Raw genomic sequence first — 53,418 nt, forward strand, 5'->3', positions numbered from 1 at the left:
GCACGCCAGCAGGCCCGATGAAATGAAGGAGAACAGTGCCGAATACAGCACACACGAATATAGACCGTCCGCCAGTCACCGTGGCGGTCACCGCCTAGAAACCAATCAACCGGGGGAGGAGAAGGAACAGTGAGCAATCTCGTCTACTTCTCCAGCGTGTCGGAGAACACCCACCGCTTCGTCCAGAAATTGGACTGGCCGGCCGACCGCGTCACTCGAATCCCCCTGCACGGCCGTATCGAGGTTGACGAGCCCTACGTCCTGGTGCTGCCGACCTACGGCGGCGGCAAGGCGACCCCGGACATCGACAACGGCGGCTACGTGCCCAAGCAGGTCATCGCATTCCTCAACAACGAGCACAACCGGTCGTTGATCCGTGGCGTCATTGCCGCGGGCAACAACAACTTTGGTGCTGAATTCGCCTACGCGGGCAACGTGGTCTCGCGCAAGTGCGGTGTTCCGTACCTCTACCGCTTTGAACTCATGGGAACCCCGGACGACGTCATCGCCGTTCGTGAGGGTCTGGAAGATTTCTGGAAGGAACTCTCGTGCCACCAACCGTCACAGCTGCAGAACCGGTAGCCGCCACCACCCACGCGCTGCCCGGTGAGAGCGACTACCACGCTCTCAACGCGATGCTCAACCTGTACGACGCGGACGGCAAGATCCAGTTCGACAAGGATGTGCTCGCGGCGCGGGAGTACTTCCTGCAGCACGTGAACCAGAACACGGTGTTCTTCCACAGTCAGGACGAGAAGCTCGATTACCTGATCGAGAAGGAGTACTACGAGCGCGAGGTGCTCGACCAGTACAGCCGCAACTTCGTCAAGCAGCTACTGGACCGGGCGTTCGCCAAGAAGTTCCGCTTCCCAACGTTTTTGGGCGCATTCAAGTACTACACCAGCTATACGCTGAAGACGTTCGACGGCAAGCGCTACCTGGAGCGGTTCGAGGACCGCGTCGTCATGGTGGCCCTCACCCTGGCCGCCGGCGACACCGAGCTGGCCGAGAAGCTGGTCGACGAGATCATCGACGGCCGGTTCCAGCCGGCCACCCCGACGTTCCTCAACTCGGGCAAGAAGCAGCGCGGCGAGCCGGTGAGCTGCTTCCTGCTGCGCATCGAGGACAACATGGAGTCCATCGGTCGCTCGATCAACTCGGCGCTGCAGCTGTCCAAGCGCGGCGGTGGAGTTGCGTTGCTGCTCAGCAACATTCGCGAGCACGGCGCGCCGATCAAGAACATCGAGAACCAGAGCTCGGGCGTCATCCCGATCATGAAGCTGCTGGAGGACTCGTTCTCCTACGCCAACCAGCTCGGTGCCCGCCAGGGTGCCGGTGCGGTGTACCTGCACGCGCACCACCCGGACATCTACCGCTTCCTCGACACCAAGCGCGAGAACGCCGACGAGAAGATTCGCATCAAGACGCTCTCGCTGGGTGTCGTGATCCCGGACATCACGTTCGAGCTGGCGAAGAAGAACGAGGACATGTACCTCTTCTCGCCGTACGACGTGGAGCGCGTCTACGGGGTGCCGTTCGCTGATATCAACGTCACCGAGAAGTACTACGAGATGGTCGACAACGGCGCCATCCGCAAGACGAAGATCAAGGCCCGCGAGTTCTTCCAAACCCTCGCCGAGCTCCAGTTCGAGTCGGGCTACCCGTACATCATGTACGAGGACACGGTGAACAGGGCCAACCCGATCGCGGGCAAGATCACGCACTCCAACCTGTGCTCGGAAATCCTGCAGGTGTCGACACCGTCGCTGTTCAACGAGGACCTGTCCTACGCCAAGGTCGGCAAGGACATCTCGTGCAACCTCGGCTCGCTCAACATCGCCAAGGCGATGGATTCGCCGGACTTCGCGCAGACCATCGAGGTGTCGATCCGGGCGCTCACCGCGGTGTCCGATCAGACCCACATCTGGTCGGTGCCGTCGATCGAGCAGGGCAACAACGACTCTCACGCCATCGGCCTGGGGCAGATGAACCTGCACGGCTACCTGGCGCGCGAGCAGATTCACTACGGCTCCGAAGAAGGCATCGACTTCACCAACATCTACTTCTACACCGTGCTGTTCCACGCGCTGCGCGCCTCGAACCTCATTGCGATCGAACGCGGTACGAAGTTCGGCGGGTTCGAGAAGTCGAAGTACGCCTCGGGTGAGTTCTTCGACAAGTACACCGAGCAGGAGTGGGCGCCGAAGACCGACAAGGTGCGTCAGATCTTCGCCGATGCCGGCATTCACATTCCGACGCAAGATGATTGGCGCTCGCTGAAAGAATCAGTGCAGGCGCACGGCATCTACAACCAGAACCTGCAGGCCGTCCCGCCGACGGGCTCGATCTCGTACATCAATCATTCGACGAGCTCGATCCACCCGGTCGCGTCGAAGATCGAGATCCGCAAGGAAGGCAAGATCGGCCGCGTTTACTACCCGGCGCCGTACCTCACCAACGACAACCTGGAGTACTACCAGGACGCATACGAGATCGGCTACGAGAAGATCATCGACACCTACGCCGCGGCCACTCAGCATGTGGACCAAGGGCTTTCGTTGACGCTGTTCTTCAAGGACACCGCCACGACCCGCGACGTCAACAAGGCGCAGATCTACGCCTGGCGCAAGGGCATCAAGACGCTTTACTACATCCGGCTGCGTCAGATGGCTCTGGAGGGCACGTCCGTGGAGGGTTGCGTCAGTTGCATGTTGTAGTGATTGTTCGCTGACAGCGGATTTCATGACTGGTAGAACTCCGACCGGAGGCCTGATCTATGAGGTCAGGCTCCGGTCGGAGTCCGTTTATCGCTATGTCGGCCTCACGACGAAAACCGCGCAAGTACGCCTGCGGCAGCATCTGAAGGTCGCTTGGGACGCGAGAAAAACGCCGTTCTATGACTGGTTGCGAAAACAGCAGCGCGACGATCTGATCGTGGACCCGCTGGACTGGACAGACGGGCTCGACGAGCTAGGCGAGGCCGAGATTGCGTGGATAGCGCTTCTTCGGCAGGAGGGGCATCCACTGCTGAACCTCTCGGACGGCGGACTCGGACCGACGGGCGTTGTGTGGACCGCGGAGATGCGGGAGGCAGCGAGGATTCGATCGACCGGTCGTAAGATTCCCAGCAGATTCGGTGAAGAGGCGTCGTTCTATCGAGGGGAACACTCCGCGGAGCAACGAGCGAAGTGGTCGGCCGCACGTAAAGGCACGAACGTTGGTGCTGACAATCCGAATTATGGGAAGTTTGGTGCTGATCACCCCAGTTTCGGTCATGTGATGTCGGAAGAGGCTAAGGCCAAGCTTTCAGAGCAGCGGAAAGGTGCTGGAAACCCCAATTTTGGCCGAAGTGCCAGTGCGGAAACACGCGCCAAAATGTCAGCGGTCCGAAAAGGCCGGCCCATGCCGTCGAGTCGACGTAGTGCTCATACCCGCTATCACACAAATCGGGGAATCAAGAAAGACACCTGCCAGTACTGCATTGAAGACTCGAGTTGAGTCGACCGCACCTAATCGACCGCGGCGGTAACCGCTATCCCGCCGACCAGCCCTGCTGGCGCGGTGACGACGGCACCCCTCTGGTCTTCGAGCCGCTGCCGGGTATCGGCCGTGAGCAGATCGACACCGCGATCAACTCGCAGTGGCGTTACCGCACCGCGCTACCAAATCCCTTGGCGCACATCGACCCGGTGACCCTCGCTGAGGGTCGGACACCGCTGCTCACCCGGACCTTCGACGGCATCGACGTCGGTCTGAAGGTCGAGTCGATGAACCCCACCGGCAGTTTCAAGGATCGCGGCGTGTCCGTGATGGTGACGGCTTTGCGTCACCAGGGGATCGAGCGGGTACTCGAGGACTCCAGCGGCAACGGCGGATCCTCGGTTGCGGCATACTGCGCGGCGGCAGGGATCGGCGCACACATCCTCGTGCCGGCTGCGACGTCGCCGAACAAGGTCATCCAGAGTCGATTGCACGGTGCCCACATCGAATTGGTCTCGGGTACTCGCCAGGAGGTGGCCGACGAGGCCGTGCGTCGCGCCGCAACGACGTTCTACGCGAGCCACAACTGGCACCCGTACTTTCTGCAGGGCATCAAGCTGATCGCCTACGAAATCTGGGAAGACCTCGGATTCCGCGCTCCCACTGCGGTTCTTGTTCCCGCAGGTGCCGGCAGCCTCGTCCTCGGCTGTGCCATCGGATTCGGCGAACTGTACCGTGTCGGCGAGATCGCGCGCGTACCAAGAATTCTCGTCAGTCAGCCGCAAAATTGCTGCCCGCTTGTCACGGCCATCGGACAGGGCCGAGACGAGGTCGCCGAACAGCCATGGTCGACGACGGTCGCCGAGGGGACGGCCATCGCGAAGCCCGTGCGGGATCGTGAAGTCCTGCAAGCGATCCGGGATACCTCCGGGACCGCCGTCGCGGTGCCGGAGGACGAATTGCTGCCCGCGGTGGGGGAACTCGCCCGCACCGGTCTGTTCGTCGAACCCACCAGCGCCCAGGTCGTGCCCGCGCTACGTCAGTTACGCGCAGCCGGGGAGATCAGTGCCGCGGACACCGTCGTCGCCGTTCTCACCGGATCAGGGCTGAAGGCCAGTCACCTGCTCACGCCGGGGCGTAACGCTGGCGCGGACGGCCGGTGGAGCCATACTGCAGGCCCATCGTGAGGGTGCCGGCCCGCACCAGATCCGCGAGGTAGCGCCGCGCGGTAGCTGGGGCGACGCCCACCAGTTGCGCGATCTCGTCGGCCAGCAGCGGTTCACCTGCCTCGCGGAGCGCGTCCACGATCAGGCGCTCGGTCAGTGGGGCGCCCTCGTCCTTCTTGGTGGTTGGCCGTTCGGACCGCAGCGCCGAGACCGCCGAGTCCACCTGTTCCTGAGTCAGATGTGGGCCATCGAGGATTCGCCGATACGCCGTGTAGGCGGCCAGGCGCCGCGCCAACTCGGTGTTCGGAAACGGCTTGATGAGATATTGCAGCGCTCCGGCGGCGAACCCGGCCCGGATGTTCGCCGCATCGTCCGCGGCACCCAGGATGAACGCGTCGCAGCGCAGGCTACGCACCAAGTCGATGCCCGAGCCGTCCGGTAGGTAGACGTCGACCAGCGCCAGATCCACCGGTGCCTGCGCGGCATCGGCGCCGGCCACGATCGCCGTGGCTTCGGCGATGGTTCGCGCCGAGCCGACCGCGACGAATCCGACCATCGAGTCCACCACCGAGGCGTGCAGCGCGGCGACCCGAAAGTCGTCGTCCACCACCAGGATTCGCAGCTCACGCGTCATCGCCCAGAACACCTCCCGGAATCGTGGCCAGCACCGTGGTCGGCTCGCCGGCCGTGCCGCCGCGTGCGGCGATGGTGACGTCCCCACGATGTCCGCGCGCCACTTGCCGTGCGATGGCCAGACCCATCCCGCGCCCACCCGGCACCGTCGGGTCGGATCGAGTGGTAACCCCCTCAAGGAAGGGGTCGTCGACGGTGAACCCGGGCCCGGTATCAGTCACCACGATGACCAGATCATGCCCGTCGCGCAGCAGATCCAGCTCTACCGTCGGGACATGCGAGTCTGGCGCCGCGTTCTCGGCCGCCGCGTCGATCGCGTTGTCGAGCAGATTCCCGACCACCGTGGTGGTATCCACCGGGTGGGCGAGCGTGCCGACCAGTGCCGTTTCTTCGCCCACCCGCAGCACGACGCCACGCTCGTGGGCACGGGCGGCCTTTGCACCGACGAACGCCCGCAGATGCAGCTCGTCCAGGCGTTCGAGACCCGGCACCGGGGCCACGCCGGCTCGTCCGGTGATCTCGTCCAGGTACCTCAGTGCCTCGGCGGTCCGGTCGTCGCGAAGTAGGCCTGCCACCACGTGCAGGCGGTTCGCCGACTCGTGGCGCTGTGCCCGCAACGCTGAGCTCATCGCCTGCACCGAGTCCAGTTCGCGGGTGAGCGCCTCGATGTCGGTGCGGTCCACGGCGGTCAGCACCGTGCCCAGATCGGTGCCGTCGCGGTGCACCCGTCGGGACGACACCAGCACCACGCGTTCGTTGACGGCCGCGGCCACCGGCGCCGTCGTCGGCTCCGCCGCGATCGCGGACACGCGGGGGGTGAGGCCCAGATCGCGCAGCGGCGTCCCCGGTGCGGCGGTGATACCGAGCAATTCCCGCGCCCGCTCGTTGATCACCCGGGCGATGCCGTCCGCGTCGATCGCGATGACTCCCTCCGCACCCGAATGCAGTACCGCGTCCTGCTCGCGGATCAGCTCGGCCATCTCCTCGGGCTCCAGGCCCAGGGTCAGGCGGCGCCACCGCCTGGTCAACAGAGCTGAGCCGATCGCCCCCACCGTCAGCGCAATCCCCACCAACGTGATCAGCAGCACCAGGCTGTGGTGGGTGGCGCGAGTCACCGTATCCATCGCCACTCCAACACTGACCAGGCCGACGACGCTGCCGTCCCGGCCACGAATCGGTGCCTTTGCGCGGACCGAATCGCCGAGGGTGCCCTGCTGCACGGTCAGTTCGGCCTTGCCACCGAGGGCGGCGGACGGATCGGTGCTCAGTGGCCGATCCAGCTGCGTCGCGTCGGGATGTGCGATGCGATAGCCGGCGTCGTCGGCGATCACCACGAACAACACCCCGGTGCGGGCGGTGATGGCCGCGGCCTGCCGTTGTAGTGGGGCGGCGGCCAACTCGGCGGCGGAGGCCGGGTGGCCGGCCCGACGCGCCGCGGATTGGGTGGCAGCACCGGCCTGGACTTCCTGGTCCGAGGCCACTGTCTCCGCGATGGCCTGGGCGCGGCGCGCAAATTCGGTTCGGGTCTGCGTGTCGGTGCGGTGGATGATGATGCCGAAACCGGCTGCCAGGCTGGCGGTCACGATCACCATTTGCAGGATCAGGATCTGCGTGCGTAATCGGATCCTCGGCATGAGGGTCGAGGCTATCGCCGTCGACGACGGATCGGCCGCGGATCGGCGCGTCAGAGCGGTATCTGGCCGAGGGCGACGCCCACCACCAGCATTGTCAGCGAGACCACCGCCGCGCGCCACAACACCTTCTTGTGATGATCGGCGAGCCCCACGCCGGCGAGTGCGACGAGGAGCAGGATCGCCGGGACCAGCGGGCTCTGCATATGGAACGGCTGCCCGGTGATCGAAGCCCGCGCCATCTCGGCCGCGCTGATCCCGTAATGGCTCGCGGTCTCCGAGAGCACCGGCAGGACACCGAAGTAGAAGGCGTCGTTGGACATCAGGAACGTGAACGGGATGGACAGCACACCGGTGATCACGCCGAGGTGCGGACCCATCGACTCCGGGATGATGCCGGTGACCCAGGTGGCCACCGCCTCCACCATGCCGGTGCCCTTGAATACTCCGGTCAGCACAGCGGCTGCGAGCACCATGCCCACCACCGACACGATCGACGACGAATGCCGAGTGATCGCGGCCTGCTGCTCGACCACCTGCGGGAAGTTCACCATGAGGGCCGCCGCGGCGGCGATCATGAAGAGCACCGGGATGGGCAGGATGTCCATGGTGAGCACCGCGAGCAACGCGACGGTGATTGTCGCGTTGAACCACAACAGTTTTGGTCGGGCGAACTCGCCGGAGATCGCGCCCGAGTCGTCGGCGGCACCCTCAAATCCGTCGCCGACGCTGAGCCCCGTCGGTTCCAGGCCGCCATCAGCGCCGGCCAGGACCCGCTCACGAACCACGATCGAGCCGATCCGTTTGCGCTCCATCACTCCCAGGTGCCACGCGAAGGCCAGCACGATGAACATTCCGGCGATCAGTGACGGGATCATCGGGACGAACACCTCGGACGGAGAGATCTTCAGTGCGGCCGCCGCGCGCGCAGTCGGGCCGCCCCACGGCAGGATGTTCATGGTGCCGTTCGCCAGCCCGGCGACCACGGTGAGCACCACCGGGCTCACCCCCAGCTTCAGATACAGGGGGAGTAGCGCAGAGATGGTGACGATGAAAGTGGTCGAACCGTCACCGTCAAGCGAGACAACCGCCGCGAGCACCGCGGTGCCGATCACCAGTCGGGCCGGGTCGCGGTCCACCATGCGGATCACGGTGCGCACGACCGGATCGAACAGTCCGACATCGATCATGATCCCGAAGAACACGATCGCGAAGAACAGCATCGCGGCGGTGGGCGCCAGGTCCTTGATGCCGTCGGTGATCATCTTCCCGATCCCGGTGCCCGCCCCAGCCAGCAGGCCGAAGATTACGGGAACGGCGATCAACGCCACGATGGGCGTGGCGCGCTTGGTCATGATGATGACCATGAAGGCGGCGACCATGGTCAGGCCGAGGGCAACCAGCATCAGCAATCTCCTGAGGGTGTGACTGGAGCAATCTCAGAAGGGTCGCTGTAACCGGTATCACAAAGCGAGCTTGTACGTATTAGTCGCGCTTTTGCGCGTTTCGCTCAGTGTTGCGCTGCCGCGCACCGACGGTCAGATCCCTTGGCTTGGTTCTATTCGGGCACGCCGGCGGCTGCGGGCGCCATCGAGAAGATCTGCCAGGAGTGGCCGTCCAGGTCGTGGTAGCTACGGCCGTACATGAAGTCTTCGTCGTCGGTGTCACCCACGGTGCCTCCGGCGGCGAGGGCGCCGTCCACAAGCTTGTCCACGCACTCGCGGCTCTCGACGCCCAAGCAGACGACGCACTCCTTGGTCTTCGACGCGTCGGCGGTCTCGGCCGAGTGCAAGGAGTCGAAGACGTCGCGCTGCGTCAGCATCGCGAATTGATTCGCGCCCAGCACCAGCGTCACACAACTGTCGTTGCTGAAGTTCTCGTTGAACGAATAGCCGAGGCCGGCGAAGAACTTTCGCGATCGTTCGACGTCAGCGACGGGCAGGTTCACGAAGATCATGGGGTGCATCGGGCAGCTCCTGTGGTCCGCGGCGCCCGGATGCGGGTGCCGTCGCAGGGATAGACCGCCGAACTGCGCAGAACTCATCGCCCGTCAGCGCTCACTGGTCCAGTTGAAGCACGTAATGCGCGAAAATGCTTGTGATAACGGCTATTCGGCGGTTCAGGCGGTCGGAAGTGACCCGTACCCGGCGTTCAGGAAAAGGCGTACCGCACGACCACGGGCGCGTGGTCGGACAGCCGCGCGCTGGGCTCGGCTTCCTTGTCGACGGTCACCGACACGGCGGTCCGCGCGAACCGCGGCGTGGCGAGGTGGTGATCGATCCGCCAGCCCACGTCCTTGACGAACGACTCGCCGGCCCAACTCCACCAGGACAGCGGCCCGGGGCGGTCGCCGTGCAGTGTCCGGACCACGTCGACGAGCGTGCGCGGCCCGATCTGTGCGTCCAGCCAGGCGCGTTCCTCAGGAAGGAAGCCCTCCATCTTCTGTGCGGGCCGCCAATTGGTCACGTCGTGCCGAAGATGGGCCAGGTTCAGGTCGCCGAGCAGCAGGAACTCGCGGCCCGCCGCGAGCGCCGCCCGGCGGCTCCGGCGCAACTCGCGTGCGAACGCCGCAAGAAAGCGCATCTTCCGGTCGTACTTGGCGCCGCCGTCAGGCGTGTCGCGCATGGTGCCGGGCCGCTGCAGGTGCGCGGGCAGGCCGCCCTTCGGCAGGTAGAGACATGCCACCGTGAGGGGAACGTCCGCGAGGTCGACCTCGAGGTACCGGCCCTCGAACGCATGGGCCCCGAGGCCCCGAGTGCGCGGCGGATGTGAGACCCAGGTCCGCACGTCCGACGGTGCTTCGCGGGTCAGGATCGCGACGCCGTTGCGGCCCGGGATCGAGCCGCAGTCGATTGCCGCGCGATAACCGTCGAACGCGCCGACCTCCTCAGGCGGACAGCGCAACTCCTGCAGGGCCACCACGTCGAGACCTCGCCCGGCCAACCAGGCGTCGAAGCCGCGACGGCGCGCCGCCCGGATGCCGTTGACGTTGAACGTCGCGATGCCCAGCGGGAGGTTTGGAGTGTCAGCCATCGGGTCTATCGAAGCGGACGCGTCGACGGTGGTTGGTGACGGGCCGGCGGCCTGTCACCACCGTTACGCTTCGCGCGCCTGATCCGCGTGCAGGGCCTTGATGCGCCGCTGCTCGCGCAGCACCTGCTGGTAGCTCTCCCGCTCGATGACCAGCCAGTCGGGCTTCTCTTCGAGCAGCCGCTCGATCTGTTCGGTGGTCAGCGCTTTCTCGATGCCACCGCGGGCGAGGCCGGCGATCGAGATGCCCAGCTTGGCCGCCACGAGGTTCTTGGGGTGCGGCCCGTTCTTGCGGAGGTCCTTGAGCCACTGCGGCGGGTCGGCCTGCAGCGCGGCGAGTTCGGCGCGGGTGATCGCGTTCTCTTGGAACTCCGCAGGCGTCGCCGGCAAGTACACGTCCAACTTCTTCGCCGCGGTGGCGGGTTTCATGGACTGCGCGTTGGGCCTGCTCATGGGCTCAGCCTATCGGTAGCCTGACGCGGTGACCTCGCGCTCCCTGACCCTCGGCTACGTCCCTGGCGGGACGCCCGCGAAGTGGGCGCGAATTTGGGCTGAGCGCCACCGTGAAGTTCCGTTGATCCTGCACGCCGTCACGGCGGCGGACGCGGCCGATGCCGTGCGGGCCGGCACCGTCGACGTGGCACTGCTCCGGCTGCCGGCCGATACGGCGGGGCTGGCCGTCATCCAGCTCTACGAGGAGACGACGGTGGCGGTGGTGCCGGCCGACCACCTCCTGACCGCGGTCGATGAGATCGCCGCCGCGGACCTCGACGGTGAGCCGATTCTCATCCCGCTCGACCAGGTCGTCTCGTGGGCCGACGCTCCCGGTACCCCGGTCGACCATCGGCCCGAGACCACCGAAGACGCGATCGAGCTCGTTGCGGCCGGAATGGGCGCGCTGATCGTTCCACAGTCGCTGGCGCGGCTGTATCACCGCAAGGATCTCACCTATCGCCCGATCACCGACGCACCGACGTGCCCGGTGGCGCTGGCCTTCCAGGCGGGGGAACAGCCGGAGTTGGTCGAGGAATTCATCGGCATCGTGCGGGGCCGCAAGGCCAGTTCATCTCGGGGACAGGCTGAGCCTGCGCCGAAGCGGAGCGCCCGGGAGAAGACACTCGCGAAGCAGGCCGCTCGGGCCGCCGCGGGAAAAGCCTCGACGGGCAAGGTCGCCCGGAAGCCGGGCAAGCCGCAGCGCGGCCGCCGCTGAGGTGTGGCCTCACGTGTGGGACGGCCCCTGCGCTTTCCTGTACAGCGACTTGAGCAGCACATCGCGGAAGGCGCGACTGTCCAGAGCGCGACGTCCTGCTTCGGCCACGTGCGGGATGCCCGCCAGCTTGTGAAAGATACGGCCGCGCCGGTACTCGCGGCCCCATGCCGCCTCGATTCGCTGCTGGTAGTTGGTGAAGTCGTCGGGACCGCCGTTCATGAGCGCGGCGACGGCGCATTCGCCTGCGGCCAAACCGGATTCGAGCGCCTTCGAGATGCCGGCACCGGAGGCCGGTTTCCCGGCGCCCAGCGCATCGCCGGCGAACAACACTCCGGGCCGCCACGGCGGCCAGGCGGTGAATCCCATGGGCAACCGCCAGGCCCGGACGCTCTTGTTTCGTCGCAACACGTCGACCGGTGGCAGCTCCCAGTCGCGCGGCAGCGTCTGCAGGAAATCCCCGAGGAATCGAGTTGCGTTGATGGCCTGCCAATTTCGATAGCTGTTGACGTAGCCCAGGCCGATGTTGAAGGTGCCGTTGCCCATGGGGAACACCCAGCCGTAGCCGGGCAACTGGTCGCCGTTGAACAGCAGCTGGAGATAGATGTCCAGCGAATCGGAGTCGGGGCGGTTCGCGGGCATTTCGGCGCGAATCGCGATGGCCGAATAGCCGTGGTAGTTGGACTCGATGTGCAGTGCCCGCTTGATCGGGGAGTACGCGCCGTCGGCGGCGATCACGGCGTCGCCGCGCACCGTCTCTCCGCTCTTGAGGACCACGCCGGTGACGCGGCCGTCGTCGCTGCGCTCGGGGCCCGTCGCCTCGGCGCCCTGCCGTACTTCGGCGCCCGCGGCGGCGGCGTTCGCGAGCAGCATGGCATCCAACCGCGTCCGACTGACGGTGCAGCCGTGGTCGGGCATTCCGGGCCGGCGCGGGAACGACAGCTCCCATCGGTGCGGGCTGAACACCGTCACCCGATTGATCTGATGGAACGTCGCGGCCTGTTCCGCGAGGCCCATCTTCTGCAGATAACTGAGCCCGCGCGCCGTCAGTCCGTCGCCGCAGGGTTTGTCGCGGGGAAAGGTGGCCTTGTCGAGCACGACGACGCGCGCGCCGGTCTGCGCGGCCTGCCAGGCGGCGGCCGATCCCGCCGGACCTCCGCCGACTACGACGACGTCGTACCGCTCAGCCATGTGTTCAGCCCCTGTCACGCCGGTACTTTCGGGCGCATCCCGAGCGCGATGCTACGCGCGAACACTGTCGGTCGGCTGGGCACGACGAGGCGGCCTCAGTTGTGACATGCGCCGCGCCGAGCGGTCTGAGCAGGTCAGATTTGCCCCGACCGGTACAGTGGCGGGGTGCGCAGGCCATCTCTTCCACGCACCGGCATCCAGGCCGGGGTGAAAGTTCCTGGTGTGCCGGGCGTGAACGTTCCGTCGGTGACCGTGCAGGTGAAGGTCACGCCCCCCAAGGGCGCGCCGGAGAAAGTCGACGCCCGCAGCGAGCGCTGGCGCGAACACCGGCTGAAGGTCCGCGAGGAGATCGTGGACGCCGCGTTCCGGGCCATCGACCGGCTCGGCCCCAATGTCAGTGTGCGAGAGATCGCCGAAGAGGCAGGCACCGCCAAGCCCAAGATCTACCGGCACTTCGCCGACAAGTCCGACATGTTCTCGCAGATCGGCGAGCGGATGCGGGACATGTTGTGGGCAGCGGTGATTCCGTCCATCGACATCGAGAACGATTCGACCGGTCAGATCATCGGCCGCGCCGTCGAACATTACGTGGACCTGGTGGACCAGCACCCCAACGTGGTGCGCTTCTTGCTGCAGGGCCGGTTCGCCGACCAGTCCGCCGCCGCGATGACCACCGTCAACCGGGGCCGCGACATCACCCTAGCCATCGCCGCCATGATCAGCGGTGAGCTCAAGGACATGGACCTGGACTCCAGCATCTTCGAGCTGGCGGCCTTCACGCTGTTCGGCGCGGCGGCCTCGGCGACCGACTGGTGGCTCGGCGGCAGTGACGAGACTCCGCGCCGCCTGCCCCGCGACCAATTCGTCGCGCACATGACGACCATCATGATCGGCGCCATCAACGGCACTGCCAGGCTGCTCGGCATCCGGTTCGATCTGGACCTGCCGGTGCACGACGCGGTCCGCCGCGAAGAATCCGTGGCCGACGCCGGCCATCAGTAGCCTGGTCCGTTGACACCTGGGCGGGCTGACCGGACACTGTGGAATATCCGGTACCGCCGTTCCCAGGAAAGAGCAGGTTCATGACGGTCGAGCAGTCAACTGGAGCGCAGTCGGTCGGCGTTGAGGACACCGCCGAGCCCATCGTGACGCGGGCGGTGATCATCGGGTCCGGCTTCTCCGGACTGGGCATGGGCATCGCGCTGCGCAAGCAGGGCTTCGGTGCGCGTGACTTCCTGGTCCTGGAGAAGGCCGACGAGGTCGGCGGCACCTGGCGTGACAACACCTATCCGGGCTGCGCGTGTGACATTCCGTCGCACATGTACTCGTTCTCCTTCGAGCCGAAGGCGGACTGGACGCACATGTGGTCTTTCCAGCCGGAGATCTTCGACTACCTCAAAGGCGTCACCGACAAGCACAACCTCCGCCGGAACATCCGGTTCAACACGCATGTCGACCGCGCGCACTGGGATGAAGACGAGCGGCGCTGGCACATCTATGACGACAGCGGCCAGGAGTACATCGCCCAGTTCCTGATCTCCGGGGCCGGGGGATTGCATATCCCGTCGGTTCCCGACATCGAGGGCTCTGATGAATTCACCGGTGCCGCTTTCCATTCCGCGCGGTGGGACCACAGCGTCGACCTCACCGGCAAGCGCGTCGCAGTGATCGGCACCGGCGCCAGCGCCATCCAGATCGTGCCCGCCATCGTCGACCAGGTGGCCGAGCTGCACCTGTACCAGCGCACCCCCGCATGGGTGATGCCGCGGCCCAACAACGCATTTCCGGAGTGGATGAAGGACACCTTCCGCCGGGTACCGGGTACCCGGGCCCTCATGCGGGACGCCATCTACTGGATTCACGAAGGCGTCGGGTTCGCGATGACCAAGCAGCCGCGACTGCTCAAAATCGGTGAGCTGCTGGGCAAATGGAACATCAACCGCAGCATCAAAGACCCTGAACTGCGCCGCAAGCTGACCCCGAACTACGTGGCGGGCTGCAAGCGAATCCTGAACTCCGACACCTACTATCGCGGCATCGCCAACCCGAAGACACAGGTCTTCACCGAGGGTATCGAGCGGATGACCGCGGGCGGCATCGTCACCCGCGACGGTGTCGAGCATCCCGTCGACGTGGTGGTGTGGTGCACCGGTTTTCACGTCACCGACTCGTACACCTACGTCGACATCAAGGGTCTCGGAGGCGAGGACCTGGTCGACCGGTGGAACCGCGAGGGTATGGCGGCGCACCGCGGCATCACGGTGTCGAACATGCCGAACCTGTTCTTCCTGCTGGGTCCGAACACCGCGCTGGGGCACAACTCGGTGGTGTTCATGATCGAGTCGCAGATCCGCTACGCCGCCCAGGCCATCGCCGCCGCCGACAAAGCGGGCGCGGCCGCGCTGATGCCCAGCCGGCGCGCACAGGACGAGTACAACGCCGAATTGCAGCAGAATCTGGCCGGCACGGTGTGGAGCACCGGTGGTTGCCACAGCTGGTACATGGATGAGCATGGCGTGAACCGCACGCTGTGGAGCGGCATGACCTGGCAATACTGGCTCGAGACCCGCAAGTTCCAGTCGGCGGAGTACGAATTCATCCGCTGAATCGGCCTCCACGGCGCGACACGAAAACACAACTTTTAGCGGTGTTCGGCGACGGCAGATACCAGGGGTAGTGTCGGTGGTGCCGATCCGGCAAACACAGTTCCAGGCGAAACGGGGTCACGGTGTCTGAAGGTATGAAGCTGATCGACCGGGCCTCCGCGATCAACTGGAACCGCGTGCAGGACGACAAGGACGCGGAGGTCTGGGACCGCCTCACGGGCAACTTCTGGTTGCCGGAGAAGGTGCCGGTGTCCAACGACATCCCGTCCTGGGGCACCCTGACCGACAGCGAAAAGCAGCTCACCATGCGCGTTTTCACGGGCCTGACGCTGCTGGACACCATCCAGGGCACCGTCGGCGCCGTCAGCCTGATCCCCGATGCGCTCACCCCGCACGAGCAGGCCGTCTACACCAACATCGCGTTCATGGAGTCGGTGCACGCCAAGAGCTACAGCAACATCTTCTCGACGCTGTGCTCCACCGTCGAGATCGACGAGGCATTCCGCTGGTCGGAGGAGAACCCGAACCTGCAGCGCAAGGCCGAGATCGTCATGAAGTACTACAAGGGTGACGAGCCGCTGAAGCGCAAGGTGGCCTCGACACTGCTCGAGAGCTTCCTGTTCTACTCCGGCTTCTACCTGCCGATGTACTGGTCCTCGCGCGCCAAGCTCACCAACACCGCCGACATGATCCGGCTGATCATCCGTGACGAAGCGGTGCACGGCTACTACATCGGTTACAAGTACCAGCGCGGCTTGGCCATGGTCGACGAGGCCAAGCGGACCGAGCTCAAGGACTACACGTACGAGCTGCTGTTCGAGCTGTACGACAACGAGGTCGAGTACACGCAGGACCTGTACGACCAGGTGGGCCTGACCGAGGACGTCAAGAAGTTCCTGCGCTACAACGCCAACAAGGCGCTGATGAACCTCGGCTACGAAGCGCTGTTCCCGCGCGACGAGACCGACGTGAACCCGGCGATCCTGTCGGCGCTGTCGCCGAACGCGGACGAAAACCACGACTTCTTCTCGGGCTCGGGTAGCTCGTACGTGATCGGCAAGGCCGTCAACACCGAAGACTCGGACTGGGATTTCTAAAGGCGCAGTTCAGTGCTGTGATTGCGGGGCGTATCGGCTTGCCGAATGCGCCCCGCAGCTATTTGGCCCGGCGTTAAACTTGATCTTTACACGTCGAGAAACAGGCGGGCCGAACCATGGCGCTATCGACATCAATCTCACATCTCGTCGCCGCCGGCGCGCTGAGCGCGGCGGCGCTGACCATCGGCATCCCGATGGCTTCCGCTGACAACACGATCGTGTGCGAGCCGGGGCAGGTCGTCATCGACGGTCAATGCCACTCGCCCTCGGGCATGAACAACAACGCGGGCACGACGGGCGGCACGTCGGGCTCGACCAATAGTGGCCACACCAGCCCCGGCAGCCACTCGCACTGAGGTCCGGAGCCGTCGTCAGTTCAGTGTCGGTACCGGCTGGATGACGAACCCGAATTTCGTGAGTGGCTCAAGTGATTTGCGCGCCTCGGGGCTCGCCACCGCGAAGGTGATGATCGCTGTCTGGTCGCTGACCGCCGACGCGAAGAGGGCCATGAAGTTGCGCTGCAGCGCTGAGGTCATATCGCTGTTGGCGGTCCACTGCGTGATCCACAGGCCGTTGGTCAGGCCGGGATTCACCGCGCTCGCGCAGGTGCCGGCGCGGACCGCGCCGGGCCAGTCGCGGGCCGCGACCGCGGGATCATCCTGAGTGAAACTGTCTGGCGCACATACGGCTTTCTGCCAGTCGTTGAGCACGCCGGTGACGCCGGCCGACACCGGAGCCGGAGCGGGGGCTGGATCAGGATCGGCATGCGAGACGCCCACCGGCAGCAGGGCGATGGCCACGCCGGCAAAGGCCAGCTGGGGCAGAGGAGCGCGGCGGCGGGTGGACGTCATGGTCAAGTTTTAATGCGCCACAACGAATGCCGTCAACTTTTTCATCCGCGCGTCAATTAGTCCGTTAGTCCGCGTTGGACTCCCGGTCGCCGACGAACGCGAGTAGGGCGGCGTCGCCGGAGCAGATCACATCAACCCGCTCGCCGCCGTCGCACTGGAACAGTCCGATGGTCAGTTCGTGCGCGCGGCGGCCGATGATCCGCCAGACACCGCCTGCCAGCTCCCAGCGCTGCAGGATGTCCACCGGATCATCGGCCACCGGGTGCCCGAATCAGATGGTCGCGGTGTCGATCACGAAGCGGTACCGCACGTCGCTGGCGATCACGCGCTCGTAGGCTTCATTGACGTACGACGCCTCGATGATCTCGATCTCCGGGGTCACGTCGTGCTCGGCGCAGAAGTCCAGCATCTCCTGGGTCTCCGGAATGCCGCCGATCAGCGAACCGGCCAGCGTGCGACGCATGCCGATCAGGGGAAACACCGGCACCTCGAGCGGCTTCTCGGGCGCGCCGAGTTCGACCAAAGTGCCGTCGGCCCGCAGCAGGTTCAGGTAGAGGCCCATGTTGAGGTTGGCCGACACCGTGTTGATGATCAGATCGAAGCTGCCGGCCAGCGTCTTGAACGTCTGCGGGTCGTTGGTGGCGTAGTAGTGGTGCGCACCCAGGCGCAGGCCGTCTTCCATCTTCTTGAGCGACTGGCTCAGCACCGTGACTTCGGCGCCCATGGCGACGGCGAGCTTCACGCCGACGTGACCCAGGCCGCCGAGGCCGACGATCGCGACCTTCTTGCCCGGCCCGGCGTTCCAGTGCCGCAGCGGCGAGTAGAGGGTGATGCCGGCGCAGAGCAGGGGAGCGGCCTTGTCGAGGGGAATGCTGTCCGGGATACGCAGCACGTAGTTCTCGTCGACCACGATGGCGGTGCTGTAGCCGCCGTAGGTGGGCGTGCCGTCCCGGCCGGTGGCGTTGTACGTGCCGATGTTGCCGCCCTTACCGGTGCAGTACTGCTGCAGGCCGGCCAGGCAGTTGTCGCACTCGCGGCAGGAGTCGACGAAGCAGCCGACGCCGACGTGGTCGCCGACCTTGTACTTGGTCACCTCGGAGCCGACCGCGGTGACCACCCCGGCGATCTCGTGGCCGGGTACGACGGGGTAATTGGCCGGGCCCCATTCGGACTTGACGGTGTGGATGTCCGAGTGACAGATGCCGGCGAACTTGATGTCGAAAGCCACGTCGTGCGGACCGATGTCGCGGCGCTCGATGGTGGTCTTGGTCAGCGGGCTGGTCGCTGAGGTCGCGGCGTAGGCGGAAACGGTCGTGGTCATACTGTGTCAGTCCTCTTCATTCTCGGCTTTGCCTAGCGGCGTGTACCTAACGCAAATGTTAGCGAAGGTAACGAAACGGGCTATTCGTCAGGCCCTGACCACACTCAACGGCGGCCGGAGCGGAACTAATCCCGGATCCGGCTGTGAATTCCGGCGCTACAGCCCGGCCGCGCGGAAACCGGCGTTGAAGCTCACCCGCTCATAGGTGGCCACGCCTGCGTGCACGTAGGGGTCGCCGGCGGTCAGCGCGTCGGCTTCCTCGGCCGACATGTCCGAGGCGATCAGTACGGCGCCACCCTGCGACTCCAACCGGCCGGCGAGCAGGATGCGGCGCTCTTCGACCAGCTTGCCGAGCCATTCCAGATGGGCCGGCCGCGCCTGGTCGACGACGTCGAGGGGCTGGGTATACGTGATGTTCAGTACGTGAAACACGCTATGAGGTTATCGGGGCAGCTCGGGGAGCCGCGGCCGGACGTCGCGTTGTGGCATGTCCGGCTCATGCTGGCTGATGGCTGCGGGTATGCAGCTGGACGACCTGTTCGGTGCGGCCCCGCAGTTGGTGTGTTTCGCTGTCGAGGATGCCCAGTACGCGCAGACCGGCGTCGGCGACCTGCATGGGCAATTCTGATCGCTGCGGGCCGTGCGGCGTCGACCACATGTTGACGAGAGATTCCACCAACCTGAACGGTAGATCGGCGGCTGCAGGATGCACGTGTGTGCGCTCCAGCACTTTCTGGCTTTGTGCCAGGTAGTGCAGCCGGAGTCGTTCGCGATCGGACCAGAAGGGTTCCAGACGGTCGGCCCGCACCTCGGGAAGCAAATAGAGGGCACCCAAATTCCAGTTGCCGCTGAGTAATTGGTGGCCGTCGAATGCCGCCAGTGCGTGCAGGTGTTCAGTCGCGGTCAAGGCGGGGGACGTGTTGGTCAGGGTGGTGATGAACGCCAGCGTCGGCGTGACGGTTTGGCTCAGCAGGGCGCACAGGATGTCGTCTTTTGTCGTGAAGTAGTGGTACAGCGAGGCCTGTCTGATGCCGACCGACTCGGCGATGGTTCTGGTCGATGTGCCCGTGTAACCCAGTGTGGTGAACAATTCGCTTGCCGCATCGAGTATTTCATCTCGCGCGGTAACGCCCGGACGGCGCTGCGTATGCAGGCGGGGCCGTCCGGTACGAGGGGTCGACATCCTTTCATCGTGGTGCATGGTGGCGCTGATCGGTATCGCCGCCCTTATCTGTCACGCGACAGAAACATGCGATATGTCGCGGTTACCGATGTGGGTCAGTTGCTTACATCGTGCTTACTTCGTTGACACCAAGGGAGTTCGTCGGGGGAGAAAACTGTCAACTGACAGGCCAGCGGTTCGCGGCGAACCCGAAGGCGTGGCGATGACAACGCAGGAGAGCGCCCATGACTACCGCTGCATCTGTGGTGGACGCATCACACGTGCCTCCCGCGGCATCGCCGAGTCCCGCCGCGGTGGCCACTGTCGCTGACTTGCATGTCACGTTCCGGCGCAACGGCCGCGACGTGCACGCGCTGCGTGGCGTGTCGCTGGCGGTACGGCCCGGCGAGATTCTGGGATTGGTCGGCGAATCAGGCTCGGGCAAAAGCGTTTTGGGATTCGGCATGCTCGGCCTGCTGCCGGCTTCTGCCCGCGTCGACGGCAGTATCTCGATCGCCGGCTCCGACATGGTGCACGGTGATCCCAAGGCGCTGCGCAGGGTCCGTCGCCTCGATCTGGGTGCGGTGTTCCAGGACCCGATGACATCGCTCAATCCGACGATGCGGATCGGTAAGCAGGTCGCCGAGGCCGCAGGCAGTACCGATGAGGCGCTGCGCCTGCTGACCGCGGTTGGCATACCCGACCCGGCCCGGCGGATGCGCGCTTACCCGCACGAACTTTCCGGCGGTCTACGGCAGCGCGTCATGATTGCCATCGCGATCGCCGGCAACCCGGACCTGATCATCGCCGACGAGCCGACCACCGCACTCGATGTCACGGTGCAGGCCCAGGTGCTCCGGCTGTTGCTGAGGCTGCGTGACGAAATCGGTTGCAGCATCGTCTTCATCACCCACGACCTCGGGGTGGCGGCCCAGATTTCCGATCGCATCGCGGTGCTCTATGCCGGCCGTATCGCCGAGGTTGGTCCGGCCGCAGATGTCCTGGGCGCACCTGCCCACCCGTATACCCGTGGCCTGCTGCGGTCGAGACTGACGCTGCAGACCGCCCGTGGCCAACGGCTCGCGGCGATGCCGGGGTCGGTGCCCAGTGCGCTGTCGCCGCTGCCGGGATGCGCCTTCGCGCCGCGCTGTGAGCAGGCCACCGACGACTGCGAGAAGTCGCCGCCCGACCTCGTTTCGGTCGGCGCCGGGCGCGTCAGCGCGTGTCTGCTGGCACCCGATGCGTCCACACCTGACCGGGAAGCGGTCGGTGAACCGGAACCCATTGCGGCGCAGTCGATCAGTCCGGTCACTGCCGAGCTGCCCGCGGCCGTCACGGTGACCGATGTGACCAAGACGTTCGCCGTCGCCCCACGCGGCAAGCTGCACGCCCTGCGCGGGGTGCGGTTGCAGGTGGGACACGGCGAATCGGTCGCGCTGGTGGGGGAGAGCGGTTCGGGAAAGTCCACCCTCCTGCGCGTCATGGCCGGTCTCGAGAAGGCGACCACCGGCAGCGTGGAGGTCGTCGGCGACGAGCGGCCACAGATGGTGTTCCAGGACGCGGGCGCCTCGCTTACCCCCTGGCTCTCGGTCGGCGAATTGATCGGCGAGCGATTGCGCGGCACGAAACTGAACCGCGCCGCCCGGCGCGATGCCGTCATCGAGGTCCTCAACCGGGTCGGACTGCCCGCCGAGGTGGCGAAGTCGCGGGCCGGTCAGCTCTCGGGCGGTCAGCGCCAACGGGTTTCGCTGGCCAGAGCAACCGTCGTCCCGCCCGCGGTATTGCTGTGTGACGAGCCGACCAGCGCGCTGGACGTGTCACTGGCTGCCTCGGTGCTCAACCTCATCGGCGACCTGCGCCGCAGTCTGGACATGTCGGTGGTATTCGTGACGCACGACCTTTCGGTCGCCCGCGTGGTGGCCGATCGCATCGCCGTCATGTACCTGGGCCGCATTGTGGAAATCGGGCCGGCCGAACAGGTCATCGGAGATCCGACACATCCCTACACCCGTGCCTTGGTCGACGCGATTCCTGACCTCGGGCGCGAATCACGGGTACTGCCAGGTGAACCCGCGAGCCCACTGTCGCCGCCGACGGGGTGCGCGTTCCATCCGCGGTGCCCGATCGCGGTCGAAGCGTGCAGCGGCGACGAACTCGACATCCGACTCGTGGGCAAGCCCGGTGGGGCGCACCAGGTGGCTTGTATCGAAAAGAAGGTGCCCTGATGGCTGTCGCACTCTCCGTCCCGAGCCTCGTCCGCGGCCGGACGCGGCCGGCTCTGCCGCAATCGCGATCGACGATCGTCAACCGGGTCGGGGTCTCGCTGGTGATCGTCGTGACCCTGGCCGTCATCGCGGTGCCGCTGCTGGCGCCACACGATCCGCTGATCCCGGTCGGCATGCCGTTGCAAGCGCCGGGCGAGCACGGGTTCCTGCTCGGCACCGACAGCGTGGGCCGCGACATCTTCTCGCGCGTACTTTATGGCGCGCGGTCCAGTTGGCTGGCGGCGCTGGCGGTCGTGGCGCTGGGTCTGCTGATCGGCGGCCTCGTAGGCCTGGTCGCCGGGACGGCGGGCGGTTGGATCGACTCGACGCTGATGCGGGTCACCGACGGCTTCCTGTCCCTCCCCGCTCCCGTGCTGGCCATCGCGGTGGTGGCCGCGCTGGGACCGAGTTTCCTGCACACGCTGGTCGCGGTGTCCATCGTGTGGTGGCCGTTCTATGCCCGGCTGGTGCGCGGTGAGGTGGCTCGGCTCGCGGCCCGGCCACACGTCGAAGCGGCAAAACTGGCCGGCGTCAGCCGATTTCGACTCGCCACCCGGCACCTGCTGCCGGGTGCGGTGCCGGGCGCGCTGGTCGCGGCCAGCCTCGATATCGGCACCCTGATCCTCACCCTGGCCGGCCTGTCCTTTCTCGGGCTCGGTCAAGCCGCGCCGGCGCCGGAGCTCGGGGCCGACTCCGCGCGCAACCTGAGCTACTTCCTGCAGCAGTGGTGGATTCCGGTGATGCCGGGGCTGGGCGTGCTGGTGCTGGCTCTGGTCGCCAACATCTCCGGTGACTGCCTGCGCAATCTCATGAAGTCGACCGTGTGATGAAACCGGACTGCGTGGCGGCGCTGACGGCGTACGCGAAGGGAGGTGAGTACTACCCATGAAGACGTTCGTGGCGTCCCGGCTCGGGGCGATGGTGGCCATTCTGGTGGCACTGACGGCGGTGATGTTCGTCCTGCAGAACATCTCGCCGCTCGATCCGGTCAAGGCGCAGCTCGGTGCGCAGGCCTCCGCCGACGCGGTCGCGGCGCGGCGCGCGGCATTGGGCCTCAATGACCCTGTGCTGGTGCAGTTCTGGCACTACCTGGTGGGCGCGGCGACCGGCGATCTGGGCACCTCGTATCGGACCCGGCATGCGGTGGTGTCCGATCTCGCGTCGTTCGTCCCGGCGACCCTTGAGCTGGCCTTGTGCGGTCTGGTCATCGCCATTGCGCTCGCGGTCCTCTTCGCTTTCAGCACGACTCTGAATTGGCGCGGCGCCAGTGTGCTTCGGGCCGTGTTGTTCACCGGATCGTCGGCGCCCATGTTCCTGCTCGGCATCCTCGGGCTCATCGTGTTCTATCAGGACTTGGGCTGGGTACCGGCGGGCGGCCGGATCGCGGTCGCGAATCCGCCGACGGGACCGACCGGCATGCTCACCGTCGACGGGCTGCTCCACGCGCGGCTCGACGTCGTGGCCGATGCGATGCACCATCTGATCCTGCCGGCGTTCGTCATCGCGATCGGTCCCGCGGTCGCGATCGGCCGGGTGCTGCGCAGCAGCCTGCTGGCCGATATCGACAGCGACTACGCGCGGACCGCGCGGGCCAAAGGGCTGTCCGAGACCCAGATTCTGGCCCGGCATGTGCTGCGCAATTCGGTTGGCGCCGCGCTGTCGATGGCGGGACTCCAAGTGGGCCTGATGTTTTCGGGTGTTCTGGTGGTCGAGCAGGTATTCGGCTGGCCCGGCATCGGACAGTACATCGCGCAGAGCATTCCGGTGGCGGACTTTCCCGCGATCGCCGGCGTCACCCTGATGCTGGGCGCGATCTACGTCGTCATCAACACGGTTGTGGACCTGCTCCAGGCCGCCGCCGATCCGCGTATCGCAATCACTGGAGGTTAGATGCCGAGACAGCCGCTCATCGTGGGCAATCCCGTGCTGGTCGTGGTCGACATGCAGGAGTCCGGCGATATGCCGGCCGAACTGGTCGGCATCGCGCACATGGCCGGATACGACGACCGCATTGCCCGGGCGCAGCGGCTGATCGCTGCCGCACGCGCCGCGCGCATCCCGATCGTGTTCTTCCAAGAGGTGCACCGCCCCAACGGGATTGACTTCGGCCGCGAACTCGACGGTGCCGAAGGCGTGCACTGCGTCGACGGCCGGCCCGGCACACCCCTGCATCCCGCGCTGCTGCCCGACTTCTCGGGCCCGGGTCACGAGTTCCATATCGTCAAGCGCCGCTATTCCGGCTTCATCGGAACCGATTTCGAGATCGTGCTGTCCGGCCTCAAGGCCTCGACGCTCATCCTGATCGGCGGCCTCACCGACGTGTGTGTGCATTACACGTTCGCTGATGCGCACCAGCGCGACTTCTACGTGCGGGTCGTCACCGACTGCGTCGGGGGCTCGTCGCAGTACCGGCACGACGCCGCCCTGGATGCCATGGAGTACCTGCAGGACGGTGCCATGCGAACCACCGATGAAATCGTCGCGGCTTTTGCCGACATGAGTCCCGAAGTGTCCCACCCCACCCTCGAAGGAGCTGCCCGATGATGAAGAGCCACAAGGTCCCCGCTCGTTCCCGCGGCGGGTGGCGGGCAGCGGCCACAGCTGCGGCGGTCATGTTGGCGTTGAGTGGTTGTGGCGGCTCGAATTCCGGCGGCGGAAGCACTCCGAATGCCGCTCCCACCGACAAGGTGCTGCACCTGTCGTTCCTGCAGGACCCGGGCCAGCCGCCGGACCCTGACATCTACTACGCCGGCCAGGGCCTGCTGCTGACCACCAACAACTACGAAGGACTGCTGCAGTACAAGGCCGGTGTCGACAAGGCCGTGCTGGAGCCGCTGCTGGCCACGAGCTGGACGGCATCGCCGGACAACAAGGTGTACACGTTCAAACTTCGGGAGGGCGTCAAGTTTCACGATGGCACGCCGTTCACCTCGGCGGCGGTCAAGGCGTCGTTCGATCGCAGACTCGCGGTCAATCAAGGGCCGGCCTACATGGTCAAGGATGTGGAATCGGTTACCACGCAAGGTGATTACGGTGTCACCATTACGTTGAAGGCGCCGAACTCGGCGTTCCTCGACTACCTGGCGTGTCCCTATGGTCCCCGGATGCTCAGCCCCGAGGGTTTGAAGAAGAACGCCGGTACCGACAACGCACAGGGCTACCTGACCACTCACGATCTCGGGACGGGCCCGTTCGTGCTGACGGATGCGCAGGTGGGTTCGCACTACGCACTGGCCGCCTTCCCCGACTATTGGGGCACCAAACCGTATTTCGAGAAGGTCGACATCCCGGTGATCACCGATGTGTCGGCACAGCAGCTGCAGTTCAACAACGGACAGGTGGCCGCGATCCTGCATGACCTGCCGTCGTCGGCGGTCCAGTCCTATCTGAACAACAAGTCGTTCGCCAACTACTCGCTGCCGACGATGATGTCCAACTACGTGTACGTCAACCCGCGCAAGGGCATCATGACGGACGTCAAGACTCGCACTGCCGTGATGCAGGCGGTCGACGTCGACGAACTGGTCAAGCAGACGTACTTCGGCCGCGGCAAGAAGGCCGAGCAGATCTATCCGCCCAACATGATGGCCGCGGAGTTCGGCAAGCAGACGGTCCCGCACGATCCGTCGGCGCTTTCGGCGATCGCCGGGAAATTGCCTGCCGACCAGAAGACCGTCACCATCGGCTACGACTCCAGCAACCCGGATAATCAGTTGATCAGCAACCTGATTCAGACCGAGCTGGCCGCGGCCGGGCTGACCGCCAAGGTGCAGGCGTACCCCACATCGGAAATCTATGGCTGGGTCGGCGGTGACGGACAGGGTGCACCGGAGATCTTGACCTACCTCGGCTGGCCGGATGCGCCGTCGCCTTACACCTGGGGGCACATCTCCTGGGATGCCGACGGCGGCCTGAACTTCTTCGGGTGTTCAGCACCACCGGTCAGCGCCGCGTTGGCCGCTGGTCTGCCCAACGACTCGGCGCCGGACTTCTCCACCGCTGGTGAGGAAGCGGTCAAGACGGGCTGCTGGCTGAACGTCGCCGACGTCAACGACTTCATGGTGGCGCAGCCCTGGCTCAAAGGCGTCGAGCAGGCCCACGTGGTGACCAACCCCAATTCGCTGCGGCTGGCCGCGTTGTCGGTGGGCTGATGGCGACCCTGGTCGGCAAACCCGGTGTGCGCCGGATCATCCTGCTGACACTGGGCTGGGAGGAACTGCCGAAGTCGGTGTCGGTGTACGGCGCACCACGCCAGGAGCGGCTGCGCGAACCGGTGCCCGGGGTATTGCTGCAGACCGACGGTGGCTGGGTGCTGCTCGACACCGGTTTCAACACCGCCCTCGTGCGGGACCCGGCGCTGTACCGGCGGTTCTTCCCGACCGTCGAATACCGCCCGGTGCTGCCCGGTCCCGGCGAGCCCATCGAGCAGCGTCTCGCGGAGGTCGGGGTGGATTTCGGCGACATTCACACCGTCGCCGTCAGTCACCTGCACCACGATCATGCCGGCGGGCTGAAACTGTTCGCCGGCAAGGTGCCGGTGCACGCCCAGCGCCGTGAGCTCGAATACGGACTGTCGAATCACCCTGAGCCCGAACGCAATGCGATTGTGCGGGTGGACTTCGATGACCCGAATATCGAATGGCGCCTTGCCGATGGAGAAGCCGAGATAGCCCCGGGGATCACCGCGGTGCCGACGTACGGCCACACGCCGGGGCATCAGAGCTTCGTGGTTCAACTCGACGATTCCGTCGGTGGTGACGGCTTCGTGTTCGCCTTCGACGCGGCCGACCTGACCGAGAACATCGAGCACGAGCTCGCCATCGGCGGTTTCATCGACGTTGACCCGCAGGACACCATCGAACCGATTCGCAAACTCAAGAAGCTGGCCACCGACAAAGGGTTTCAGCTGATACCCGGACATGACCCGCATGTCTGGCCCGAGTTGACCGAACACTTCCACCGCAGGTTCGGCCCGGTCGCATCGTGATGGACTGTGTGCTGCGAGCGGATCGGGCGCTTGTCGACGGCGATCTGCGTCCGGCGGCGGTCGGGGTATCCGCCGGCCGGATCGAGTTCGTCGGCTCGGTCGACGCGGATTGCCCCGCCGCCGAGCAGGTTCGGATACCCGATACCGCAGTACTGCTGCCGGGATTCGTCGACACCCACGTTCATGTCAACGAACCCGGCACCGAGTGGGAGGGATTCGCCACGGCCACCGAGGCCGCCGCCGCAGCCGGTATCACGACGCTGGTCGACATGCCGCTGGACTCCGACCCGGTGACCACCAGCGTCCCGGCGCTCATCGCCAAAGAGGCAGCAGCCGAGGGTAATTGCCACGTCGATGTGGGGTACTGGGGTGGTGTCGTGCCCGATAACCTGGACCAGTTGGCTGCGCTGGCAGCAGCGGGAGTGCGCGGCTTCAAATGCTTCCTCGCCGATTCGGGTAACCCGAACTTTCCGCATCTGACTCCAGCGCAGTTGCGTGCCGCAATGGGCAGAATCGCCCAACTGGATTCGCTCTTGCTGGTGCACGCCGAGAGCTACGCGGTGATCGAGGCCAGCCCGCGGCCGGCCGGTCGTGACTACCGGTCATTTCTGGCCGCGCGCCCCGACGCCGCCGAGCTCGACGCCGTCACCCTCGTCGTCGATGCGGCGCGCACGACCGGCGCCAGGGTGCACATCGTGCACGTGGCCAGCGCCCAGGTGCTGCCGCTGCTGGCCGCGGCCAAAGCCGAAGGCCTTCCCATCACGGCGGAAACCTGCCCGCATTACCTGACTTTCGGTGCCGAGGACGTTCCCGACGGCGGCACCGAGTTCGCCGCGTGCCCGCCGATCCGCGACGGGGCCAACCGCGAACAGCTCTGGGCAGCCCTCACCGAGGGAACGTTGGACCTCGTGGTTTCCGATCATTCGCCGTGCGCTCCGCACCACAAGGCCGGCGGCGATTTCGGGCGCGCCTTCGGCGGCGTCAGCTCACTGCAGTTGGGCCCACGCGCCACCTGGACGCAGGCCGCGGCGCGTGGATTCGGGGTGACCGAGCTCAGCCGGTGGATGTCGGAACGGCCGGCCGCATTGGCCGGCTACCCGGACCGCGGCCGGATCGCGGTGGGGATGCGAGCCGACCTGTGCGCCTTCGATCCGGACGCCGAGGAGACGGTGCGTGCGGCGGCGCTCCGGCACCGGCACCCGGTGAGCCCGTACGACGGTGTGCGCCTGCGGGGTTCGGTGTTGCAGACCTGGGTGGCGGGTGTACCCGCGCCGGTCAGGATAAGGGAGTCGGTATGAGAATTCTGGTGCTCAATCCGAACACGTCGGCGGCGATGACCGCAGAGATCGCGGCCGCGGCGCAGGCGGCCGCCCAGCCTGGTACCGAGATCGTCTGCAGGTCGCCGCTCTTCGGCGCCGAGGCGATCGATTCCGCCGCGGAGAGCTACCTGTCGGCGGTGGGTGTGATGGATGTCGTGGACCGGATCACCGCGGACGGGGAGTGGGATTTCGACGCGGTGGTACTGGCCGGATTCGGTGAGCACGGCCGAGACGCGCTGGCCGAGATGCTCACCGTGCCCGTCTTCGATATCGCTGAATGTGCGGCGCACGTGGCACATCTGATCGGTCGGCGGTTCTCGGTGGTCACCACACTGGCCCGCTCGATCCCGGCGATCGAAGACCGTCTGCTGCTGGCGGGGCTGAACGCGCACTGTGCTTCTGTGCGGGCCTGCGGCCTGGGCACCGCCGAGTTGGACGCCGACCCGGCCGGTGCCGTACAGGCCATCGTCGACACGGCCGCCCGTGCTATCGCCGAGGACGGGGCCGACGTCGTCTGTCTGGGCTGCGCCGGGATGGCCGGGGTGGCGGCGGCTATCTCGGCGAAACTGGGCATTCCCGCCGTCGACGGGGTGGCCGCGGCGGTCGCGCTCGCGCAAGCGGTCGTCGGGCTGGGGCTGTCCACGAGCAAGGCCGGGGTGTACGCACCCGGGCCGGACAACCCGCGCAGCCATTGGCCCCTGTCAACAGCGCTGGAGCTGGGAGTTCCGGGTTCATGACCGACGTCGATCTCGCCTCTCGCGTCATCGGAGGCAGCGTGGTGGCCGCTAGCGACGAGTCATTCGGTTTCAAGGAGCGGCTCGTCGATCCGGCTGAGCCGGCCTTCGTACCCGGTACCTACGATCTGCGCGGCGAAGTGGTGGACGGCTGGGAGACCAGGCGCCACGCCGGCCGGGACGGTGACTGGGCGATCATCCGGCTGGGCGCACCCGGCCGGGTGCACACCGTCGACGTGGACACCCGGTTCTTCTCCGGCAATCACCCGACAGCCTGCGCCGTCGACGCCTGCGCACTCGAGCGGACCGCCGATCCCGCCGGGCCCGGCGTGGTGTGGACGCCGATCGTGGAAATGACTGTGCTCAAGGCCGATTCGCAGAACCCGCTGGCGGTGACAGACCCACGCCGGTGGACGCATCTGCGGCTGCGATTGCAGTCCGACGGCGGTGTCGCGCGGCTGCGCGCCTATGGCGAGGTGATCCCGGACCCGGCGTTGTGGGCCGGAGTGACCGTCGAGGTATCCGGCCTCGAGCAGGGCGGGCGCGTCGAATGGTGCAGCGACAGTTTCTATTCCAGCGCCGCTTCGCTGGTCGCGCCGAACCGGCCGTACAACATGGGCGACGGGTGGGAGACCCGCCGTCGCCGCGACATCGGCCCCGACACCCACGACGCGGTGATCATCTCGTTCGCCGTCCCCGCGGACCTGCGCCGCATCGAGATCGACACGAGCTACTTCGTGTTCAACGCCAGTTCCGAGGTTTCGGTGCTGGGCAGCCGCGGCGGTCCTGATCGTGAACACGGTTGGGGCCGGGTCGCTTTCGACGTGCCGGTACTGACACGCACGGCGCTGATCCCTGACGCGCGCCAGGTCTTCCCGGTCGACGTGCCCGGGGTGACAGCGCTGCGCGTACAGGCCTACCCCGACGGCGGCATCGCCAGGGTACGGGCACTCGGGGTGCCCACCACGGACGGGCTACGGGCGCTACAGAGCCGCTGGGCGGACAGCGGCGAGAGCGAGCGAAACGACGGGAGTGGATGGTGACGGTGCTGGTGAGGGACTGCGCCGGACTGTGGCAACGCACCCTGCTCATCGAGGCGGACGACAGCCGGGACGACAAGCCCGGTGTGCTGTGGCTGCAGGGCCCGAGCGCCTACGTCGACTCTCGTGGTTTCGCGGGCACGCTGGCGCAGCACGGCGGCGTCTTCGAATGGCACCGCGCGGTAGACGTGCAACCGCCGGGGCCCTTCCCGGATGCCGGTGAAATGCACTGGGAAGGTGACGTTCTCGTCGAAACGGGCGTACACGAGAACTACGTCGAACATTGGGTCCGCGACCCGCACGACGGTCCGGCGGGGGCCTTGTTCCTGTCTGGGCCGGACGGCGCCCCGGCCCTGCTCGTCCGGGCCGGCGGGCACTTCGGCTGGGCTGATCGGGCGCAGGTGCTCATCGGTGCCGTCGGTGGGGACGAGTACCGGGCGCTGCGAATCAGGGTGTCCGGCAATGAAATCCAGGCCAACGACGTGCACTGGACGGTGGATGAATCGGAAGGGAATGTGGATTCATGGGTGGCATAACGTCATTCACGTCGGTGCCCGTCATCGACATCAGTGGGCTGTACTCGCCCGAGCGTGCCGAGCAGGAGCGCGTGGCCGCCGAGATCGGCCGTGCGGCAGCCGAAGTCGGCTTCTTCTACATCAGTGGTACCGGTATCGATGAGTCCCTGTTCACTGCCATGCTCGCCGCCGTGAAGGAGTTCTTCGCGCTGCCGGTGGCAGAGAAGATGCGCACCTACATCGGGTTGTCTCGCTGTCACCGAGGCTATGTGCCCGTCGGTGAGGAGGGCTTGGCAGGCACCGTCCCGGATTTGAAAGAAGCCTTCGACACCGCTCTCGACCTGCCCGCGGACGACCCTGACTACCTTTCCGGCAACCCGATGCTGGGCCCCAACGTGTGGCCTGAGCTGCCGGGGTTCGCCGCCGCCGTGACTGCCTACTACCAGGCACTGCTGGCGGTAGGGCAGCGGCTGCTGCGGGCCTTCGCGGTGGCCCTCGGTGAAGACCCCGAGGTGTTCTCTCGGCACGCCGCCAAGACGCCCAGCCAGTTGCGGCTGATCCACTACCCGTACAACCCGGACGCCAAAGACAGTGTCGGCATCGGCGCGCACACCGACTACGAATGCTTCACGCTGCTCAAGCCCACGGCACCCGGGTTGGAGGTGCTCAACGGCGCGGGTGAATGGATCGACGTCCCGCCGGTCGACGGCGCGTTCGTCGTCAACATCGGCGACCTGCTCGAGTTGTGGACCAACGGCGCGTTCGTGGCGACCAGCCACCGCGTGCGCAAGGTGGCCGAGGAACGGTACTCGTTCCCGCTGTTCTTCAATGTCGACTACTACACCGAGGTCAGCCCGCTGCCCCAGTTCACCGCCCCGGACGCGCAGAGCCGCCCCGCGCTACGCGCCGGTGAGCATCTCTTCGCGCAGACCGCGCAGACCTTCGCCTATCTCCGGGAGCGCATCGAGGCGGGCGAGCTGGTGCTGCCCGAGGGGTCGCTGGCACTCGGGCAGTTCGGCCAGCAGGCATTGCAGGGCGCCGAATGAGCGTCAGTTGATGGGCGCGTTGAGCCAGTGCAGGTCGTCGAGCATGCCGCGGGCCGCCACGATGCCCTGACCCGTCTGCCAGACCTCGTTGTTCACCACGAACACCCGGTTGTCACGGGTCGCCGCGAGCTTTTTCCAGGCCGGGCTGTCCAGCAGGGCGGCGGCCCGGTCCTTGGCAGCGGGGGAGTCGAACGACAGGTAGACGATGTCGCCGTCGGCCGACGAGAAATCGGTGCCGGGACCCAGCTTCGAGATGTCGATCTCGCGGTACGGCTTGTCGGTAAACCGTTGCGGTGCGGGGCGATCCGCGCCGATCCGGGCCAGCACGCTGCCGGGGAAGTTGTTCGCGCCCCAGACGCGCATGGCGCCCTCGGTCAGCTGCACCACCGACACCTGGAAGTGCGAGGCGTCGTTCTGTCCGCCGACCTTGGTGGCGTCGGCGTTGAACCCGTCGACCAGTGCGCCCGCGGCAGCGCCGCGCCCGGTGGCCGCACCGACCATGCGCAGATCGTCTTGCCAGGCGGCGCCGGAGGCGCCCGTGAGCACCGTCGGCGCGATGGCCGACAACGCGCCGTAGGTGTCGGACGTCGCCGATGCCTGCGAGCCGATGATCAGGTCGGGATTGGCCGCCTTGATGGCGGCCATGTCGGGTGCACTGCGGGTGCCGGTCCCGGGCACGTTGTGGATGACGGTGCCCAGATATGACGTCTGGCCCGACGAATCCGTCGGAGTTGCCGCGGCGACGACGCGGGACTGCAGTCCCAGCGCGCACAGCGCGTCGAGCGCTGTGCCCGAGAGCACGACGATGCGCTGCGGGTCGGCCTTGACGTCGGTGGCGCCGGCCGCGTGCTGGACCTGGCGCGTCGGCGGGCCGCCGGCGGCTGAGCCGCCAATCAGATCGGGGTCCAATGCTGCCGGGTCGGGCGCGCACGAGTCATCGGGCCGGCGCTGGTTGCCCAACACACCTGCAGTGGCGATACGGGTGGTGCTGGTGATGGGAGCTGGGCTGGCTGCCTGCGGTTGGCTGGTGTGGCCCGAGCAGCCCGTGAGGACGGTCGCGACCGCCGCGCTGAGGGCGGTGAGGACCGCTGCGCTCGCGCTGAACCGCCGGGTACGGGAAGTCGGAAACTGCACGTGGCCGACGGTAACACCCGCGCGGTGCGGCCCAGGCGAGGTGCGGTCGCGGCCACCGGCGCAACGCCGGGAATGGCGCTGCCACGAGCCAATTACGACAGTTTGTAGGACCCTCGCCGCAATGCCGTGCGATGGAGGATAAGATCACCGGCAGACAACATGGGATGCCCCGTGTGCTCGATCCATTCGCCCGGAACATTTGGAGGATCTGTTGGTAGCCGAAGCGCCCCCAATCGGAGAACTCGAGGCTCGTCGCCCGTTCCCGGAGCGTATGGGACCCAAGGGCAACCTGATCTACAAGCTGGTGACCACCACCGATCACAAGCTGATCGGCATCATGTACTGCGTCGTCTGCTTCGTGTTCTTCTTCATCGGTGGCCTGATGGCGCTGTTCATGCGCACCGAGCTGGCCCTGCCGGGACTGCAGTTCCTGTCTAATGAGCAGTTCAACCAGCTGTTCACCATGCACGGCACGGTGATGCTGCTGTTCTACGCGACCCCCATCGTGTTCGGCTTCGCCAACCTGGTGCTGCCGCTGCAGATCGGCGCCCCTGACGTGGCGTTCCCGCGTCTGAACGCCTTCTCGTTCTGGCTGTTCCTGTTCGGCGCGATGATCGCCATCGCCGGCTTCATCACCCCCGGTGGTGCCGCTGACTTCGGCTGGACCGCCTACTCGCCGCTGACCGACGCGATCCACTCGCCCGGTGCGGGTGGCGACCTGTGGATCGTGGGCCTGGCCGTCGGTGGTCTGGGCACCATCCTGGGCGCGGTCAACATGGTCACCACCGTGGTCTGCATGCGCTGCCCGGGTATGACCATGTTCCGCATGCCGATCTTCACCTGGAACATCCTGGTGACCTCGATCCTGGTGCTGCTGGCCTTCCCGCTGCTGACCGCCGCGCTGTTCGGCCTGGCCGCCGACCGCCACCTGGGCGCGCACATCTACGACCCCGCCAACGGCGGCGTCCTGCTGTGGCAGCACCTGTTCTGGTTCTTCGGGCACCCCGAGGTGTACATCATCGCGCTGCCGTTCTTCGGCATCGTCTCGGAGATCTTCCCGGTGTTCAGCCGCAAGCCGATCTTCGGTTACACCACCCTGATCTACGCGACGCTCGGTATCGCCGCCCTGTCGGTCGCCGTGTGGGCGCACCACATGTACGCCACCGGCGCCGTCCTGCTGCCGTTCTTCTCCTTCATGACGTTCCTGATCGCGGTTCCGACCGGCATCAAGTTCTTCAACTGGATCGGCACCATGTGGAAGGGCCAGTTGACCTTCGAGACGCCCATGCTGTTCTCGGTCGGCTTCCTGATCACCTTCCTCCTCGGTGGTCTGTCGGGTGTGCTGCTGGCCAGCCCGCCGCTGGACTTCCACGTGACCGACAGCTACTTCGTCATCGCGCACTTCCACTACGTGCTCTTCGGCACCATCGTGTTCGCCACCTACGCGGGCATCTACTTCTGGTTCCCGAAGATGACGGGCCGGCTGCTCGACGAGCGCCTGGGCAAGTTGCACTTCTGGCTGACCTTCATCGGCTTCCACACCACCTTCCTGGTCCAGCACTGGGTCGGCGACGAGGGCATGCCGCGTCGGTACGCCGACTACCTGCCCACCGACGGCTTCACCACGCTGAACGTGATCTCGACCATCGGTGCCTTCATCCTGGGCCTGTCCACGCTGCCCTTCGTGTGGAACGTGTTCAAGAGCTGGCGCTACGGCGAGCCCGTCGTGGTCGATGACCCGTGGGGCTACGGCAACTCCCTGGAGTGGGCCACGTCGTGCCCGCCGCCGCGGCACAACTTCACCGAGCTGCCCCGGATCCGTTCGGAGCGACCGGCGTTCGAGCTGCACTACCCGCACATGGTCGAGCGGATGCGCGCCGAAGCGCACATCGGCCGATCGCACCACTAGAAATCAGCCGACCCGCCCGCGCCTAAGGCGCGGGCGGTTCTGCGTTAGGGGACCTGACGGATGACGCAGGAGACAATGCCAAACGGGTCGGTGCTGATCACCGTCACCGGACTCGACCAGCCGGGCGTCACGTCGACGCTGTTCGGCGTGCTGTCGCGGCACAACGTCGAGTTGCTGAACGTAGAGCAGGTGGTCATCCGTGGCCGCCTGACGCTGGGCGTGCTGGTGGCCGTGCCGGCCGACGTGGCCGTCGACACGTTGCGCGCCGATGTCCAGCAGGCCATCGGAGAGCTGGGCCTGGACGTCGCGATCGACAGCAGTGACGATCAGCCCGTCCTGACCGAACCGTCGACCCACACCATCGTGGTGCTGGGCCGGCCCATCACCGCCGGTGCCTTCACGGTCGTCGCTCGTGAGGTCGCGGCGCTCGGGGTGAACATCGACTTCATCCGCGGGGTGTCCGACTACCCGGTGACCGGTCTGGAACTGCGGGTGTCGGTGCCGCCGGTGGGCGGGGCCTACGCCCAGTTGCAGGCCGCGCTGGCCCGTGTCGCGGTGGACGAGGGCGTCGACATCGCGCTCGAGGATTACAGCCTGGCCCGCCGGGCCAAGCGGCTCATCGTGTTCGACGTCGACTCGACACTGATCCAGGGCGAGGTCATCGAAATGCTGGCCGCCCGCGCTGGCGCCGAGGCCAAGGTCGCCGCGATCACCGAGGCCGCCATGCGCGGTGAACTGGACTTCGAGGAGTCGCTGCGGGAACGAGTGGCGACGCTTGCCGGCCTGCCGGCCGAGGTGGTCGACGAGGTGGCCGACCAGATCGAGCTCACCCCCGGCGCGCGGACCACGCTGCGTACGCTGCGCCGGCTGGGCTACCACTGCGGTGTGGTGTCGGGCGGGTTCCGTCAGGTGATCGAGCCGCTGGCCGAAGAACTGATGCTCGACTTCGTGGCGGCCAACCACCTGGAGATCGTCGACGGCAAGCTGACCGGGCGGGTGACGGGCCCGATCGTCGACCGCCCCGGCAAGGCCAAGGCGCTGCGCGACTTCGCCAACCAGGCCGGCGTGCCCATGGAGCAGACCGTCGCGGTCGGCGATGGCGCCAACGACATCGACATGCTGTCGGCCGCCGGGCTCGGGGTGGCGTTCAACGCCAAGCCGGCGCTGCGGGAGGTCGCCGACGCGTCGCTGAGCCACCCGTACCTGGACACCGTGCTGTTCATCCTGGGCATCACGCGTGGCGAGATCGAGGCCGCTGACGCCGTTGACGGCGTGGTGCGCAGGGTCGAGATTCCGTAGCGAGGACGCACTGAGTCCGGTGTGGCGTTACAGTGGTGACTGTTGATGTTGATTTGCTGCGCAATTGTGGGGAGATGGTGACATGAAGCGTGCGGTTCTGGTTGGTGTGAGTGCTGTCGCGCTGGTCGCCGGTCCTTTGTCGGTCGTCTCGCTGACGGCCGCCGCCCCGGCCTACGCCTGCCCGTGGGGCACGGTGCCCAGCCATTTCGACGGCGTGTGCGTCAGCGGCCAGTCGACGGGGGTCGGCCCGCAGGCGGTGCCGCCGCAGACCACCAACAGCGGTACCGGCGGCGCGAACGTCACCCAGTCGGTGGGCGGCTTGCAGACGGTGAACGGCATTCCGTGCACACCGGAGCACATCGGTACCTGCATCGGCCTCATCCAGAGCAACCAGTAAGCGCTCCAGACCACCGACTCAGACGATGAGGGCGTGCGCGTCCGGTGTACCCGCGCCGGTGACGCTGCGCCAAGCCTGAGCCAGCACGGCAACCGATTCGCGCAGGCGCTCCTCTGGCTGGGTGTAGGGCACCCGGATGAAGCGCTCCAGGGTGCCGTCGACTCCGAAGCGCGGACCCGCCGGGATGACGAGCCCCATTCGTGACGCGGCGGCGGACAGCGCCGAGCTCATGGGCGCGGGCAGCCGCATCCACATCGACATGCCGCCGTGGCACGGGCTGGCCGTCCAGTCCGGAAGTTGTTCCTGCAGAAGCGAACTCACCAATTCTCGGCGCGTGCGCAACAGTTCGCGACGAGCCGGCAGCACGGTCTCGGCCTGCCGGAGCAGGTCGGCCGACGCCAGTTGCTCGACAATGGCGGTGCCCAGGTCGATCGACGGGCGGACCGCCGCGATGGCGGCCAGGGTGGACCGTTCGGCGCGAATCCAGCCGACCCGCAGGCCGCCCCAGAAGGACTTCGACATCGAGCCGACGGTGATCACCAGGTCGCGGCGACTGTCCAGATAGGAGACCAGCGGCGGCGGCAGCGGCTCGTCCAGCCAGATGTCGCAGATGGTTTCGTCGATGATGGTGCGGGTCCGGGTCTCGGAGATGATGCGCGCGAGGCGTTCGCGGCCTGCGGCCGGCAGGCTCAGCCCGGTCGGGTTGTGGTTGTCGACGATCAGATAGGCCAGAGTCGGGGCCAGTTGCCGCATGGCGGCCGCCGTGGCATCGAGTTCCCAGCCGTCGTCGGTCATGCTGACCGGCACCGGGCGGGCTCCCGATGCGGCGATCACTGAGATGGCCCCGTGGTACGTCGGCTGTTCGATCAGCACCCGGTCGCCCGGGCGGACATAGGTGGCCAGCACCAGATTGATCGCGTGCAGCGCTCCGGTGGTCACCATGATCTCGTCGGGATCGGTGGGAAGGCCTCTGGCGCAATATCTTTCGGCTATAGCCTGGCGAAGCTCGGAGACGCCGGCAAGTTCGATGCCGATGTCGTGCAGATGCGGGGCCAGGCGCTGGGCCGCGCGGGCGAAGGCCTCGAGGGTGGCGGCCGCCGGTGCGGACGGAGCGGCATCGGCCAGGCTGAGCGTGCCTGTCCGCACGGCGGGGATGGGCCCGGCCGCCGTCGCTGCGTGCGGCAGCGCCGTGGTGCTGCGGGCGCCGCGCCGGGCATTGAGGTAGCCGTCCTCGCGCAGCTGGGCGTAGGCGGCGGTGACGGTGGTGCGGGAGACGCGCAGGGCGTCGGCCAGCGCGCGTTCGCTGGGATACCGGGCGCCGACCGGAAGACGGCCGTCGACGATGAGCAGGCGGATCGCGTCGGCCAGGCCCAGATAGGCGGGACCGCTGAGGCTGGAGGTGCGCCAGTTGCCCAGTTCTCGTGCCAGTAGGACTTCGTCCAGTGATCTGGCTGACATCTCGATCGACATTGAAGCCAGTATTGGATAACTGGCTATTGAATGGCAAGCCAGTTGGTCGAGAAACTGGAAATATGCGAACGAACTGGCTATCAAAACTGGCGGAGAAGCGGGCCCAGTCGAGGCGCGACAACCGCGCCGATGTCCACGATCTCGATGCTGCCCGGGTGCGGCACGAACTGGACGCCATCCGCGCTCGCTTCCAGGACCACAGGTGACCGTGACGGCAAGACGCGCCCCTGGCTCCCGCGTGACAGCCGGTGCCGTCCGCTCGGCGCTGCTGCTGGCGGGTCTGAGTGGGTACGGCCTCTCGATGGCGCTGTTCGTGCGGGCCGGCCTCGGCCTGGACCCGTGGGACGTCTTTCATCAGGGCCTCGCCAAGCACACCGGGCTCACCATCGGCGGCGCCACGGCGCTCGTCGGCGTCGTGGTGCTGCTGGGCTGGATTCCGCTGCGGACCCGGCCGGGTGTCGGCACCGTCGCCAATGTCATCGTCATCTCCGTCACCGTCGACGCCGCACTCGCGGTGCTGCCGCAGCCGGCGACGCTGCCGGTGCGCACCGTGATGATGGTCGGCGCTGTCGTGCTCAACGCCCTGAGCACGGTGATGTACATCGGTGCCGGGATGGGGCCGGGTCCGCGTGATGGGCTGATGACGGGGCTGGTGGCCCGGACCGGGTGGTCGGTGCGACTGGTCCGGACCAGCATCGAGGTCACCGTGGTGGCTGCGGGGTGGCTGCTGGGCGGCACTGTCGGCGTCGGAACCCTGGTGTACGCCTTGGGGATTGGGCCGCTGGTGCAACTGGTGCTGCGGTGCACCCCGGGTCGGTGGCTCGCTGCCAGCGGCTGGGCGCACGTGGTGGGGGACCGGGCCGGCCGACAAGAGGATGAACCGGCCGTGGCTACGATGAGCGAGTGCCCGGCGCCTTCAGCGACAATCCCGCAGAACTCGACGCCCTGCCAGATCCGGACCTCCTGATCCAATTCTCCGGGGTGACACTGCGCCGCGGCGGAGCCACCCTGGTCGGTCCGATCGACTGGTCGGTGGAACTCGACGAGCGGTGGGTCGTCCTCGGCCCCAACGGCGCCGGCAAGACGTCGCTGCTGCGCATGGCGGCCGCGGTCGAACATCCGTCCTCGGGCACGGCGTTCGTCCTCGGCGAGCGGCTGGGCCGCACCGACATGTCCGAGCTGCGGTCGCGGATCGGGCTCAGCAGTTCGGCGCTGTCGCAGCGGATACCGGACGACGAGGTGGTGCGGGACCTGGTGGTCTCCGCCGGGTACGCCGTGCTGGGCCGGTGGCGCGAACAGTACGACGACGTCGACTACCACCGCGCGCTGGACACCCTGGAGAGCGTCGGCGCCGAACACCTCGCCGACCGCCGCTACGGCACCCTGTCCGAGGGCGAGCGCAAGCGAGTGCTGATCGCCCGCTCCCTGATGACCGACCCGGAGCTGTTGCTGCTCGACGAGCCGGCCGCCGGGCTGGACCTCGGCGGGCGCGAAGAACTGGTGGCCCGGCTGGCCGATCTGGCTGCGGACGCGGATGCCCCGGCCTCGGTCCTGGTGACCCACCACGTCGAAGAGATCCCGGAGGGCTTCACGCACTGCCTGCTGCTCGCCGAAGGTCAGGCCGTCGCCGCCGGCCTGCTGCGCGACGTGCTGACATCCGAGAATCTCTCCCAGGCCTTCGGCCAGTCGATTGCCCTGGAGTACCTCGACGGGCGCTACTTCGCTCGCCGTACCCGCAGTCGCGCGGCGCACAGGAGGCGTACATGACCGAAGCTGATCCGCTGCACCCCAGGCCCGCGGCCACTGTGATGCTGGTGCGCGACGGCGCCCCGGGCATCGAGGTCTTCCTGATGCGCCGAACCATGTCCATGGCTTTCGCCGGCGGCATGACGGTGTTCCCCGGCGGCGGCGTCGACGAGCGTGACCGGGAAGCCGACGTCGCCTGGACCGGACCCGACCGCACCTGGTGGGCCGAGAAGTTCGGAGTGGACCCGATACTGGCCGGTGCGCTGGTGTGTGCCGCCGCCCGCGAGACCTTCGAGGAATCCGGCGTCCTGTTCGCGGGGCCGGTGGACGATCCGGACGGCATCGTCTCTGACGCGACCGTCTACCACGAATCCCGCACCGCGCTGGAGAGCCGCGAACTGTCGTTCGGCGAGTTCCTGGCGCGCGAGAAGCTGATGTTGCGCGCTGACCTGCTGTGGCCGTGGGCCAACTGGATCACCCCCAAAGAGGAACGCACCCGCCGCTACGACACCTTCTTCTTCGTCGGCGCCCTGCCGGCCGGCCAGCGTGCCGACGGCAACAACACCGAGAGTGACCACGTCGCCTGGCGCACACCGGCAGCGGCGCTCACCGAGTTCGAACAGGGCCATTCGTTCTTGTTGCCGCCCACGTGGACTCAACTGAGCTCGCTGACTGGCCGCAGCGTCGGGGAACTCCTCAAGGACGAGCGAAAGATCGTCCCCATCGAGCCCGTGCTGACCGTGGGCGAGGGCACCTGGGATATCGAGTTCTTCGACGCCGAGCGGTACAAGGCTGCTCGCGGCGGGAGGACCCAGTGATGACCAGGCGAGAATTCGCCGCAGAATTCGTCGAAATCCACGTCACCGACGGCGTCGGCACCCTGTTGCTGGTCCGGCCACCGCGCAACACCCTGACCCGCCAGATGTGCCGGGAGATCGCCGCGGCCGCCGAGGAGCTGGGCGAGCGGCCCGATGTCAACGCCGTCATCGTGTACGGCGGCCATGAGGTGTTCTGCACCGGCGACGACGACCACGAGACCGGCACCCTCGACGCCGCGGAAGCGCGCGTCGCGGGCGCGGTGTGCCGGGCCGCGGTCGACGCCGTCGCCGCCATTGCACGGCCGACCGTCGCCGCGGTCACCGGCTACGCGCTGGGCAGCGGTCTGACGCTGGCACTGGCCGCGGACTGGCGGATCAGCGGCGACAACGTGAAGGTTGGATCCACGGAGATTCTGTCGGGCCGGGCCCCTGCCGAGGGTGCGGCCGTGCGCCTGGCTGCGGCCATCGGTGACAGCCGGGCCAAGGACCTGGTGTTCAGCGGCCGGTTCGCCGGCGCCGAGGAAGCGGTGACCCTGGGGCTCATCGACCAATTGGTGGCGCCGGACCACGTCTACGACGAGGCGCAGAAGTGGGCACGCAGGTTCTCCGGCACCTCGCCCGAGGCGCTGGCCACAGCCAAGGCAGCGTTCGGGACCCGCTGAACCGGTGCTCAGCGGGTGCAGGCGAAGTGTGGATGTGAACTCCGGGTGACCGGGCAGTTAGGCTGACCTGCATGACGAGTACCGACCAGACGTCCGGGGTCGCCGCAGCCGACGCTGCCGCCCAGGTATCCGACGTGGTTGACCAGGCTGTTGACCAGGCGCCGAACCCGCATGCGACCGCCGAGCAGGTCGAGGCGGCACGCCACGACACCAAGCTGGCGCAGATTCTGTACCACGACTGGGAAGCCGAGAGCTACGACGACAAGTGGTCGATCTCGTACGACCAGCGGTGCATCGACTACGCCCGCGGTCGCTTCGACGCCATCGTCCCCGACGAGGTTCAGCGTGAGCTGCCCTACGACCGGGCACTCGAGCTCGGTTGTGGGACCGGCTTCTTCCTGCTGAACCTGATCCAGGCCGGCGTCGCCCGCCGTGGCTCGGTCACCGACCTGTCTCCGGGCATGGTCAAGGTCGCCACCCGTAACGGCAAGGCGCTCGGTCTGGACATCGACGGCCGCGTCGCCGATGCCGAGGGAATTCCCTATGAGGACAACACTTTCGACCTTGTCGTCGGCCATGCGGTGCTGCACCACATCCCCGACGTGGAGCTGTCGCTGCGTGAGGTCGTCCGCGTGCTCAAGCCCGGCGGCCGCTTCATCTTCGCCGGCGAGCCCACCACGGTCGGAAACTTCTACGCCCGGCGCCTGGCCGACCTGACCTGGAAGACCACCGTCTCGGCCATGAAGCTGCCCGGCCTGGAGTCCTGGCGCCGACCGCAGGAGGAGCTCGACGAGAACTCGCGCGCTGCGGCGCTGGAGTGGATCGTCGACCTGCACACCTTCGATCCCGCCGACCTGGAGCGCATGGCCACGAACGCCGGTGCGGTCGAAGTAGCCACTGCCAGTGAGGAATTCACCGCCGCCATGCTGGGCTGGCCGGTCCGGACCTTCGAGTCGACGGTGCCTCCGGGCAAGCTCGGCTTCAAGTGGGCCAAGTTCGCTTTCGGTGGCTGGACCACGCTGAGCTGGTTCGACGCCAATGTGTGGCGCCGCATCGTGCCCAAGGGCTGGTTCTACAACGTGATGATCACCGGGGTCAAGCCGTCCTGACTCTGTCCTCGGCGGACGTGTCGTACCTGACGCTCCCGACGTGAGCGGGTATGCCTTCACGCTCGACGATGTCGCCTATCTGACCGGAGCCGGTCAGGAGGCGCTCGCCGAGGTGGCTGCCCGGCCTCTGACCGATGCCGGGCGGGTCTCCGACATTGCTTGGGCGCGTTCGCGTTTCGGCGACCGTGCGGCGGTGCTGGTCGAGACGGTCCTGCTGCGCCGCCGGGCCGCGGCCAAACTGACCGAGCTCGGCGACGTCACCGGCTGGCTGTTCACCGACGAAGCGCTGCAGCAGGCGACGGCGGGAGCCGTCGCGGTGCACCGCGCGCGGCGGCTCTCCGGCCGCGTCGTACACGATGCGACTTGCTCGATCGGGACAGAGCTTGCGGCGCTCAGTAATTCGGGCGTTTCGGCGTCCCCGCTCATCGGCAGCGATCTCGACGTGGTGCGGCTGGCCATGGCGCAGCACAACGTGGGCGACCGCGCGCAATTGTGCCGCGCCGATGCCCTGCACCCGGTGACCCGGGACGCGGTGGTGGTCGTCGACCCGGCCCGGCGCAGTTCCGGGCGTCGCAAGTTCGATCCCCGCGACTACGCCCCGCCCCTGGACGAGCTCCTGCAGGTGTACCGGGGTCGCGACCTGGTCGTGAAGTGCGCTCCCGGCGTCGATTTCGGGCAGCTGGCCGAACTCGGATTCAGTGGCGAGGTGCAGATCACGTCGCTCGCCGGCAGCGTCCGGGAAGCCTGCTTGTGGTCGCCGGGCCTGACCGCGGCCGGGGTCACCCGCCGGGCCACCGTGCTGGACAAGACCGGCCAGGTGGCCGAGGAATTCACCGATGCCGACCCCAGCGACTGCCCCTCGGCACCCGTGGGCCGGTGGATCGTCGACCCCGACGGTGCGGTGGTCCGTGCAGGTCTGGTGCGCCACTACGCGGCACGCCATGGCCTGTGGCAGTTGGACCCCGCGATCGCCTACCTGTCCGGTGACGAGTTGCCCAGCGAAACAAGGGGATTCGAGGTCATCGAGCAGATCGCCTACAACGAGAAGCGACTGCGGCAGGCGCTCGCCGCGCACGGCGCGGCCGCCGTCGAAATCCTGGTTCGCGGCGTCGACGTCGACCCGGACGCGCTGCGGTCCAAACTGAAGCTGCAGCGGTCGGGTGCGCAGTTGTCGGTGGTGATCACCCGTATCGGCACCGGCGCCGCGGCCCGGCCGACGGCCTTCATTTGCCGGCCCTCGCGATGAACACCCAGGTCGCAGTTCATGCCCGGTCCGGGTGGGCCTGCCAGGTACGCTAGAACCGGCGGCGATGTGCCGCCATTCATTCATCCCTCGGAGGATCCACCACATGCGCCTTTCCGCTCTCGCCGCAGTGATCGCTGCCTCAGGCGCGGTCGGTTGGCTCGGCATGCCTCTTGCGACCGCGAACCCGGCGAAATGCTCCGACCTCGGCGGTGTCGTCGACGGCTCGCGGATGTGCCAGATTCGCGACACTTCACGCGGCTACGCGCTCAACATCAGCTATCCGATCGACTACCCAGACCAGCAGGCCGTCGTCGACTACATCACCCAGACGCGCGACGGATACGTCAACGTCGCGAAGATGCCTGGGCCGCACGAGACGTCGTACGAGTTGGACACCAGCGCGACCCAGTACACCGCGGCGATCCCGCCCCGCAACACCCAATCGGTGGTGTTCAAGACCTTCCAGGACGTAGGCGGCGCCCACCCGCAGACCTTCTACAAGTCGTTCAACTGGGATCAGAACCAGCGCAAGCCGATCACCATCGAGAACCTGTTCGCCCCTGGCGCACAACCGTTTCCGGTGATCCTGCCGATGGTTCAGGGTGAGCTGGTCAGGCAGTCCGCGCAGCCCGTGCTGATGCCCCCGGCGGCCGGGCTGGATCCCGATACCTATCAGAACTTCGCGATCACCAACGACTCGCTGATCTTCTTCTTCAGCCAGGGACAGGTGTTGCCGGAATCCGCAGGCGCGGTGCAGGTGACGGTGCCGCGGGCACCGATCGAGGCGATGCTGGCCTGATCACGCCTCAGGCGGGGGCGAAGGCGTAGACCTGGCCGTCACTGGTCGCGGTCACGACGCGCTTGTCGTGCCCGATGGACACCCCGACCGGCCATCCGGTGGCACCCGGCAGCGGGTAGCTGTTCACCGTGTGGCCGTCAGCGGGGGAGAAGACCAACAGTGCCTGGCCAGCCTGACCTGGATGGTCACCATCGCGGACCACGACGTACCCGACGTCGCGGCCGGCCCGGGTGGACGTCGTCAGCGGCTCGACGTCGTTGCGCGACCAGGCCACCTCGCCCTTGTCGCCCTTGTCCTTGACCGCGACGAGCTTGGTCTGGGGCCCGCCCCCCGCGACCACCAGGCCGTCCGGCGTCACCGATGGCGGCGTCTGCGCCTGGAAGCCCAGGTTGACGGACCATTTGGCCTTACCGTCGGCGGAGTTCACCGCCCACAGGTGCTGATCGCGTCCGTTGACGTAGATGGTCTTGCCGTCGGCGGACAGCACGGGACTGGCGATCGGGCCACCGCCGACGGCGGTGCTGGTCCATTCGCGGGTCAGCAGCGGAGTCTGGCCTTCGTGGTAGCGCAGTCCCACGAGCGCGGGTGCGTCGGCGCCCGGTTGCCACAGACCCAGCACGACCATGTTGGTGTCGGGGGAGTACGCGGGCGCTGCGGAGATGGGGCAGCCCGCCTTGGCGGGCTGGCAATCGGCCAGGCCGCGCGCGGAGTCGGAGGGGTCGACGCCGCTGACCAGATCCAGCGGTGCGCCGATGGTCTGGCCCCGGTGCGCGTCGAACACCAGCACCTGGCCCAGGTGCGTCACCACCAGCAATTGGCCGGGCGACAGGATGCGCGGCGTCGTCGGCATCCCGATCACCGGCTGACGCCAGCGAATCCACTGCGTCGGCGGGAACGACATGATGGCGCCGGGCTGGCCGACGTACATGTTGTCGAAGCCGTCGAAAAGGGGACTCGACATACCGCCGCCCTGCCACAGCCGCGTGCACCAGCGCTGCCGGCCATGCTCGTCGCTCTCCCAGACCATCAGCGAGCAACCGGCCGCCGACTGTGCGTTGATGGCCAGATAGCTGCCGGAGCCGAGGATCACCTGGGCGCCGAGGTTGCCCTTGGCCGACCGGGCCCAGTCCTGCTTCAGGCTGCTCGCTCCGGCCAGCGTGGTGAAACTGCTGTTGGCGGCGTCGCCATACTGTGCCGGCCAGCCGTCCGACGGATGGGCCTTGACCCAGGAATCGGTGTTGCCACACCCGGCGATGGTCAGAGTGACGGCCGAGGTCAGCAGGGTGGCGGCAACGGTGGCCGTTCGGGCGGCAAGACGGCGCATTCGGTGTGCAGGCATCGAGTCCCGAGACTAGCCCGAGACCGGCGAATGTCCGATTTCGCCTCGCGTAGGCTTTGCGGCCATGACGACGATGTGGGGCGCACCGATTCACAAACGATGGCGAGGTTCGCGGTTGCGCGATCCGCGACAGGCGCGCTTCCTCACCCTCGAGTCGTTCAAATGGGTACTCGACAACAAGGCCTACACCCCTTGGTACCTGGTGCGGTACTGGCGGCTGCTGAAGTTCAAGCTGGCCAACCCGCACATCATCACGCGCGGCATGGTGTTCCTGGGCAAGGGCGTGGAGATCCAGTGCACGCCCGAGCTGGCGCAGATGGAGATCGGCCGCTGGGTCCACATCGGCGACAAGAACACGATCCGCTGCCACGAGGGCTCGCTGCGCTTCGGCGACAAGGTGGTGCTGGGCCGCGACAACGTCATCAACACCTACCTGGACATCGAGATCGGTGAGTCGGCGCTGATGGCCGACTGGTGCTACGTCTGCGACTTCGACCACAAGATGGACAGCATGGAGTTGCCGATCAAGGACCAGGGCATCGTCAAGGGCCCGGTGCGGATCGGTCCGGACACCTGGGTCGCCGCCAAGGTGACCATCCTGCGCAACACCAGCATCGGCCGCGGCTGTGTGCTGGGCGCCCACGCGGTGGTCAAGGGCGAGATTCCGGACTTCTCCATCGCCGTCGGTGCGCCGGCCAAGGTGGTCAGGAACCGCAAGCTGGACTGGGAGACCTCGGCCGCCGAGCGGGAAGAACTCGCGCGGGCCCTGGCCGACATCGAGCGCAAGAAGAGCTCCCGGTAGCTCAGCTCGTGTAGTCGAGAGTCGTCATCATGCCAGCCTCCTGGTGATAGGCATTGTGGCAGTGCAGCATCCAGTCGCCGGGGTTGTCGGCGACGAGGGCGACGGTGACCTTCTGCTTGGGCAGGACGATCAGCGTGTCCTTGCGCGGGCCGCGCCGGGCTTCACCTTCACCGGCCTGCAGCACCTGGAAGGTGTGCCCGTGCAGGTGCATGGGATGCCACATGGCCGTGGAGTTGGTGAAGGTGATGGCGGCCCGCTGGCCCTGGCGCACGGTGAGCGGCTGCCGATTGTCGAACGGCCGACCGTTGATGCCCCAGTCGTACTTCATCATCGACCCGGTGAGTTCGGCAGCCAGCGTCACGTCCGGGGTGATGGGGCCGAGATCGACGGCCTTTGTGGCCGTGAAATCGGCGACGGTACCGACGCGGCGGGTCAGCTCGGCGGGACGGAACGCGGGGTCCGGTGCGGTGCCGGCGCCCGTCGACAGCAGGGCACGCGCGGCACCGTCCTTGCCCTCGGCCACCGCGACCAACGGGAAGACCCCCGAGCCGGCAGTGACCACGACGTCGTACCGCTCGCCCATGCCGAGCAGGAGTGCGTCGACGTCCACCGGGTCGACCGGGAAGCCGTCGGTGTGCGTGACGGTCATGCGGTGCCCGGCCAGGGCCACGCGGAACGCAGTGTCGGCGCCGGCGTTGATGATGCGCAGCCGGATGCGCTGGCCGGACTTGGCGTTGAAAACCGTTGGTGCGGCGGGAATTCGACCGTTGGCGAGGAAATAGGAGTACTTGACGTCGCCTGCGTCGCCCCCGAGCAGCGGGCTCGTCGCCATGGGCATATCGCCCATGCTGCTCATGTCGTGTCCGTCCATGGTGGACATGGCGCGCAGGCCGTCGTAGATCTGCTGCGGTGACTTGCCGGCTCCTGACGTCCAATCGTCAAGGACCACAATCCATTCAGCGTCATAGCGAGCAGCGTCGGCCGGATAGTCGATGATCACCGGCAGGTACAGCCCGTAGTCGGTGTCGAGGCCGGTGTGCGGATGCGCCCAGTACGTGCCGGCATGCGGGGCAGAGAACGTGTACGTGAAGTCGTTGCCCGGCTTGATGTTCGGCGTCGCGGGGGACGCGCCGTCCATATCGTTGCGCAGCGCGATACCGTGCCAGTGTATCGACGTGTCGTGGTCGAGCCCGTTGGTGACGCGGACCGAGAGCTCATCGCCGACCGACGCGCGGATCAGCGGGCCCGGTACCTGATCGCCGTACGCGAGCGTCTGCACGGTGACGCCGCCGAGGTCGACGGTGGCCGGTTGCGGGCGCAGTGCCACCGAGACGGTGCGGCCGGTGTGCGGACGGGCGGCCTCGGCCGCGACGATCGCTTTCTGGATGGCCTGCTGATCGATGCCGCCGGTCGCGGCGGGGGATGGCGTCTTGCTGCACGCGGCAAGCGCCGAGGCGCCCGTGATGGCAGAGGCGATCAGGAAACTACGGCGAGTGAACACTCTGCCGTTTGTACCCCCGGGGGGTATCTACGTCAAGGGCTGAGTGAATTCAGCCGCGGTCGGGCAGCGGGCGTTCGACGATGGGGCGGCGCGCATGGGGCAGGCGCTCGCCACGTTTGGCGGCCAGGTAGACGTCCGAAGTCTCGGCGGCGACGGTCTGCCAGGAGAAGTCGTGGTTCAACCGGTCCCGGGCGGCCAGGGCCCGCTGCTGCGCGGCCGGCGGATCGTCGAGCACCTTGCGGACCGCGGACGCCAGCGCGCCGACGTTCCGCGGCGGGCAGGAGACGCCGGTTTTGCCGTTGATCACCGCTTCGCCGAGGCCGCCGACGTTCGACGTCACGAGCGGGGTACCGGCCGCGGCCGCCTCGAGTGCCACGATGCCGAACGGCTCGTAATGGCTGGGCAGCACGGCGGCGTCGGCCCGGTGCAGCAGCTCCAGCAGCCCGGAATGGTCAACGCGGCCAACAAAATTGGTCACCTTGCTGACCTTGGCCTTGCGGGCTTCCTCGATCAGCCAGTCGTACTGGGTGCCGTCGCCGGCGATGGTCAGCGTGGTGCCCGGGTGGGTGCGGCGGATTCGGGGCAGCGCGGCGATGACGTCGTGCACGCCCTTCTCGTACTCCAGGCGGCCCACGAACAGCAGCTCGGCCGGGCCGTCATGCTTGCGCCGCATCGCGAATGGCCAGCCTGCGGTGTCGATGCCGTTGCAGATCACGCTCACGTCGGGTAGCTCGGGACCGAACAGCTCGGTGATCTCCTCGCTCATGGACACCGAGCAGGTGATCAGCGAGTCGGACTCGTGGACGAGCCACGATTCCAGCGAGTGCACCTGGCGGCTCACCGGGCCGGAGAGCCAACCGGAGTGCCGGCCGGCCTCGGTGGCGTGGATGGTGGAAACCAGTGGCACGTCGAAGAACTCGGCCAGGGTGACGGCGGGATGGGCGACGAGCCAGTCGTGCGCGTGGACGACGTCGGGGGTCCAGTCGCGCAGGCTCAGACCGGCGCGCACCATGGCGTGCCCCATGGCCAGCGTCCACGCCATCATGTCGGTGCCGAACGTGAACTCGTTCGGGTCCAGGGCGGCGGAGATCACCCACACGCCCTCGTGCACTTCATTGGTGGTGGGGTGCGTGCTGGGGTCGGTGCCCGCGGGCCGGCGGCACAGCACCACGACCTCGTGACCGAGGGCGGCCAGCTCGACGGCCAGATGGTGGACGTGGCGGCCGAGGCCACCGATCACCACGGGTGGGTATTCCCACGAGACCATGAGGATTTTCATCGTTGCCCTCTGCTCTTCGCGCAAGCGCTCATCGGTGCACTCGGCTCTTCGCGCAAGCGCTCATCGCGGCAACCTCCGGGCATCCAGGGCGCCGAACAGTCCGTCGGCGCGGTTCCAACCTTCCGCGAGGTGCTGGGCCTGGTCGCGCCGTCCAGACGCGAGGGCACCGGCGATCTCCCGGGTGGCGTGCGCATGCAGATGCGCGCGATAGCGAGCATATTCCGCTGCGGTGTCTTTGCTGACCATGAAGGGCCAGTCGCTCGAGACCGTCAGCAGGGCTTCGCGCAGGATCTGGTCCGCCACGCGGTCCCGTGCCGGGTAGGCCGAATCCTGAGCCAGTGCCTTGTCCACCGTGGTCAGTGCGGTGTCCACGACCTCGGCGTTGAGCGTCACGAAGTCGGCGACCTGCTCGCCGGACCAGACCTGCCAGTCCTTACCCGAACCCCAGGAGCTCGGCGGCAGTTCCACAGGGGAGCCGACGAAGCCGCCCGAGATCGCGTCGGACAGGGTGCCGACCTGGACGCCGGCGGCCGGCAGCGCTCGCAAAACCCGCCCCAGCCATTCCGGCCCCTCGTGCCACCAGTGCCCGAACAGCTCGGTGTCGAATGCGGCGACCACGTGCGCCGGGCGTCCGGTGCGCTCGGACTCCGAGATGAGCCGGCGCCGAACGGTATTCACGAAATCCGTGACATGCGTATCGATGGCGGCGTCGGCGCGCTCCGGCTCGTAGGGCGCTTTCGACTCCGACGGGATGGTGCGGCCGGTGACTCGCGCAGGCTTGAGGCCGGTGAGGTGGTCGTAGGTGTGGAAGTCGCGGTAGGCCGGGTGCCCCGGATAGCCGGACTTGGGGGACCACACTCGGTAGCTGACCTGCAGGTCGCGGCCGAAGGCGACGACGTCCGACTCGCCGACCGGACGGCCGAGCGCGGTGTCCCCGTGCAGCGACGGTCCGTCGACCATGAAGTGGGTGACGCCGGCGGCCGCGTAACCGGTTTCCATGCCCGGGGCGTAGGCGCATTCGGGTGCCCAGATGCCACCCGGGGTGTGCGCGAACCGGGCGCCGGCGTCGGCCAGGCCCTCGCGCAGCGCGAACTCCCGCAGCCGCGGGTTGAGCAGCGGCTGGAACGGATGCGACAGCGGGCCGCCGAGCAACTCGATGGTGCCGGCGCCGATGAGCCGGCGAAGCACCGGGCTGCCGCCGTGCTGCCAGTGGTCGGCGAATTCGGCCAGTGCTGCGCCGGCCTGCTGGTATTCATGAATACCGAAGGCGCGCAACGCTTCCGGAGAATTGAAGGTATCGGGGGTGCCGCCGTCCCGAACGGTTGTCGCCTCGAGTGCGCGCAGCTGCCAGTTGGACAGCCACTGCTGCATGCCGGCCAGGCAGTACGGATCGTCCAGTTGGGCCGTGACGACGGGCGTCATGCCCAGGGTGAGCAGATGGCCGCGTCCCTCTTCTGCCAGCGTGCGGAGCACCCGCATCAGGGGCAGATATGCCGTCGCCCACGACTGGTACAGCCATTCCTCGCCGACCGGCCAGCGGCCGTGGTGCGCGAGCCACGGCAGGTGGGTGTGCAGTACCAGGGTGAACATCCCCGGTACGAGTGCGCTCGGCGGGCAGGACCCGGGGTCAGGCCTCGGCGAATCACTCACGGCCGCACCGCGATTGCCACCAGGTCGAGGCTGTCGTCGATATCGGTGCCGGCGGCAGCGGCATCCAGCAGGTCGAAATCGTCGATGGTCACCGCAGCCACGTCGGCCAGCAGGTCCGCGGGCCATGGTGCGTCGGCCACGGCGCGGTCGATCTGCGCCTGGATGATCGAGCCACCGTAGCGGGCGTCGAGCTCGCGCAGCGTGTCGCCGTGATAGACGCCCAGCATGGCCTCCATGGCGAAGCCCTGTTCGGTGAGCAGTTCGGTCATCTCGGCCGCGTTGAGTTCCCGGGTGTGGAACGGGTTCAGCGGAGTGTCGCTGTCGGGGGTGAAGGTGATGCGGTTCGGTGTCGACATCAGCAAGCGGCCGCCCGGGCGCAGCACGCGCAGGCACTCGGCGACAAACTGCCCCTGGTCCCACAGATGTTCGATCACCTGGAAGTTGACCACCACGTCGACCGAGGCATCGGGCAGTGGCAGTGCGGCGAGGTTGCCGTGATGCATCTCGACCCGCGGGTAACGCGCGCGGATGTGCGCCACCGCGGACTCGTCGTAGTCCAGTCCGATCACCCGGCGCGCGACGTCGGCGATGAGGTCCGCGCCGTAGCCTTCGCCGGCGCCGGCCTCCAGCACGTCGCGGTCGCGGCAGCGCTCGGCCAGGCGCCGGTAGACCACCTCGTGGCGACGGAACCAGTAATTCTCCTCCGCCAGGTCCGGGACCGTGCGCTCGCCGGTCAGTGGCATGACCGGCACGAGCGGTTCAGCCGACGGCTCGACCGGCTGGGTTTCGGAAAAAGTGCTCATTAGATAGGCAGGCTAGCCCAGACTGGTATCAGAATTCCCGGGCCCAATCGATTGGGCCGTCCCACCTGCTGGTTCTGTCATGTTGCCGAACGGCCCCGAGTGTGGTCAAGAAAACAAAAGGCGGCATCCTCGGGCAGCGCTCGACCAGCTATGGTGTTCCTGCGCCATGCCACATAAGTTACCGAGTAGTAACATGTTGGTCGTTGCGTTAATCGTGAATGCCAGGCCGACCGCCGGCCTCATCGAGGAGGACGAACCACACCCATGACGAACATCGTGGTCCTGATCAAACAGGTCCCTGACTATGAGTCGGAGCGCAAGCTCAACGACGGCGACTTCACTCTCGACCGCGAGTCCGCGGACGCGGTGCTCGACGAGATCAACGAGCGCGCCGTCGAGGCCGCGCTGCAGATCAAGGAGAAGGAAGAGGCCGCCGGCGGCGCCGGTACCGTCACCGTGCTGACCGTCGGACCGGAGCGGGCCACCGAGGCCATCCGCAAGGCTCTGTCCATGGGCGCCGACAACGCGGTGCACGTGAAGGACGACCAGCTCAAGGGCTCGGACATCATCCAGACCGGTTGGACCCTGGCCCGCGCGCTGGGCACCATCGAGGGCGCCGAGCTGGTCATCGGCGGCAACGAGTCCACCGACGGTGTCGGTGGCGCGGTTCCCGCGGTCATCGCCGAGCTGCTGGGCCTGCCGCAGCTGACCTCCCTGCGGAGCATCTCCGTCGAGGGCGGCAAGGTGACCGGTGAGCGTGAGACCGACGAGGGCGTCTTCGGCCTGGAGGCTTCACTGCCCGCCGTCGTCAGCGTCAACGAGCGCATCGGCGAAGCCCGCTTCCCGTCGTTCAAGGGCATCATGGCCGCCAAGAAGAAGCCCGTCACCGTGCTGACGCTGGCTGAAATCGGTGTCGAGGCCGACGAGGTCGGTGTCGCCAACGCCAGCAGCAAGGTGCTGTCGTCGACGCCGAAGCCGGCCAAGGCCGCGGGCGAGAAGATCGCCGACGAGGGCGAGGGCGGCAACAAGATCGCCGAGTACCTCGTTGGTCAGAAGCTGATCTAGCCCCCACCACACCGAAACTTCCAGAAAGACACAGAGGCAAATACGCATGGCTGAAGTACTTGTGCTCGTCGAGCACGCCGATGGTGCCCTCAAGAAGGTGAGCACCGAACTGATCACCGCTGCCCGTGTGCTCGGTGAGCCGTCGGCAGTTGTGGTGGGTGCGCCCGGCACCGCTGCTCCGCTGACCGACGCCCTCAAGGCCGCCGGTGCGGCCAAGATCTACGTCGCCGAGTCGGCTGACGCGGCCAACTTCCTGGTCACCCCGACCGTCGACGTGCTGGAGGCTCTCGTCGAGTCGGCCAGCCCCGCCGCGGTTCTGACTGTCGCCAGCACCGAGGGCAAAGAGGTCGCCGGTCGTCTGGCCGCTCGCCTGGGTGCCGGCCTGCTGGTCGACGTCGTCGACGTCAAGGCCGGTGGCATCGGTGTGCACAGCATCTTCGGTGGCGCTTACACCGTCGAGGCCCAGGCCAACGACGTGCTCCCGGTGATCGCGGTCCGTCCGGGTGCTGTCGAGGCCGCCCCGGCCGACGGCGCCGGTGAGGTCGTCAACGTCGAGGTTCCGGCCCAGGCCGAGAACGCCACCAAGATCACCTCGCGCGAGCCGGCCGTTGCCGGTGACCGTCCGGAGCTCACCGAGGCCAGCGTCGTGGTCGCCGGTGGCCGTGGTGTCGGCAGCGCCGACAACTTCGCGGTCGTCGAGGCCCTGGCCGACTCGCTCGGCGGTGCCGTCGGTGCTTCCCGTGCCGCGGTCGACTCGGGCTACTACGGCGGTCAGTTCCAGGTCGGCCAGACCGGTAAGACCGTTGCCCCGCAGCTGTACATCGCCCTCGGCATCTCGGGCGCCATCCAGCACCGCGCCGGCATGCAGACGTCCAAGACCATCGTTGCGGTCAACAAGGACGAAGAGGCCCCGATCTTCGAGATCGCGGACCTCGGCATCGTGGGCGACCTGTTCAGCGTCGCCCCGCAGCTGACCGACGCCATCAAGGCTCGCAAGGGCTAGTTTCAGCACCTGCAAAAGTGCCCCGGAACCAAGGCGGGTTCGCGCGGTCGTCGCAACACTCACGAATGTGAGAGGTTGCGGCGACCGTGTCGTTTTCGGAGGACTGT

General features: G+C 67.0%; 53 protein-coding genes. 34 read left to right on the top strand and 19 right to left on the bottom strand.

Annotation, left to right across the window (positions count from 1 at the left end):
* The first annotated feature begins 129 nt into the window (after positions 1-129).
* From nrdI to AC3WTE_RS30190, 4 genes are read left to right on the top strand one after another with little or no spacing between them, the layout of a single operon-like run.
* Entirely contained in the window at positions 130-582 is a 453-nt protein-coding gene (nrdI, locus tag AC3WTE_RS30175) for a class Ib ribonucleoside-diphosphate reductase assembly flavoprotein NrdI (protein ID WP_492443129.1), read from the top strand.
* Positions 549-2,717 (top strand): class 1b ribonucleoside-diphosphate reductase subunit alpha, encoded by a 2,169-nt coding sequence (gene nrdE, locus AC3WTE_RS30180; RefSeq protein ID WP_492443130.1) that lies wholly within the window; start codon positions 549-551, stop codon positions 2,715-2,717. Before nrdI ends, nrdE begins: the two co-directional genes overlap by 34 nt.
* A 25-nt stretch (positions 2,718-2,742) precedes the next feature.
* The gene (locus AC3WTE_RS30185; RefSeq protein WP_492443131.1) at positions 2,743-3,498 is read left to right on the top strand and encodes an NUMOD3 domain-containing DNA-binding protein; all 756 of its coding nucleotides are present in this window, start codon (positions 2,743-2,745) and stop codon (positions 3,496-3,498) included.
* Positions 3,495-4,667 carry a threonine synthase gene (locus AC3WTE_RS30190; protein WP_492443132.1) on the top strand — a complete coding sequence of 391 codons (1,173 nt, stop codon included), beginning with the start codon at positions 3,495-3,497 and terminating at the stop codon, positions 4,665-4,667. The genes AC3WTE_RS30185 and AC3WTE_RS30190 overlap by 4 nt, the downstream gene beginning before the upstream one ends.
* On the opposite strand, the gene AC3WTE_RS30195 is transcribed toward AC3WTE_RS30190, so the two are convergent.
* The 6 genes from AC3WTE_RS30195 to AC3WTE_RS30220 form a co-directional block, all read right to left on the bottom strand.
* Positions 4,606-5,280 carry a response regulator gene (locus tag AC3WTE_RS30195; protein ID WP_492443133.1) on the bottom strand — a complete coding sequence of 225 codons (675 nt, stop codon included), beginning with the start codon at positions 5,278-5,280 and terminating at the stop codon, positions 4,606-4,608. The two genes, AC3WTE_RS30190 and AC3WTE_RS30195, sit on opposite strands and share 62 nt — an antisense overlap.
* Positions 5,270-6,913 (bottom strand): sensor histidine kinase, encoded by a 1,644-nt coding sequence (locus AC3WTE_RS30200; RefSeq protein ID WP_492443134.1) that lies wholly within the window; start codon positions 6,911-6,913, stop codon positions 5,270-5,272. The genes AC3WTE_RS30195 and AC3WTE_RS30200 overlap by 11 nt, the downstream gene beginning before the upstream one ends.
* Positions 6,914-6,963: 50 nt before the next feature.
* Positions 6,964-8,316: a CitMHS family transporter gene (locus AC3WTE_RS30205; protein WP_492443135.1), complete on the bottom strand. Its 1,353-nt coding sequence runs from the start codon at positions 8,314-8,316 to the stop codon at positions 6,964-6,966.
* A gap of 152 nt (positions 8,317-8,468) precedes the next feature.
* Positions 8,469-8,876 (bottom strand): VOC family protein, encoded by a 408-nt coding sequence (locus AC3WTE_RS30210; RefSeq protein ID WP_492443136.1) that lies wholly within the window; start codon positions 8,874-8,876, stop codon positions 8,469-8,471.
* Positions 8,877-9,061: 185 nt separating this feature from the next.
* A complete protein-coding gene (locus tag AC3WTE_RS30215; protein WP_492443137.1) occupies positions 9,062-9,943 on the bottom strand; it encodes an exodeoxyribonuclease III in 882 nt (293 codons plus the stop codon).
* A 63-nt stretch (positions 9,944-10,006) separates the two neighbouring features.
* Positions 10,007-10,393 (bottom strand): DUF5997 family protein, encoded by a 387-nt coding sequence (locus tag AC3WTE_RS30220; protein ID WP_492443138.1) that lies wholly within the window; start codon positions 10,391-10,393, stop codon positions 10,007-10,009.
* Positions 10,394-10,421: 28 nt separating this feature from the next.
* Between AC3WTE_RS30220 and AC3WTE_RS30225 the strand changes: the two genes are divergently transcribed.
* Positions 10,422-11,150 carry a LysR family substrate-binding domain-containing protein gene (locus AC3WTE_RS30225; protein WP_492443139.1) on the top strand — a complete coding sequence of 243 codons (729 nt, stop codon included), beginning with the start codon at positions 10,422-10,424 and terminating at the stop codon, positions 11,148-11,150.
* Between the two features lie 9 nt (positions 11,151-11,159).
* On the opposite strand, the gene AC3WTE_RS30230 is transcribed toward AC3WTE_RS30225, so the two are convergent.
* Positions 11,160-12,338, bottom strand: coding sequence for an NAD(P)/FAD-dependent oxidoreductase (locus AC3WTE_RS30230; protein ID WP_492443170.1), 1,179 nt, complete (start codon positions 12,336-12,338; stop codon positions 11,160-11,162).
* 246 nt (positions 12,339-12,584) lie between these two features.
* On the opposite strand from AC3WTE_RS30230, the gene AC3WTE_RS30235 reads away from it, so the two are divergent.
* The 4 genes from AC3WTE_RS30235 to AC3WTE_RS30250 all read left to right on the top strand — a co-directional run bounded on the left by AC3WTE_RS30235 (position 12,585) and on the right by AC3WTE_RS30250 (position 16,397).
* Entirely contained in the window at positions 12,585-13,340 is a 756-nt protein-coding gene (locus AC3WTE_RS30235) for a TetR/AcrR family transcriptional regulator (protein WP_492443171.1), read from the top strand.
* Positions 13,341-13,420: 80 nt separating this feature from the next.
* Positions 13,421-14,944: a flavin-containing monooxygenase gene (locus AC3WTE_RS30240; protein WP_492443140.1), complete on the top strand. Its 1,524-nt coding sequence runs from the start codon at positions 13,421-13,423 to the stop codon at positions 14,942-14,944.
* Positions 14,945-15,078: 134 nt separating this feature from the next.
* The gene (nrdF, locus tag AC3WTE_RS30245; RefSeq protein ID WP_492443172.1) at positions 15,079-16,041 is read left to right on the top strand and encodes a class 1b ribonucleoside-diphosphate reductase subunit beta; all 963 of its coding nucleotides are present in this window, start codon (positions 15,079-15,081) and stop codon (positions 16,039-16,041) included.
* A 116-nt stretch (positions 16,042-16,157) separates the two neighbouring features.
* On the top strand, positions 16,158-16,397 hold the full coding sequence (locus AC3WTE_RS30250; RefSeq protein WP_492443141.1) for a hypothetical protein: 240 nt from the start codon (positions 16,158-16,160) through the stop codon (positions 16,395-16,397).
* Positions 16,398-16,412: 15 nt separating this feature from the next.
* Here AC3WTE_RS30250 and AC3WTE_RS30255 read toward each other — a convergent pair whose 3' ends face one another.
* The 5 genes from AC3WTE_RS30255 to AC3WTE_RS30275 form a co-directional block, all read right to left on the bottom strand.
* A complete protein-coding gene (locus AC3WTE_RS30255) occupies positions 16,413-16,892 on the bottom strand; it encodes a hypothetical protein (protein WP_492443142.1) in 480 nt (159 codons plus the stop codon).
* 64 nt (positions 16,893-16,956) lie between these two features.
* On the bottom strand, positions 16,957-17,151 hold the full coding sequence (locus tag AC3WTE_RS30260) for a hypothetical protein (protein ID WP_459365773.1): 195 nt from the start codon (positions 17,149-17,151) through the stop codon (positions 16,957-16,959).
* Positions 17,152-17,163: 12 nt separating this feature from the next.
* Positions 17,164-18,213: an NAD(P)-dependent alcohol dehydrogenase gene (locus AC3WTE_RS30265; RefSeq protein WP_492443143.1), complete on the bottom strand. Its 1,050-nt coding sequence runs from the start codon at positions 18,211-18,213 to the stop codon at positions 17,164-17,166.
* 156 nt (positions 18,214-18,369) lie between these two features.
* Positions 18,370-18,645 carry a YciI family protein gene (locus tag AC3WTE_RS30270; protein WP_492443144.1) on the bottom strand — a complete coding sequence of 92 codons (276 nt, stop codon included), beginning with the start codon at positions 18,643-18,645 and terminating at the stop codon, positions 18,370-18,372.
* A gap of 64 nt (positions 18,646-18,709) precedes the next feature.
* Positions 18,710-19,396, bottom strand: a complete 687-nt coding sequence (locus AC3WTE_RS30275) for a TetR/AcrR family transcriptional regulator (RefSeq protein WP_492443145.1) — start codon at positions 19,394-19,396, stop codon at positions 18,710-18,712.
* A gap of 224 nt (positions 19,397-19,620) precedes the next feature.
* Between AC3WTE_RS30275 and AC3WTE_RS30280 the strand changes: the two genes are divergently transcribed.
* From AC3WTE_RS30280 to AC3WTE_RS30330, 11 genes are read left to right on the top strand one after another with little or no spacing between them, the layout of a single operon-like run.
* Entirely contained in the window at positions 19,621-21,600 is a 1,980-nt protein-coding gene (locus AC3WTE_RS30280; RefSeq protein WP_492443146.1) for a dipeptide ABC transporter ATP-binding protein, read from the top strand.
* A complete protein-coding gene (locus AC3WTE_RS30285; protein ID WP_492443147.1) occupies positions 21,600-22,466 on the top strand; it encodes an ABC transporter permease in 867 nt (288 codons plus the stop codon). Before AC3WTE_RS30280 ends, AC3WTE_RS30285 begins: the two co-directional genes overlap by 1 nt.
* A gap of 58 nt (positions 22,467-22,524) precedes the next feature.
* Positions 22,525-23,529: an ABC transporter permease gene (locus tag AC3WTE_RS30290; protein WP_492443148.1), complete on the top strand. Its 1,005-nt coding sequence runs from the start codon at positions 22,525-22,527 to the stop codon at positions 23,527-23,529.
* Positions 23,530-24,183 (top strand): cysteine hydrolase family protein, encoded by a 654-nt coding sequence (locus AC3WTE_RS30295; protein WP_492443149.1) that lies wholly within the window; start codon positions 23,530-23,532, stop codon positions 24,181-24,183.
* Entirely contained in the window at positions 24,183-25,790 is a 1,608-nt protein-coding gene (locus tag AC3WTE_RS30300) for an ABC transporter substrate-binding protein (protein ID WP_492443173.1), read from the top strand. Before AC3WTE_RS30295 ends, AC3WTE_RS30300 begins: the two co-directional genes overlap by 1 nt.
* Positions 25,790-26,626, top strand: coding sequence for an N-acyl homoserine lactonase family protein (locus AC3WTE_RS30305; RefSeq protein ID WP_492443150.1), 837 nt, complete (start codon positions 25,790-25,792; stop codon positions 26,624-26,626). The genes AC3WTE_RS30300 and AC3WTE_RS30305 overlap by 1 nt, the downstream gene beginning before the upstream one ends.
* Positions 26,626-27,924: an allantoinase AllB gene (gene allB, locus AC3WTE_RS30310; RefSeq protein ID WP_492443151.1), complete on the top strand. Its 1,299-nt coding sequence runs from the start codon at positions 26,626-26,628 to the stop codon at positions 27,922-27,924. The genes AC3WTE_RS30305 and allB overlap by 1 nt, the downstream gene beginning before the upstream one ends.
* Positions 27,921-28,682: an aspartate/glutamate racemase family protein gene (locus AC3WTE_RS30315; RefSeq protein ID WP_492443152.1), complete on the top strand. Its 762-nt coding sequence runs from the start codon at positions 27,921-27,923 to the stop codon at positions 28,680-28,682. Before allB ends, AC3WTE_RS30315 begins: the two co-directional genes overlap by 4 nt.
* Entirely contained in the window at positions 28,679-29,722 is a 1,044-nt protein-coding gene (gene alc / locus AC3WTE_RS30320) for an allantoicase (protein ID WP_492443153.1), read from the top strand. The genes AC3WTE_RS30315 and alc overlap by 4 nt, the downstream gene beginning before the upstream one ends.
* Entirely contained in the window at positions 29,719-30,255 is a 537-nt protein-coding gene (locus AC3WTE_RS30325; RefSeq protein ID WP_492443154.1) for a hypothetical protein, read from the top strand. Before alc ends, AC3WTE_RS30325 begins: the two co-directional genes overlap by 4 nt.
* Positions 30,243-31,280, top strand: coding sequence for an isopenicillin N synthase family dioxygenase (locus AC3WTE_RS30330; RefSeq protein ID WP_492443155.1), 1,038 nt, complete (start codon positions 30,243-30,245; stop codon positions 31,278-31,280). The genes AC3WTE_RS30325 and AC3WTE_RS30330 overlap by 13 nt, the downstream gene beginning before the upstream one ends.
* Positions 31,281-31,283: 3 nt before the next feature.
* Here the strand turns inward: AC3WTE_RS30330 and AC3WTE_RS30335 are convergent, their stop codons facing one another.
* Positions 31,284-32,414, bottom strand: coding sequence for an iron-siderophore ABC transporter substrate-binding protein (locus AC3WTE_RS30335; RefSeq protein WP_492443156.1), 1,131 nt, complete (start codon positions 32,412-32,414; stop codon positions 31,284-31,286).
* A gap of 211 nt (positions 32,415-32,625) precedes the next feature.
* Here AC3WTE_RS30335 and ctaD point away from each other — a divergent pair, with 211 nt between their 5' ends.
* The 3 genes from ctaD (at position 32,626) to AC3WTE_RS30350 (ending at position 36,019) form a co-directional block, all read left to right on the top strand.
* Positions 32,626-34,323: an aa3-type cytochrome oxidase subunit I gene (gene ctaD / locus AC3WTE_RS30340; protein WP_025997232.1), complete on the top strand. Its 1,698-nt coding sequence runs from the start codon at positions 32,626-32,628 to the stop codon at positions 34,321-34,323.
* Between the two features lie 75 nt (positions 34,324-34,398).
* A complete protein-coding gene (gene serB, locus AC3WTE_RS30345; protein ID WP_492443174.1) occupies positions 34,399-35,622 on the top strand; it encodes a phosphoserine phosphatase SerB in 1,224 nt (407 codons plus the stop codon).
* An 82-nt stretch (positions 35,623-35,704) separates the two neighbouring features.
* Positions 35,705-36,019 carry a hypothetical protein gene (locus AC3WTE_RS30350; RefSeq protein WP_459365757.1) on the top strand — a complete coding sequence of 105 codons (315 nt, stop codon included), beginning with the start codon at positions 35,705-35,707 and terminating at the stop codon, positions 36,017-36,019.
* 18 nt (positions 36,020-36,037) lie between these two features.
* Here the strand turns inward: AC3WTE_RS30350 and yczR are convergent, their stop codons facing one another.
* Complete coding sequence (gene yczR, locus AC3WTE_RS30355; protein ID WP_492443157.1) at positions 36,038-37,489, bottom strand: MocR-like transcription factor YczR; 1,452 nt, start codon at positions 37,487-37,489, stop codon at positions 36,038-36,040.
* A gap of 62 nt (positions 37,490-37,551) precedes the next feature.
* Between yczR and AC3WTE_RS30360 the strand changes: the two genes are divergently transcribed.
* The 8 genes from AC3WTE_RS30360 to AC3WTE_RS30395 all read left to right on the top strand — a co-directional run bounded on the left by AC3WTE_RS30360 (position 37,552) and on the right by AC3WTE_RS30395 (position 43,869).
* Complete coding sequence (locus AC3WTE_RS30360) at positions 37,552-37,695, top strand: hypothetical protein (protein ID WP_492443158.1); 144 nt, start codon at positions 37,552-37,554, stop codon at positions 37,693-37,695.
* 95 nt (positions 37,696-37,790) lie between these two features.
* On the top strand, positions 37,791-38,456 hold the full coding sequence (gene yczE, locus AC3WTE_RS30365) for a membrane protein YczE (RefSeq protein WP_492443175.1): 666 nt from the start codon (positions 37,791-37,793) through the stop codon (positions 38,454-38,456).
* Complete coding sequence (locus AC3WTE_RS30370; RefSeq protein WP_492443159.1) at positions 38,393-39,256, top strand: ABC transporter ATP-binding protein; 864 nt, start codon at positions 38,393-38,395, stop codon at positions 39,254-39,256. The genes yczE and AC3WTE_RS30370 overlap by 64 nt, the downstream gene beginning before the upstream one ends.
* On the top strand, positions 39,253-40,053 hold the full coding sequence (locus AC3WTE_RS30375; RefSeq protein ID WP_492443160.1) for an NUDIX hydrolase: 801 nt from the start codon (positions 39,253-39,255) through the stop codon (positions 40,051-40,053). Before AC3WTE_RS30370 ends, AC3WTE_RS30375 begins: the two co-directional genes overlap by 4 nt.
* The gene (locus AC3WTE_RS30380; protein WP_492443161.1) at positions 40,053-40,715 is read left to right on the top strand and encodes an enoyl-CoA hydratase-related protein; all 663 of its coding nucleotides are present in this window, start codon (positions 40,053-40,055) and stop codon (positions 40,713-40,715) included. The genes AC3WTE_RS30375 and AC3WTE_RS30380 overlap by 1 nt, the downstream gene beginning before the upstream one ends.
* 71 nt (positions 40,716-40,786) lie before the next feature.
* Positions 40,787-41,824: a class I SAM-dependent methyltransferase gene (locus tag AC3WTE_RS30385; protein WP_492443162.1), complete on the top strand. Its 1,038-nt coding sequence runs from the start codon at positions 40,787-40,789 to the stop codon at positions 41,822-41,824.
* A gap of 40 nt (positions 41,825-41,864) precedes the next feature.
* Entirely contained in the window at positions 41,865-43,070 is a 1,206-nt protein-coding gene (locus tag AC3WTE_RS30390; protein ID WP_492443163.1) for a THUMP-like domain-containing protein, read from the top strand.
* 103 nt (positions 43,071-43,173) lie between these two features.
* Positions 43,174-43,869 carry an esterase gene (locus AC3WTE_RS30395; RefSeq protein WP_459365749.1) on the top strand — a complete coding sequence of 232 codons (696 nt, stop codon included), beginning with the start codon at positions 43,174-43,176 and terminating at the stop codon, positions 43,867-43,869.
* A 7-nt stretch (positions 43,870-43,876) separates the two neighbouring features.
* On the opposite strand, the gene AC3WTE_RS30400 is transcribed toward AC3WTE_RS30395, so the two are convergent.
* Positions 43,877-45,208: an outer membrane protein assembly factor BamB family protein gene (locus AC3WTE_RS30400; protein ID WP_492443164.1), complete on the bottom strand. Its 1,332-nt coding sequence runs from the start codon at positions 45,206-45,208 to the stop codon at positions 43,877-43,879.
* Between the two features lie 64 nt (positions 45,209-45,272).
* Here AC3WTE_RS30400 and AC3WTE_RS30405 point away from each other — a divergent pair, with 64 nt between their 5' ends.
* Positions 45,273-46,010, top strand: coding sequence for an acyltransferase (locus AC3WTE_RS30405; RefSeq protein ID WP_492443165.1), 738 nt, complete (start codon positions 45,273-45,275; stop codon positions 46,008-46,010).
* 1 nt (position 46,011) lies between these two features.
* Here the strand turns inward: AC3WTE_RS30405 and AC3WTE_RS30410 are convergent, their stop codons facing one another.
* From AC3WTE_RS30410 to AC3WTE_RS30425, 4 genes are read right to left on the bottom strand one after another with little or no spacing between them, the layout of a single operon-like run.
* Positions 46,012-47,511 (bottom strand): multicopper oxidase family protein, encoded by a 1,500-nt coding sequence (locus AC3WTE_RS30410; RefSeq protein WP_492443166.1) that lies wholly within the window; start codon positions 47,509-47,511, stop codon positions 46,012-46,014.
* 49 nt (positions 47,512-47,560) lie between these two features.
* Complete coding sequence (locus AC3WTE_RS30415; RefSeq protein ID WP_492443167.1) at positions 47,561-48,790, bottom strand: glycosyltransferase family 4 protein; 1,230 nt, start codon at positions 48,788-48,790, stop codon at positions 47,561-47,563.
* A gap of 60 nt (positions 48,791-48,850) precedes the next feature.
* Entirely contained in the window at positions 48,851-50,380 is a 1,530-nt protein-coding gene (locus AC3WTE_RS30420) for a 1,4-alpha-glucan branching protein domain-containing protein (RefSeq protein WP_492443176.1), read from the bottom strand.
* 56 nt (positions 50,381-50,436) lie between these two features.
* Positions 50,437-51,243, bottom strand: coding sequence for a class I SAM-dependent methyltransferase (locus AC3WTE_RS30425; protein ID WP_492443168.1), 807 nt, complete (start codon positions 51,241-51,243; stop codon positions 50,437-50,439).
* Between the two features lie 264 nt (positions 51,244-51,507).
* Here AC3WTE_RS30425 and AC3WTE_RS30430 point away from each other — a divergent pair, with 264 nt between their 5' ends.
* Both AC3WTE_RS30430 and AC3WTE_RS30435 read left to right on the top strand, forming a co-directional pair.
* Positions 51,508-52,308: an electron transfer flavoprotein subunit beta/FixA family protein gene (locus AC3WTE_RS30430; protein WP_459365743.1), complete on the top strand. Its 801-nt coding sequence runs from the start codon at positions 51,508-51,510 to the stop codon at positions 52,306-52,308.
* 46 nt (positions 52,309-52,354) lie between these two features.
* Positions 52,355-53,311 (top strand): electron transfer flavoprotein subunit alpha/FixB family protein, encoded by a 957-nt coding sequence (locus AC3WTE_RS30435; protein ID WP_492443169.1) that lies wholly within the window; start codon positions 52,355-52,357, stop codon positions 53,309-53,311.
* Positions 53,312-53,418 lie beyond the last annotated feature (107 nt).

It is taken from the genome of Mycobacterium sp. FW102-FHT13B02, from assembly GCF_058790275.1.

Excerpts from the sequence above, each read along its gene's own strand:
- alc (WP_492443153.1), top strand. The coding sequence starts at position 28,679 with ATGACCGACGTCGATCTCGCCTCTCGCGTCATCGGAGGCAGCGTGGTG.
- AC3WTE_RS30185 (WP_492443131.1), top strand. The coding sequence starts at position 2,743 with ATGACTGGTAGAACTCCGACCGGAGGCCTGATCTATGAGGTCAGGCTC.
- AC3WTE_RS30435 (WP_492443169.1), top strand. The coding sequence starts at position 52,355 with ATGGCTGAAGTACTTGTGCTCGTCGAGCACGCCGATGGTGCCCTCAAG.
- AC3WTE_RS30280 (WP_492443146.1), top strand. The coding sequence starts at position 19,621 with ATGACTACCGCTGCATCTGTGGTGGACGCATCACACGTGCCTCCCGCG.
- AC3WTE_RS30415 (WP_492443167.1), bottom strand. The coding sequence starts at position 48,790 with ATGAAAATCCTCATGGTCTCGTGGGAATACCCACCCGTGGTGATCGGT.
- AC3WTE_RS30380 (WP_492443161.1), top strand. The coding sequence starts at position 40,053 with ATGACCAGGCGAGAATTCGCCGCAGAATTCGTCGAAATCCACGTCACC.
- AC3WTE_RS30265 (WP_492443143.1), bottom strand. The coding sequence starts at position 18,213 with ATGACCACGACCGTTTCCGCCTACGCCGCGACCTCAGCGACCAGCCCG.
- AC3WTE_RS30290 (WP_492443148.1), top strand. The coding sequence starts at position 22,525 with ATGAAGACGTTCGTGGCGTCCCGGCTCGGGGCGATGGTGGCCATTCTG.
- AC3WTE_RS30425 (WP_492443168.1), bottom strand. The coding sequence starts at position 51,243 with ATGAGCACTTTTTCCGAAACCCAGCCGGTCGAGCCGTCGGCTGAACCG.
- AC3WTE_RS30240 (WP_492443140.1), top strand. The coding sequence starts at position 13,421 with ATGACGGTCGAGCAGTCAACTGGAGCGCAGTCGGTCGGCGTTGAGGAC.
- serB (WP_492443174.1), top strand. The coding sequence starts at position 34,399 with ATGCCAAACGGGTCGGTGCTGATCACCGTCACCGGACTCGACCAGCCG.
- AC3WTE_RS30255 (WP_492443142.1), bottom strand. The coding sequence starts at position 16,892 with ATGACGTCCACCCGCCGCCGCGCTCCTCTGCCCCAGCTGGCCTTTGCC.
- AC3WTE_RS30315 (WP_492443152.1), top strand. The coding sequence starts at position 27,921 with ATGAGAATTCTGGTGCTCAATCCGAACACGTCGGCGGCGATGACCGCA.
- AC3WTE_RS30395 (WP_459365749.1), top strand. The coding sequence starts at position 43,174 with ATGCGCCTTTCCGCTCTCGCCGCAGTGATCGCTGCCTCAGGCGCGGTC.
- AC3WTE_RS30405 (WP_492443165.1), top strand. The coding sequence starts at position 45,273 with ATGACGACGATGTGGGGCGCACCGATTCACAAACGATGGCGAGGTTCG.
- AC3WTE_RS30330 (WP_492443155.1), top strand. The coding sequence starts at position 30,243 with ATGGGTGGCATAACGTCATTCACGTCGGTGCCCGTCATCGACATCAGT.
- yczR (WP_492443157.1), bottom strand. The coding sequence starts at position 37,489 with ATGTCGATCGAGATGTCAGCCAGATCACTGGACGAAGTCCTACTGGCA.
- AC3WTE_RS30205 (WP_492443135.1), bottom strand. The coding sequence starts at position 8,316 with ATGCTGGTTGCCCTCGGCCTGACCATGGTCGCCGCCTTCATGGTCATC.
- AC3WTE_RS30295 (WP_492443149.1), top strand. The coding sequence starts at position 23,530 with ATGCCGAGACAGCCGCTCATCGTGGGCAATCCCGTGCTGGTCGTGGTC.
- AC3WTE_RS30220 (WP_492443138.1), bottom strand. The coding sequence starts at position 10,393 with ATGAGCAGGCCCAACGCGCAGTCCATGAAACCCGCCACCGCGGCGAAG.
- AC3WTE_RS30430 (WP_459365743.1), top strand. The coding sequence starts at position 51,508 with ATGACGAACATCGTGGTCCTGATCAAACAGGTCCCTGACTATGAGTCG.
- AC3WTE_RS30230 (WP_492443170.1), bottom strand. The coding sequence starts at position 12,338 with ATGGCTGAGCGGTACGACGTCGTCGTAGTCGGCGGAGGTCCGGCGGGA.
- AC3WTE_RS30305 (WP_492443150.1), top strand. The coding sequence starts at position 25,790 with ATGGCGACCCTGGTCGGCAAACCCGGTGTGCGCCGGATCATCCTGCTG.
- AC3WTE_RS30350 (WP_459365757.1), top strand. The coding sequence starts at position 35,705 with ATGAAGCGTGCGGTTCTGGTTGGTGTGAGTGCTGTCGCGCTGGTCGCC.
- AC3WTE_RS30375 (WP_492443160.1), top strand. The coding sequence starts at position 39,253 with ATGACCGAAGCTGATCCGCTGCACCCCAGGCCCGCGGCCACTGTGATG.
- AC3WTE_RS30300 (WP_492443173.1), top strand. The coding sequence starts at position 24,183 with ATGAAGAGCCACAAGGTCCCCGCTCGTTCCCGCGGCGGGTGGCGGGCA.
- AC3WTE_RS30400 (WP_492443164.1), bottom strand. The coding sequence starts at position 45,208 with ATGCCTGCACACCGAATGCGCCGTCTTGCCGCCCGAACGGCCACCGTT.
- allB (WP_492443151.1), top strand. The coding sequence starts at position 26,626 with ATGGACTGTGTGCTGCGAGCGGATCGGGCGCTTGTCGACGGCGATCTG.
- AC3WTE_RS30250 (WP_492443141.1), top strand. The coding sequence starts at position 16,158 with ATGGCGCTATCGACATCAATCTCACATCTCGTCGCCGCCGGCGCGCTG.
- AC3WTE_RS30285 (WP_492443147.1), top strand. The coding sequence starts at position 21,600 with ATGGCTGTCGCACTCTCCGTCCCGAGCCTCGTCCGCGGCCGGACGCGG.
- AC3WTE_RS30200 (WP_492443134.1), bottom strand. The coding sequence starts at position 6,913 with ATGCCGAGGATCCGATTACGCACGCAGATCCTGATCCTGCAAATGGTG.
- AC3WTE_RS30210 (WP_492443136.1), bottom strand. The coding sequence starts at position 8,876 with ATGCACCCCATGATCTTCGTGAACCTGCCCGTCGCTGACGTCGAACGA.
- AC3WTE_RS30385 (WP_492443162.1), top strand. The coding sequence starts at position 40,787 with ATGACGAGTACCGACCAGACGTCCGGGGTCGCCGCAGCCGACGCTGCC.
- AC3WTE_RS30275 (WP_492443145.1), bottom strand. The coding sequence starts at position 19,396 with ATGTCGACCCCTCGTACCGGACGGCCCCGCCTGCATACGCAGCGCCGT.
- AC3WTE_RS30215 (WP_492443137.1), bottom strand. The coding sequence starts at position 9,943 with ATGGCTGACACTCCAAACCTCCCGCTGGGCATCGCGACGTTCAACGTC.
- AC3WTE_RS30195 (WP_492443133.1), bottom strand. The coding sequence starts at position 5,280 with ATGACGCGTGAGCTGCGAATCCTGGTGGTGGACGACGACTTTCGGGTC.
- yczE (WP_492443175.1), top strand. The coding sequence starts at position 37,791 with ATGGCGCTGTTCGTGCGGGCCGGCCTCGGCCTGGACCCGTGGGACGTC.
- AC3WTE_RS30420 (WP_492443176.1), bottom strand. The coding sequence starts at position 50,380 with ATGTTCACCCTGGTACTGCACACCCACCTGCCGTGGCTCGCGCACCAC.
- AC3WTE_RS30360 (WP_492443158.1), top strand. The coding sequence starts at position 37,552 with ATGCGAACGAACTGGCTATCAAAACTGGCGGAGAAGCGGGCCCAGTCG.
- nrdF (WP_492443172.1), top strand. The coding sequence starts at position 15,079 with ATGAAGCTGATCGACCGGGCCTCCGCGATCAACTGGAACCGCGTGCAG.